Here is a 41,200-nt window from a genome sequence, read left to right on the forward strand (position 1 = left end):
CGTTGGGGCCAGCCCTGTCTGTCCGCATGCCTTCGGTCCGTCGCCTCGACAGACGGCCAGTCTGCCTTCACCGACGGCCCTGTGGCCTGCGAACAGACAGGGCTGGTGACGACGGCGATACTTGATCAGTGTTGCCTTAAATTCAACATGTTGGGGCCGCACGGTATGCGCGCCTCGCAGTACCCCACCGTCATTCCGGCTTTCGCCAGAATGACGGTGAGGTGAGATTGAGGATTGCGTCGAAATCGAGTCTCCTGCATGGCTTACCCGCAAAACGAGGCATCGCGCAATTGAGCTTCGACGCCCATCAGACGACGACAAGTGCCTTGGCGAAAAACATTCGCGCTTTTCAGAAAAAAGGTGGCACCTTATCCAACGGCAGCACACGGTCACCGGCAAGCTGCTGCGCTTTGCGTAATGCACTGTCCGCTGCGGAAGCCTGCCCAAGCGTGCGATAAATGCGCGCTTCCAGCCACGCTACCCGCCAGTCCAACCTGTTCCAGGTGGAGAGCCGTCCGACGATGGCCATGGCCTGATCGGTATCGCCAGTCTCCAGGCACGCGATCGCATAGCCCTGGCCTACGCTGACGATGAGCTCGGGCACGCCCAGCAGTTCGGCCTGGTCCATCGCAAGCTTGAGTTGTTCGCGCGCCGATGCGCGATGCCCTTCGCTCCAGGCTTCAGCCGCCTTCGCGCGCATCAGCATGATATCCATCCAGGCCGTGCGCCTTGGTGCGTGTTCCACCCAGGACTGCATGGCCACTACGGCGCGCTTCAATTGGGGAAGTTTGCCGCCGCGTACCAACACGTGGATGTTGACGAGATTGGCTTCGATATAGCTGGCGCTGTCCGTATCCTGATCTAGCTCCTGCAGCCCATCGCCGACCAGAGCTTTAGAGATCCATGCCTGGGCTGCCGGCACGTCCTCGCGGTCCAGCGCAAGCTGGGACAGCAGCGAGCAGGCCCACGCCACTAGAACGGTTTCTTCTTTTTCGTCCAATTGCGGGAGCAAATCCTTCAGGAGGACGGCGGCTTCGCCTGTGCGTCCGTTGTCGGCCAATGCGACGGCGCGCCAGATGACCAAGGCATGCCGCAGGTAGGGATCGCCGACTTGCAGATGGGTCCGCTCGAACGGCCAATAACGGTCGGTGGCATCCAGCTCTGCGGCGTACTGCAGCAACGCCTTTTGCGACGCGATCAGGCCCTGCAACGGCAAGACCAGGAATTTTCGCGCCCCCATGCGCTGCAACCGTTCGTAATCGCGTTGCGCCAGGGCCAGCGCCTGCCGGTATTGCCCGCGATCCATGGCGACATCCGCCATGGCCTGTTCCACGCAAACCTGCCCTACCGTATCGCCGGCAAGCCCAGCGTTGACATAGGCAAGGCCCAGGTCGGAAATCGCCTGGTCAAACTTCCCCTCGTATGTTTTCAACAGGGCGCGCGCGTGATACGCCGTCGCCAGCGCCCCCGCATCTTTCTGCTCACGCAACAGGCTTACGGCTTCATCGAGTACGGCGTCGCCTTCGGCGAACCGACGCTGGCGGTAATAGACGTACCAGAACCCCGTCAACGCCTTGCCCCTGAGCAGCGGTTGCTTGTCCGCGGGCAATCGCTGCAACAGTTTGGTTAGCCGCTGCTCGCAAGCCTCGGGTTCCCCCATGTGGCAATGGAAATTCGCCTCGGCCAGCGCCAGCTCGGGCGCCTTGCGCAAGGATGGCGGGGCGTTGTCGAGCAGCTCGCGTTCCAGCTCCTGATGGCCGGCAAGTTCCGCAGCGTCGATGCGCAACAGGTATTCCTGCAGCGAAAGATCGTTCGGCAACGCGCTCGATGATTTCGCCATGCCCCATTGCATCGACAGCAAGACGCTGGCTGCGTGTGCCGCGGTCAGCACATCGGTGGATGAAGATTCCACTTGCCAATGGCCATTGTCTTTGCCTTTGGCGTCCAATTGCACGGTCCATACACCGCCCGCCAGCGTGACCTTGGGCGCCAGCACCAGCGCAAACGAAGAAGACGGTGAAGCTGTGGCGTTCGCGGATTGATCCACCAGGCTCAACACGGTCCGGCTGCTTTCCGTGGGAATTCTGTCTGCGCGCAATTGTTGCGAGACCAGCTCCATCAATCCAAAGCGCAGCCAGTTCCAATCCTGGGGTGCGCTCACCTCGGCCGGCAGCACGATCGCGGTTTGGCCGGAGCGAAGCATGGGCAAAGATGCCTCGTGCCGATGGGAATGCCAGACAACACGGCCTGCCACAAGCAAGGCCATCAACACGATGCCAAGGCATGCGAGCCATGCAGCGTTCTTGCGCGAGAACCTGCCGCGCGCGCCGACTGCAGCGTTTTCCTGCTCGGCCGCAACCGGATTCACGGGGGTCGATGCGTCCGAAACCTCATGCTCGATCGTATCCGGCAGCCAGCGGTATCCCGCGCGCGAAATGGTCTTGATGCAGTGCTGTCCATCGCCCGCATCGGCCAATTGCCGTCGCAGGCGCATGATGGTTTGCGCGACAAGATTGCCGCTGACGTCGGAGCGCCCCCATACCGCGGAGACCAGTTCATCCTTGCCGACAGGCCGCTCGCGATGCTCGATCAGATACACCAGGCAGTCGAACGCGCTGGCCGCGAGGATCAGCGGCTCGCCACCGCGCAGCAATTCCCTGGCCAGAGGGTCCAGCCGGAAATCGCCGAAGCAGTAGACGATCTTTTTCATACAAGGCTGCGTCCATGTTCAAATGAAACCGGCTTTAGAATTGCCAGCTCACCTTTCCCCTGAAGCCGGCATCCGTCGCGTGCGTAGCCATCTGCGCGTCGTACGAAACGCCCAGCTTCAAGCGCTTGTTTACCGCCACGTCGATGCCCGCGCTCACGACCACGGCATTGCGTGCAATCGGCAATCCCTGCACGGCGAAAGCGCCGGCATCGGCAAACGCCAGCGACGTGCCGGTTTTCAGGTTGCCGGAAACGTGACGCCAGCCCATTGAGGCATGCGCGGTGAAGGCGTCGCCCTGGAAAACGAAGTGCGTTGCCGCGCGCGTGCCGAGCGTCGTATAGACGACGGCATGCCGGCTGCCCTGCACCGCCAGCGCCATCGCGCTGTCGCGCTCGCGGAACGAATCGCTGCTCAGCCTTACATAAGCCGCCTGCACGAACGGCTCGACCACCGCCTTGTTGAAAGACAGGCGGTAGGCCGCATTGCCATAAAATTCCGTGGTGCGCGCGGAAGCACTGCCGCGCACGTTGCCGGAAAAATCGGCCATCGCCACGCGACGGTTTGCATCCATGCCGTGCTGCGTGTAATCGCCACCGGCACTCAACGTCAACGCGCCGAGCGAGGCGCCCGCATACAGGCCGACATGGACATCGTTGCTCGACAGCGAGGAACCGCGCTGTGGCAGGCCGAGCGAGGTTTTCGTATAACCGCTGACCACGCCGACGCGGCTGCCTTCACCTACCGGCATGTCCGCGCCGAACAGAACACCGCCCGTAGTGCGGGACAGGGCTGCGTTGTTATCGGTGTCGTCCTGGCGGCCCCACGAACCGACCGATTGTCCCCACCAGGTGAGGCCGTTCGATTGGGTTCTCGCCGACTGGCCAGATGCGGCGCCTATCGCGTAGGTATCCAGGTTCGCCTGATCGAGGCGGTTGGTCACGGCATCGCGCACGATGCGCGCGTCGTCCAGGTAGGTGCTTTGCGCGCTGGCGTAGATTTCGCCGGACAGCTGATCCGCACCGTCACGCAGTTGCGCATCGTTTTGCAGATTGGCCAGCACGACGAACGGCACGCTGCTGGACGGCATGTTCTGCACCGCCATCAATACGGCCATTTGATTGGGTGTGCGTGCTGCCGTCGCGAACAAGGGCTGTGGCGGCGGCGGTGCAGGAATGAACGTTGGTGTTGGTGTTGGTGTTGGTGTTGGTGTTGGTGTTGGTGTTGGTGTTGGTGTTGGTGTTGGTGTTGGTGTTGGTGTTGGTGTTGGTGTTGGTGCCGGTGCCGGTGTCGGTGTCGGTGTCGGTGTCGGCGCAGGCGTATCTGCATACGACACGTCCAGATAGACGTGATCGGCGTCATACACCGGCACCACCTTCAGGAACGAACTCAAGCCCGCATTGCCGGCGATCGTATAGGTGCCGCTGAGCCCGCCGTTCGCCGTCAGTAAGGTGTAGCGCCGGATGCCCTGGAATGCGGCGACCGACGTCGTCGACGGCACCAGATCGAGAATGGCGCCCGGCTGCAGGATGGCGCTGCCGCCCACCAGGATCTGGCTGGATATGCCGGCCTGTCCCAGATTCCATTGCGCGACATACGTGGCGCCCGCCGCCTGGCTGTAACGGCCGCCGATGCTCAAGGTTTGATACATGCCATTGGCGGTGCCTGGCGCGACCCGGCCCATCACCATCAGATCGCCGCGTACTGTGCCATCGCCGATTAGCGCCCCCGCATCAAGCACCGAAGCGGTGACCGCGCCCTGCAGGGCGAGCGTGGCTTGCGCAGCAATGCTGGTGCGCCCGCTGAATGTGTTGTCACCGGCAAGTGTTTCCTCGCCGCCTTCGATGTCCAGCCCTGCGCCCGTGCCGGCTCCCAGGCCGCCATCGGCGAGTTGGCCGCTGAAGGTGCCACTGGCTTGCGTCAGCACCAGCGTATTGCCGCCCAGATAACCGGTGCCGCTACCGGAAAGTGATTTGATGTTGACGTTGCCGGTAGCGCGCGACATGTCGAACGTGCCATCGGCTTGCAGAGCCGCCGACGCACTGATGTCGATGGGACCTGCCAATCCCAACCAGCCGCCCTGCTCGACTACGGTGCTGCCCGTGTAGGTATTGGCGCCGCTCAGGTTGGCGAGGCCGCCATTGGCCACGGTAAACGCGCCGCTGCCGGAGATCTCGCCGGCAAGCCCGAGCGGCCCCATCGCCTGCGTCACCGTTATGTTGGTGGTGAGTGGCGTATCGGTGACATAGAACGGCGTATAGGCAGTGACTTGGTTCTCCAGGTCGTACATCACCGCGTTGTTCAAGAAGAACGACATGCCATACAACGCAGTGCCGGAAGGCGTCAGCGACGCCGCGTTGCCCGTGCCCACCACATGGGTGGGATTGCCTTTGCCATCGTCCGCGGTGGTGATGGAAACCGTTTTTGCACCGGATGCGGCGCCAGTTGCCGAAAGCGTCAGTCCTCCGATTTCGTTGCCGTTGGCGTTGATGTGCCCTGCCGCGTTTTCACTGGCGGTCAATCCGTTGTCGTTGAGATAAACCCCGGCCGTGCCCGAATCGAGCAGCGTCTGCAACTTGGCGGTGTACGCGCCGTTGTTCAACGTGTACGTGAAATACGTATCGAACTGCTGCGCGGCATGTGCACCGGAAACACCGAAATTGCCCTGATACGTGCCTTGCTGCGTACCGGGCACCCATGGCATCACGCTGAGGAACTGCGCGCGCAACGCAGGTGTAAGGCCCACGATGAAACAGGCCTGCCCGCAACCGCCGGGCGCGCCGGGCTTGCCGTTGGCTTCCACGATGTAGCCCGTGGTGCTGAGCATGCCAGGCACGCCGCCGTTGTCGCCGGCATACAGAAAATCGCCGGCGCCGAAGGTGCCGTAGAAATGCCCTTGCTCCGGCGCCGCGCCCCGATCGAGCGCCTGCTGCCAGGTGAGATCCTGGTACATCGTCACCGGCTGATTCGACGAGTTCATGCCCGTGGCAATGGGCACGCCCTGGATATCGCCACCTTGCACGTTCGGCGCAAAGTGATCGGTGGTCATCAACCAATCGAGCGCCGCAGCAACCGGCAAGCCTTGCGACGGTGCAGCACCAAACACCTGCTTGCCGGTGCGTGCGTTGTAGAACTGGACGCTCGATGCCGTGGTGTTCTGCTGCCAATACCCGGTGGTGCCGTCGCCGTAATTGAACACGTACGGCGAGCCCGTGGCCGATGCATTCCAGTTGGGAAACCACGGCACCGCACCGCCGTCGTGGCCAACGGCGATATTGAACGAATCGGAGCCGGTATCGAACCGGTATTCCTGCGGCGTGCCGCCGTTCACCCCGACGTTGATGCCGAGGCTGTAGCTGGGTGCACTGCCACTGTTCTGCTGCGGGATGAGATCCAGCGGAATGTCGGTGGCCGATGCATTGCTGTGCCCAAGCAAGCACGCCAGCGCGCACCACAGCGGCGTGTAGTTCAACTTTTTCATGCGTGCCCCTGCAACGCAAAATGGAAACGCTAGGAAGAGGTGCTAATTGCGACTGTGCGGACTTAAGCGCGCGGTTTGAATCTCGCGATGACGCGCCCCTCCCCTGCTTGCAGAGCCTGCCCCGGACTTGATCCGGAGGAAGGGCTAGGGTGGGGTGCGAGCGAAGCGAGCCGAGATGTCTGGCAACGCCGCGAGCTTCGTATCAAAAACATGCCCACATCAGCGAAATGTTCGCGAGGTTTCATCTGTGCGCTAAAGCCCAAACAACCCCACCCCAACCCTCCCCTGCTGTCGCAGGGGAGGGAGTTAATCGCCCGCAAGCATCAAGCGTCTTGTCCTAGGTCAGTTACTTCGCCAACGCCGCAATTTCGGCGTCACTCAAGGCCCTGGAGTAAAAACGGAAATCCTGGACACGGCCGTTGAAGGATGCGTGACCGCCGTCCCAGCCAAGCAGCCTTTTCTGGTCGACCAACTGACGCGGCGACAACAAGAAGGAATCATCGCGGCCCGCAAGCCGGCCATCGATATAGACCTTGCCCATGCCACCACTCAAGGTCACCGCAACGTGCGCCCAGCGACGGAACGGCAAGGCCTGGTCGGCTTCGACCGCCTGCTCGTCGTTGACACCCGAGCCGGTGATGGCAAAGCGCAGTCTGCCGCCGTTGCGGCCTGCCAGCGGCGCAAGAAACATGCAACGACCGCCATCCAGTCCGATGAACACCAGGCAGGTATCCCAATGCAGCGGCGCATTGGCGAATGTCCACATCGACATCGTGAAATCGGCGACGTCCGTAATCATGCCAGCCGGTAACTGCACGTACGATTGCTTGCCGTCGAACAGCAGCGAAGCGCTGCCGGGCAAGCGGCCCGCGCCCCAGCTTGCGCCGTTCATCAGCGTGCCGTCGCCGCGAACCCATTCGCCATCGGGCGAGGTGACCCAGCCCACGGCCGTGTTGCCGCTGCCATCGGCAAGATCCATCGAGCAGCGCAATTCACCCGGAACCGCCACGCGTACCGCACGCGACACAAGGTTGGTACCGTTGCTGGCCTGGATCTGGTAGTACCACACGCCTTGCGCAGGCACGTCGCTGAAGGTGCGCGTTTCATCCGCCGCGACTGACCCGATCACTTTGAACGGACCGTTCGCGCTGCTGCCGCGCTTGACCAGATAGGACGCCGTACCCTTGCCGCCCCACCACGAAAGCGTCACTTTGCCTTCGCTGCAAAATCCCGACACGCCGAACGGCGCACGCAGCGGTCCGGCGTAATCGTCCAGCCGGCTCCACAGCGTGGTATACGGCATGTCGTCGCTGCCGCCATCGGGGTTTCTGAACTCGGTGTTGTGCACCATTTGCGAAATGTATGGCGCGTCGATGCCCATGCGGTTGACGTAATGGTTGTAGATGGTTTCCCAACAACCACGCAACGAAGGGCCGGACTGGTTGGCCGCGGCAGTGAACATGCCAATCGGACTGGACTGGCGCGCAAACGGCATCACATATGGCTTGCCGTTCTTGTCCAGCACATTGGACTTTGCCACGTATTCCGCACCGGCCAGGAAGCGGTTGTTGAACGCCGAATACAGATCGTCACCCTGCTTCCACGCCATTTCGAGGAAGTCGCCGCCCAGCGACATGCCGAGGGTGGAGTGGCCCTGGTCGCGACCGCTTTCCTGCCACTGGCCCATGTAGCCCGGGTGCATGAAGTACACACTGTGCATCGCCATGCCATTGCCGAACTGCGTGTGAATGTCACCGTGATTGTTGCCGGTGTAATAGTCGATCGCCTGCCGGTAGAGGTCGACGTCGTCGCAGAACACGCCAATGGCCAGCGTGCCGCAGAGCGCGGCGTAGTCCCAGTTGGCGAAGCTCCATAGACCGCCATCGGTCAGGTGTCCGCGCAGACCCTTGGAGATCGGCGCCACGAATACAGTGCGCAGCATGTCCTGGAAGCGCGTCACGCCCGCCGCCGACCAGCCCTGGTAGGTGCGCATGATTTCCGCAGCATTGGCAAATTGGCGACCTGACATGCCGCACATCAAGTAGAACGTGTGATCATCGTGCGCAGTGGAACCTGGCGGAACGGTCCCGATGAACTTCAAGGTTGATGACCACGCATCGAGCGTTTCCACGGCCAATTTGGCGTAAGCCTCCTCACCGGAAATCTTCCAGCGCAAGGCGCAGCAGAATGCCCGCTGGGTGTCCCTGTACAAGGCCCACTTCGTTCCGTCCTGACGATAGACAGCAGGCTGGGGATTGGGCTTGGCCGTCAAGGATGTGTCACGGGAGGCGCACAGCGTCTGCCACCACTTGGTCCACGGCTGCTCGCCGTTCTTGATCTTGTTGCGGATGCGCGTGAAATCGTCTTCATTCGCCAGCAGACCCGGATGCGTGAAGCGCCCAGTGATCAGCGGGCTCCCGGCTGGCCTGGAACCGGATGGCGGCAGGCTTCTGGCCCGGCCTTCGCGGACGCCAAGCCCGAGCAGCAAGGCGCCGGCGCCGAGGCCGGCAATGAAGCGCCGCCGGGAGCTGTCCTCGATGCCGCTGCCGAGATCCCATCCCTGCTGCGCAACCCACGTTGCGTCGTCGATGTGTTTCATAAGCACTTCCCCTGGTCGAAGTCGGCCGCGATCATGCGCAAACAGGCACGCCTTGCGCATGCCCGCGCGGGACAATTCAATATCTCGACAGGCCATGTGTCCGTTTATGCGAAGTGCGAATAACGTCGCCTGTGATCTGGGTTGTGAAAAAAGCGGCATCTCGCTGGAAGCGATGAAGAAACGGATGTTTGCGATATCAAGATCGATATGCAACCTGAAAGACACGCGCGGTACGGACCGTCTCTCGATTTCGCTGAAGCAATCAAGAGAAACGCACCTGGGCAATGCAGCAGCGACCCATTGATCCGCATACAGGAGAAAACATGAAACCACTAATCCGCTCCATCTCGCTGTCCTTGATGCTGGCAAGCCTCTGCGCCCATGCCGCGCAAACAAAACCTCCCGCTTCACCCCATCCCGTTCCCGCCATCCAGGACACCGAAACACCGGCGCAACGCGACGCACGCATGGGCTGGTGGCGGCAAGCCCGTTTCGGCATGTTCATCCATTGGGGGTTGTACGCCGTGCCGGCCGGCAACTGGCATGGCAAGCCGATCGACGGCATCGGCGAATGGATCATGTACAACGCGAAAATCCCCGTGGCCGAGTACAAAAAGCTCGCGCCGCAATTCGATCCGGTGAAATTCGATGCGCATGCCTGGGTCGCGCTGGCCAAGGCGGCGGGCATGAAATACATCATCATCACCGCCAAGCATCACGACGGCTTCGCGATGTTCGATTCGAAAGCCAATCCGTTCAACATCGTGGACGCCACGCCGTTCAAGCGCGATCCCTTGAAAGAGCTGGCCGCCGAAGCGCAGAAACAAGGGATCAAGTTCGGCTTCTATTATTCGCAGGACCAGGACTGGACCGCGCCCGGCGGCGCCGCCATGGTCGTAGATGCACTCCATAACGGCCACTGGGACAAGGCCCAGGACGGCGACTTTGCCGAGTACCTGCACACCAAGGCCATTCCGCAATTGAAGGAACTGTTGAGCAACTATCAGCCGGCGGCGCCGTCGGTAATCTGGTTCGATACGCCCACGCCCGAGATGACGCCGCAGCTCGCCTCGGAAATCGTCACCCTGCTCAACCAGCACCCGAACCTGATCTGGAACAACCGCCTTGGCGGCGGCTATCAGGGCGATACCGAAACGCCTGAACAAAATGTTCCCGCGCAAGGCTATCCCGATCGCGACTGGGAAACCTGCATGACCATCAACGATACCTGGGGCTACAAATCGAACGACACGAACTTCAAATCATCCCAGGAACTCATCCGCACCTTGGTGGACGTGGCAAGCAAGGGCGGCAACCTGCTGCTCAACGTCGGCCCAGACGCGCACGGCGTGATTCCCGCCGCGGAAGCAGAGCGTCTGCAGACGATCGGCAAATGGCTGGACGTCAATGGTGAATCGATCTATGGCACCGGTCCCACGCCGTTCCCGGGCGAGCATGGAACGTTCTCGCGCACGGAAAAAACCGTCGGCGAGAACAAGCCCAAATGGATACCCGCATGGGATTGGCGCGCCACCGCCCGACCCGGAAAAATCTACATCCATCTGCTGACCTGGCCCGGCAAGAGCTTCCACCTGGCCAACGCCACCGCCAACATCAGGAAAGCCTATCTCCTGGCCGATCCAAGGCACACGCCGCTCAAGTACACGCAAAAGGGACACGTGCTCGATGTACAGTTGCCCGCCAGGGCGCTCGATGCCAACGATACGGTGATCGTGCTCGAAACCACCTGATCGAACATAAAGCTTGCCCCGGATGCGACCCGGGGCAAGCTCATCCATCAGGTTCGCGGCAGGCTCGCGCCTTCGCTCAAAACATCTTCCCGTGTCGACGGCGCCGCAGCCGCCATCGACACGCCGCGCGCCTCCGGTCCGAACGCCATCAGCAACATCAACGCAATCGCCACCGTGCTGGCGACCAGTAGCAGCGAATAGCCGTAATCCTGCCCATGGCGTTGCGCAATCTCCGCCTGCAGCACCGGATTGATCGCGGCCAGGAAATTGCCGAGCTGATAGACGAAACCCGGGAACGTGCCGCGAATCTCCGCTGGCGACAGCTCGTTCAAATGCGCCGGCACCACGCCCCACGCGCCCTGTACGCCGAACTGCATCACGAACGCTGCCGCGCACAGCATGTAGACGTCGCGACTGTGCGACCACGGATACACCGCCAGCAGTGCCAGCGTGCACGCCAGCATGATCGCGCGGCGACGGCCGATTTTCTGGCTCAGCATGCCGAAGAACAGGCCGCCTAGGATCGCCGCCACGTTGTAGACCAGCACGATATTGGTCAGCGTGGCATGCGGCAGCCCCAACTGCTTGGCCAGGAACAGCTTGGGATAGATGTCCTGCGTGCCGTGCGAGAAGAAGTTGAATGCGGTCATCATGGCGATCGCGTAGATCGTCAGCTTGGCGTTCGACTTCACGATCTGCAGCAGGGAACTCTTCGGCCGCTGCTGCATGGCCTCGAACGCCGGGCTCTCATGAATCTTCGCATTGATGAAGATCACCAGCAGCGCCGGCGCCGCGCCGACGAAGAACATGCCGCGCCAACCGAGCGTTTCATAGCAAAGCCCGAACAACAGCGTGGCCAGGAAGTAGCCGGTCGGATAACCCGCCTGCAGCAATCCTGACACCCAGCCACGCCAGCGCGCCGGAATGGTCTCCATCACCAGCGAACTGCCCACGCCCCATTCGCCCCCCATCGCGATGCCGAACAAGGTACGGATCACCAGGAACGATACGTACGACCAGGCCAGGCCGCTGATGAACTCGAACAACGAGTACAACACGATCACCAGCATCAATGTCGGCTTGCGCCCAAAGCGGTCGGCCATGCGCCCGAACACGAACGCGCCCACCGCACGCGAGGCTAGCGTCAAGGTGATCGCCACCGTGATGCTGGTAATGCTTACGCCGAAGGTCTTGGCGACTTCATCGAAGGTAAAAATCAAAATGAAGAAATCGAACGCGTCCAGGGTCCAACCCAGGAAAGCGGCGATCACCGTGTTGCGCGCTCGCGCGATATCTGCGGAAGTCATGGAAAATTCCTGCTGATTACTGCTCAATAAACCAAGCACTTTCCCTTCTGCCGTCATTCCCACCTTCGCGGGAATGACGGCAAGGTAAAAGTGAGCTTCATGGGGATGGCAGGCATGCGCTAGAAAACAATCCGCACGCCGACCGTCGGATCGAACGATGCATGCTGCAGATAACCGCTGCCCATGCCGTCGGCCACTCTCGACCACTGCACACCGCCGTACACATCGAAGTGCCGCCCCAGGCGCTGGTCGAGCACCAGCGACAGCGCGTCGTAGTGACCGCTGCATTGCGGCGAGCTGGCATTGGAGCAGCTCACCTTGGCGTAGCTGTTCTGCATCGCGCGGTAATAGGCGCCGGACAGGTCAAGTGATGGCGTCAGCGCGTAACGTGCCCCCACCCACGCAACCTCCAGCACCTTCGGCCGCGGAAACGTGCTGTTGTTGGGAATGATGAAATAGCCGCCTACCGTCTGGCTGCCGATCGATAACGGCGAGGACGGATTGGCGTAGCGGATATGCTCGTAGGCGCCGAAAAACTTCGCTCGGCCGGCATCGTATTCGCCCAGGAAGGTATAGGAAGTGTTATCCGAAATCGTGCCCGGCAAGGTCTTGTCGACCGGCAAGCCATAAGTGGACGAACCCGGTGCCGACAATGCAGCCACCTGCGCCGCAGTAAGCGAACCGCCCACTGAGATCGCGTTGTTCTTGTGCGCCAGCACGGCATCCACCGACCATGGGCCATGCGCCAACCCCATGTCCACCTGATACGCGGTGCCGCGCGAACTGGACAGCGCATACGCATTGCCGAACTGGTACATCGCGCCGCCATGGAACAGGCCGTGCGTAAGGGTGTATTTCAGCGTGCCGTCCAGCACGCGATCCTGCGTATCGCCGGTGCCGGCGGTAGCGCCGAAGAAGCCGACATAGGAAAACGCCAGCGAACAGCTCAGCGGATCGTATTTGCACACTTCGTCATTGAGCAGCGTGCTCTGGCGGCCAAAGGTGAGCGTGCCGTAATGCGGCGATTCGATACCGATAAACGCCCTGCCGTTGAACGCCTGGCCGGCGCGGCCCGAATCGCCGTACGACTTCTGTTGCGTCAACGGCACGCCATTGTTCCGCGCGATCGAATGCAAACCGTCGATCAACGTCATCGAGGCCGGCAGAAAACCGGTGTCGAACTGGAACACGCCCCACCAGCCCGCACCCAGCGGCTCGCGTCCCTTGATGCCGATGGTGGAAATGCTCATGCCGTTGGAGGCCAGCGAGGTGTTCGGCTTGTTGCTGGCCTTGATCAGGAAGTTGTTGACATTGGTCGCGGCCGCATCGCTGAACGGACTGCCGTGGCTCTGGTAGGACACTCCCACGTCGACGGTGCCATAGAGCGTGATGCCGTACATGGTAAGGCTGTCCGCCGTGCCCGATTGGGTACCTGCCCATGTCGTGGATGTGGCAAGTGCGCCCATGACCGCCAGCGCGCTGATCGTGTGTTTCATTGTGGACATGCAAACCTTTCCCCGTTTCTACCCCGAGGCGACAGCATGCCGTGTGCGTGCGTGGCGATGAATAACACCATGCGACTAGTACTTTCCGGCTAGTCGCCTTATTCCCCTCGTAGGCTGCGCCTCTACCCAACCTACGGGCGAGCGCGTTAGCATGTAGCCATGCCGCAACCCCGTCCCAACACGCTGAAAATCGCCCTGCTGGTGGCGCTGCTCGTCGCCATGGCTGGCAGCACCTGGGCCGCGGCATGGTATGCACGGCAACGCGCGTTGGCGCAGCTTTCCGCGCAAGCGTTGAGCCAGTTGCAGGTGCGCGCCCTGGCGCTGCAGCGACTGGTGGATCGCTACCGCGTGCTGCCGACAGTGCTGGCGCTGGACCCGGAATTGCGCCAGGCCTTGTCGTCGCCACTCTCACGCGTGAATGTCGGTGCGCTCAACCGCAAACTGACGCGGGCCAATGGCGCCACGCACGTATCCACGCTCACCCTGATCGATCGCCGCGGCGTGGCCATCGCAGCCAGCAACTGGAACGAGCCGTCCAGCAACGTGGGCCTCGACTACGCGTTTCGCCCGTATTTCCAGCAGGCAATGCAACATGATTCGGGCACGTTCTATGGCATCGGCATTTCCACCAATCTTCCCGGCTACTTCATTTCCGAAGCGCTGCACGACGACCAGGGCCAGCGCATCGGCGCGATCGTGATCAAGATTCCGCTCGATACGCTCGAGCAGGAATGGGTGAGCAGCGGCGACATCGTGCTGCTGAGCGATGCCAACGACGTGGTGTTTCTCAGCGATCAGCGCGCATGGATCTACCGGCCGTTGACGCCGCTGGGATCGAGTGTGGAATCCACGCTGGCCAGGACGCGCCAATACGGCAACAGCCTGCTGCCGCCGGCGGTCTTTCGCAATCTTCAATCGCTCGGATCGGGCGGGCAGCTGGTGCACGTCGATCGTCCGGCCATGTCGCACGACATGGTGTGGCAATCCATGCCGTTGCCTGCGCAGCAATGGACCTTGCATCTGTTGCGCGATGCGCATGCGGCGACCATTGCCGCGTATCGCAGCGCGCTGATCACGTTGAGCGTCTGGTTGCCGCTTATCCTGCTTGCCCTGTTCCTGCACCAGCGCCTGCGTGCCGCGCAATTGCATACGCGCAGCCGGCGCGACCTGGAACGGCTGATTTCGCATTACGCCAGCGCGCTGCGTTCCGAGGAAGATAGCCTGGTGCACGCCGCGCTGCAGGCAATGGCGGGACACTCGGAGATACTCGAACGCCTGCCGCAAGGCGTCAGCGTGATCGATGCGCAGCTGCGGCTGGTAGCGTGGAACGCGCGCTACGCCGAATTGTTCGGCTATCCCGATACGCTATTGAAGGCAGGCATGCCGGTGGAGGAACTGTTCCGCTACAACGCACGGCGCGGCCTGCTTGGCCCGGGCGACATCGACGACGCAATCCAGCGCCGCCTCAATTATCTGCGCCAGGGCAGCCCGCATATGGTCGAGCGCGAACGTCCCGACGGCAGCTTGCTGGAAATCCGCGGACGGCCGTTACCGGGCGGAGGCTTCGTCACCAGTTATGCGGACATCGGCTTGTACAAGGAAGCCGCGCGCGAGCTGCGCACCTTGACCAGCACGCTCGAGCATCGCATCGAGAAAAGCACGCAAGATCTGCGCGCCGCCACCGCCGAAGCCGAGCGCGCCAATCGCAACAAGACACGCTATGTCGCCGCGGCGGTGCACGATCTGCTGCAGCCATTGAACGCCGCGCGCCTGTTTGCCGGTTCGCTGAAAAACGCCAGCACCTTCCCCGCGGATACCATGCTGCTGGAGCGCATCGAGCGCTCGCTGCAGGCACTGGACAGCCAGCTCACCAGCATGCTCGATTTGGCGCGCCTGGATGCAGGTGCGATCTCGCCGGACCTGCAGGTATTTGCGCTGGCGCCGATGCTGCAGGAACTGGCCGGCCAGTTCGGCATCATGGCTCAGGCAAAGGGGCTGCGCTTGTCATTCGTCACCACCTCGGCGTGGGTACGCAGCAACCCCGCGCTATTGCAACGCGCCGTGCAGAATTTTCTCTCCAATGCGCTGCATTACACGCCGAACGGACGCATCTTGCTCGGCTGCCGTCATGTGGAAGGCGCGCTGCGCATCGAGGTGTGGGATACCGGCGTCGGCATACCGGAAGATCGGCGGCACATTATCTTCCAGGAATTCCGGCGCCTGGATACGGCGGTCGATGCCGATGAGCGCAGTGCGGGTTTGGGGCTTTCCATTGTCGAGCGCATTGCGAATCTGCTCGGCCATCGCTTGCACGTGCGATCGTGGCCTGGTTGCGGCAGCGTGTTCGGCATCGAGGTGCAACGCGCGCAACCGTCCATGGCGCCGCAGGACAACGGTGACGACGGCAGCGGCGATTCGCTGCTGAAGCATCGCAACGTATGGCTGATCCAGGAAAACGCGGCGCTGCGGCACAAAGCGGCCACGCTGCTGCAGGGCTGGGGCTGCAAGGTCACCGAGTGGCCGAAGGCGTACGACGCGCTTGTGCAGGCGAAGGGTTCGGCGGCGCCCGATCTGATTTTGGTGGATGGCCAGTGGGAGCCGATCCTGGCGTTTCTCAACACCGATGCGTGGGCGCGCCGGCCGCCGATCATCGCCTTCCTAGGCAAGGATGAAACCGGTCTGCAGAACGTGTTGCGCGAAGCTGGCGTGCATACCACCAGCCTGCCAATCTCCCCTGCCCGCCTGCGCGCGATGATGACGCAGTTGCTGCTGGGTTCGTAGGTTGGGGTGCTAACCCCAACCTTCGGCATGTACACGCCTGACGATGTTGGGGTTTGCACCCCAACCTACGATTCCTCGTCCGTATCCAGCGATTTGACCAGCACCGCCGCCTGCGTGCGCGAACGGCAATCGAGCTTGGACAGCACGGCGGTGACGTGAATCTTCACCGTGTTCTCGGCCAGACCGAGCCGGTCGGCGATCTGCTTGTTGAGCAGGCCTTCCGCCAGCAGCATCAGCACGCGGAATTGCTGCGGCGTCAATTGCGCGAAGCGCGCGGCGAGCGCGGCATCCTGCTCGCTGCGTTCGGCGCGGGTGGATTCAAACCACAGCCCGCCGTCCAACACGCGCCGCACCGCCTGGTTCACATCTTCCACTGGCGCCGCCTTGGGCACGAACCCGGCCGCACCGAATTGCTGCGCGCGGCGCACGGTGCGCGGGCGGTCGTCGGAAGAAATCACCAGCACCGGCAGATCCGGCCGCTCGGCGCGCAGCCACAGCAAGGAGGAAAAGCCGATCGCGCCGGGCATGGTCAGGTCCAGCAACACCAGGTCGATATCGGGTTCGACGGCCAGGCATGCTTCGAGCGTGCTCTGGCTGGACACTTCCAACACCCGGCAGCCGCTGATCGCCGCATTGAGCGCGTGCACGATCGCCGAGCGGAACATCGGGTGATCGTCGGCGACAAGGATGGTGGTGGCCGGGGTTTCACTCATGCGTCTGCGGGTGCCGTTGGCCCGTATTGGGTTAGCGCAGCGTAACCCAATGGCGACGCCAATTGGCGTCGAAACTCAGCTACGCGAACGATGGCTCCCTCCCCTGCTTGCAGGGGAGGGCTGGGGTGGGGTTGTCTGGGCTTGTGGGATGGTTGAAATGCATCGCAAGGTTGCTTCACCCCACCCTAACCCTCCCCTGCACGTAGGGGAGGGAACGCATTTCGGCACGCCGAGATTCGTCAATGCGCCAACGTAAATCCAGCCTCCAACGGCGTGCTGTTCGACGCATCCCCCACATACACCTTGAACGCACCCGGATCGACGCGCCAGCCATGGCTGCCCACGTCGTAATACGCAAACGCGCGGCGATCCAGCTGCAACGTTACATGCTGCGTTTCGCCCGGCTTCAACCGCACTTTACGGAACGCTTTCAATTCGCGCGCAGGACGCGCCACCTTGGCGGATGGATCGCCCACATACACCTGCGCCACCTCGGCACCCTCGCGCGCGCCCGTGTTGGTGACGTCGAAGGACACTTCCACCTGATCTTGTGCAAGCGTCTTCGTGCTCAGCTTCGAGAATTTGAAACTGGTGTACGACAGGCCATAGCCGAACGGAAACAGCGGCTGCGCCTTGTCGGTATGGCTGGTGTACCAGCGGTAACCCAGGAACACGCCTTCGCCGTACGTGACGGAAGGATTCGTACCCGCTGCATGCGGCGGCGCGTCGTACCAATCGTGCGTCGGATTGTCGGCCCACTGCTTTTCAAAGCTGATCGGCAATTTACCCTCGGGCGAATGGCGGCCGAACAATACCTGCGCAATGGCAGCACCACCCTCCTGCCCCGGATACCAGTTCTGCAGCAGCGCCGGCACCTGGTCGAGCCAGCCTTCCGTGGCGTAGCCGCCGCCGGAGGTGACGGTTACGACGGTTTTTGCGTTGGCCGCTGCGATCGCTTCGATCAACGCCTCCTGCCCCCACGGCAACTGGAACGTGCGGTCGTAGGCTTCGCTTTCGGAGCTGGGATCGAAGCCGACCGCGACCACGGCCGCATCGGCCATCGCGGCGATCTTCTTCGCATCCGGCGAAATCAGATCGTCGATCGCGATAACACCCAAACCCATGCGGCTGTAATCGACGTCGGGCTTGTAATCGAGGCGAACCTCCACTGGCTGGTTCGCGTGCAGCGCCAGCGTGGCATACAGCGGCGCCTGCCCTTCGCGATGCGGCTGCGTGATCACCGGCTTGCCGTCGATATAAAGCGTATAGGTGTCTTCGCTCGCCGCGGCGGTCAGGAAAAGGTATTTGCCGTCGTGCTTGGGCACGAAACGCCCGCTCCAACGAATGCTCTGCCGCTGCGTGGCCGGCGTCGTCCACAATTCCGGCTTCCATAGGTCCACTTGCGCATCCACCGTGCTGGTGGCGGGCTTCCCCTGGAAAGCGTCGTTGGCGAAGGTTTCCTTGGTGAGGCCCGGCTTGCCGTCCGCAGTGTTGAAACCGCCTTTCTTGAACACTTCCATCGGCGACGGCAGGCCGCGGCTATACAGCACGCGCACCTTGTCGCCGACCAGATGCGTGATGCCGGTAAGCACGCTTTGCGCCTGGAACGTATCGATATGCGAACTGCCGCCGGCGCTGGTGACGGCCGGATCGGCGTTCGGTCCGATCACCGCGATGGTCTTGACCGATGCGTCGAACGGCAGCACGTGGCGATCGTTCTTCAGCAGCACCAGGCCTTCCAGCGCATTCTTCAGCGCCACCTGGTCGTTCTCAAGGCTGTACAGCGGCAGCGACAGATCCTTCTGTGGACGATCGAGGAATCCGAAGCGCACCGCCGTGCGCAGGATGCGGCGCACCTTGTCGTCGAGCATGGCTTGCGAAAGTTTGCCGTTGCGCAGGTTGGCCAGGATCAGGTCCGGCTTCATCGCATCGGGCGCGGGCATTTCCAGGTCGAGGCCGGCGTTGAATGCTTTCAGGCCATCGTGCGTGGCACCCCAGTCGGACATGAAAATGCCGTCGAAACCCCAATCCTTCTTCAAGATGTCGTAGCTGATCGCACGGTTCTCGGCCAGCCAGTCGCCATTGATCAGGTTGTAGCTGCTCATCACCGCGCCGACGTGGCCCTGCTTCACCGCCATCTCGAAGGCGGGCAGATAGATTTCGCGCAACGTGCGTTCGTCGATGTGCGTATCCAGATGGCGGCGATCGTATTCGGAATTGTTGGCGGCAAAGTGTTTCACCGTCGCCACCACGCCCTGCGATTGCACACCGTCGATCAGGCCGACCGCGATGCTGCCGGCAAGCAGCGGATCTTCGCCGTAGTACTCCATGTTGCGGCCGTTCTGCGGCGCGCGATACATGTTCACGCCCGGCCCGAGGAGGAAACTAACGCCACGTGCGCGCGCATCGCGGCCCATCGCCGCGCCGACGTCTTTCGCCAGCGCAGGATCCCACGAGGCGGCCAGGCCGATGCCAGCCATGTATGCGGTGGACGGGCCCGGCGCGCGTACGCCGTAAGGGCCGTCGGACATGATCAGCGCGGGCAGGCCGATGTTCGGTTCGGCGTGCACGGCGAAGTTGTCCATGCCGCCGAGCAGCTCCACTTTTTGTTCAAGCGTGAGCTTGGCCAGCAGTGCATCGACGCGGTGTTCGATGGCGGCGGTGTTCTGGGCGGGTGGCGTGTCGGCTTGAGCGGTGGCGCAGGTAACCAGTGCGATGGCGAGCGACAGGGCGAGGTGTTTCAAAATTCGGCTTTGCATGAACAACGATGTTCCTTTTTTTTCAATATCTCCCAGTCGTCATTCCCGCGAATGCGGGAATCCATCTGGCTTTACGCCGAAAAGCAACATGGATTCCCGCTTTCGCGGGAATGACGGCCAGGCAAAGAGTAATGGTCAGATAACACCAACCATCAATACGTGGCCAACTTTACGTGTAGCACCTGCGGCCGCTCGGTGAAGTTGAGCCCCCAATCGGTCTGGTCGCCGTTCCACACGCGCAGGAACTGCCAGCGGCCCTGTTCGTCGTAACGGCCTTCCTCGACCCGATCCATCATGAAGTGCACATGTTCCCTGCCCTTGCCCGGCAAGAAATCCACGCGCGCAAAATAGCCGGTGACCAGATACTCGTCCTTGCCGATCTGCGCAATCAGTACGCCGCCCTTGGGCGTCTTGTTGCCGGGCGGCGCCTCGGTGGGGCCGAACGCCGGTAAGCCGTAGGACACCTTCGCGCGCCAGTCGCCCATATCGATGTCCTGGCTGTGCTCGTGCTCCGGTTCGGAAACGCCCCACACCTTGCCGGCGTAGCTCAGCGTGGCGATCAGCTCGCCCATCGGGCGCAGCAGGCGGTTGGTCATGGCGAACGGTTCGAACGCGGCCTCATCCGCCTTCGGGGCGCCCAGTGGGTAATTGACGTAGCCGGTGTAGTCGATGCCGAACACCGAAAAGCCGATGCCCTGATGGCCGAGCGTGGCGAAGATATAGCGCGCATACGGCTGGTCGTTGCCGGTTTCGGTCACGACCAGCGCGTTGTCCGGACGCGAATAAAGTCCGAGTACGGCGGTGTAGCGCTCATAGTCGCGCCAGTAAAGATCCGGACCGATCATGTCGATGGCCGGCGCGCCCGCCTTCCAGATAAAGAGCACGTTCTGCGACGGGCCGCCGCTGGAATGGGCCGCCGGCGGGCTGGGATGCACCGGATCGCTCACCACCGCATTGGCATACATCGGCAGCGGATACACCGCCTTGCCAGCGGCGGCCACTTGGCCGATGAAACGCGACACCGACCACGCCTGGAAAAATTCGGCCGCATCCTTGCCGAACACCTGCGTCCAGTTGCCCGCGGGCTTGTGCGCGGCCTTGAGTACCGCGGCCGGCACCGGTTGCGCGAACGCCGCGTTGGCGGCCGGCGAATAATCGCGATCCGTGCCGTAGCTGCCCGATTCGTTCTCCACCTGCATCAGGATCACGGTGTGCCGCGTGCCGTCGACATCGCGCAGGTGCGTCATCAGTTGCACGAAGGCCTTGCGGTCGGCCTCCAGGGTGGCCGCGGCCAGCGGCGACAGCGAAACCATCTGTTTGCCGTCCTGCGCGATCACGCGCGGAAAGCGCTTGTTGTCCAGCTTCACCCACGAAGGCGCATAGCTGGGGCTGTTGTTCTTCCAGGTGCCGAACCATAGGAGCGCCAGCCGTACCTTGTGTTCGCGCGCCTGTGCCAGCAGCGTGTCGAGAAAGCTGAAATCGAAGTGGCCTTCGGTGGGTTCGATCTGCTCCCAGGCGATCGGCACCATCACGGTGTTGGCTTCAACATGATCGGTCGCCGGCCATACCTGATCCAGCATTGCGGGGTAGTTGCTGGAGTTACCCACTTGCGCGCCGAGCAGCAGGAAGGGCTTGCCATCGACGATAAAGGCGTGGCGGCCGTTCTGGCTGACGAAGTGCGGGAGGTTGTCCTGGGCTTCGGCGGCGGATGAAGGCATGGCGGCCAGCATCGCGAGCGCTAGCCATAAGGACATAATGCGGAGGCGTACCAGAGATTGCATGGGGTCACCGTTGCCTGATCTTCTCCCTCCCCTGCGTGAAGGGGAGGGTCGGGGTGGGGTTGTTCGAGCTTGCCGTGCTATTCGAGTTCGCTGCGAGGTGGCTCCACCCCACCCCAGCCCTCCCCTGCGCGCAGGGGAGGGAGCAGGTTGAGGTGCACATGCAGGTCTCGATGACTCATGGCTTCTTGGTTTCGGCAGGATCGCCATAAAACACACCACGACCGCTGCTCGCGAAATACACCCGCCCGAACACGCGCGGATCGCCGATGATCAATCGCTGCCCGCCATAACGGTGCGCATCGTCATCGATACGCAGCCAATGCGCGCCGTCGTCCGTTGAGCGATAAAGCCCGTATACATCGCCAAGCTGCCCTGCCGCGAAGATCGTCGGCGCGGTACTGCCCGGCGCCGATTTGCCGAAGCCGAAATCGCGCACGTCGGCCAGCTCACCAAGCTTCGCCAGAGCGCCGCCATCGTCGTGCGCACGCAGCAGCCCAAGCCCCTCACCGCCAACGTAGACCACGCCAGCCGCATCGGGCGCCGGGCGCACCCACGCGATCGAGCCGTGCGTAAGCCGTTCTCCCAGCGCACCGCCGATCACTTGGAAATGCGCGCCGCCATCGCGGCTCGCCAGCACTTGCGTGGAGTGCCCTTCGAAACCATAGAAACGCCCCACATACGCATAGAAACGTTTCGGATCGACGCGATCGCTCAGCACGCGCGCATGCGCCGGCAAGCCATCGACCGTCTGCCAATGCTTGCCAAAATCATGCGTGAGATAGGCATGCGCAGCGCCACGCGGCATCCACAGCACGGCCGAGCCGTCCGCGGCGAGGGCAATCGTGCCGGCGCCCTCCCCTGACGGCTCCGGCTCGCTGGCAAAGGCCTGCCAATGCGCACCGCCATCTTCCGAATATGCCGCGCGGATCGCCGGATCGAACGGCTTGCGCAGGTAACCGCTGCGCACGATCAACGACGGTTTGTTCTGCGCAAAATCGATGCTTTCGCCATTGGCGTAGCGCGGCGGCGCGGTGAACTGCAGCGGCGCCACGTCCAGGTCATCGTGCTTGTAGCCATCCAGGTCGCCGATCGCGCTCAGCAGATGCGCGCCTTGCGGCGGACTCACCAGATCCAGCGCGACGGTTTCTTCCAGGCCGCGATCCTGGAACTGCCAGTGCACGTCGCCATCATGGTCGGCGTTGCGCATGTCGGTGGACATCCACACGCCGTAACCGGTGACGAACCACACGCGATCGGCATCGTGCGGATCGATGGCGATGGATGCCATCCAGTGCGGCGTATGCTCGCGCACCCACACGGGATCGCTATAGTCGAAGTGCGAACGCGCGAAAATTTCCTGCCAGTGCTTGCCGCCATCGGTGCTGCGGAACAGTTCGTCCTTGGGCGTGTAGTGCGCGAACGTCGCCGCCATGATCACGTTGGGATCGCGCGGATCCACCGCTACCGCGCCCCAGCCGTAGCCGAGACCAAGGTCGCCAAGCATGCCGACCTCGCGCGGCAAGGGGGTGATGTCGGTCCAGCGCTGCGCGGCCGGCTCGTACTTCCACACCGCGCCGTCATGCATGGTGTCGGGGCCGGGTTCGTCGCCGTAACTCAAGTAATAGGTGCCGTCGCCCGCGCGCACCATATGGTTGGGCCGCAGGCCGACCGGTTGTCCGGACACCGCGCTCCAGGTGCGTCCGCCATCGGTGGAACGAAACAGACTGGTTTCTTGGGTGGAAACGCCGGCATACAGCGTACTGCTCGGCTTGCCGGGCGCGCCGCTGGTGGGATCGAACACCACGAACACGATGCCGATCGCCTGCCGGCGCCAGCTGTTCTTCGCGCTCGCCGCAGGCGATGTCGCCACGGCGGGAAAACTGGCGACACGCTGCCAGTGCGCGCCGTAATCCTCGCTGCGCCACAAGCCGGCATCGCGCGAACCGAGGAAAAGGATGCGCCCATCGTTGGGATCCACCGCCAGACGCTCGCCATCGCCACGGCCCAGCTCGTTGCCGCCCATCTTGAAGGGCAAGTTGGCGCGCTCGAAATGAGCGCCGCGGTCGGAGGAACGCAGCACCGCGGCATTGCCCACGCGCGGCACGTTGTAGGTGCCGGAAAGCAGGTAAACCCGGTTCGCATCGCGTGGATCGACGGCAAGGCTGTCGATGCCAAGCAGGTTGTTGTCCGCCGCGCTCACCCAATCGGTGAGCGGCGTCCAGCGCATGGCCGATTGATCCCAGCGATACGCGCCACCGACGTCGGTGCGCGCATAAAGCAGGCCTTGCGCGGTGGGGTGATAGACCAGGCCGCTGACAAAACCGCCGCCGCCGATGCGCACGCTGGTGAAGTGGTAGGGAGCGGTTGCAGGTTCGCTAGCGTGGATGCCCAGCGTGAAGAACAGCGAGCAGGCGGCGGCGCAAAGGTGTTTGAGCATTCTTAAGAGAGCCTGTTTTGCTTCACCGTCATGCCGGCGAAGGCCGGAATGTAGGTTGGGGTGCAAACCCCAACATGACCTCGCCTGCCGAGATGGCGATGTTGGGGTTTGCACCCCAACCTACGGAGCGAGCCCCTCTCCCGTCCAGGGAGAGGGGGCTTCGCCACGCCACATCATCAGAACGTCGCACGCAGCGTCAGCGCATAACGTGTGTCGTTCACGTACCAGGAGGTGATGTGCTTGCCGGATGCATTCTGGAACATGATCGTGCGCTGTTCGGCGTTGTTGATGTTGTTCATCTCCAGGCCGAGCCTCAGGTGCTCGTTGAACGCGTAGAAGATCGAACCGTCCAACTGACCGTAGGCATCGGCGAATACCGGCAGCTTCCACGGAATGCCGCCATCGGTACCGTTGTAGCCATTCGGACCGATCGACAGCAGATACTGGCTGCGCCAGTTGTAGGCCAGTCGGATTTGCCATGGACCGTGCTCGTAGAAACCAGCGACGTTCATCGAGTCCCGCGACAGGCCATCCGCCGGGAGGTTGCCGTATTTGGAGCCATCCGTATCCACCGGCACCGCCGTGGTCTCGTTCGGCACGTGGGTCCGGCTGCGGATGTAGGTGTAGTTCGCCGACATGCCGAAGCCCTTCACCGGCAGGAAGTCAAAGAACTGGTTCCAGCCCACTTCCGCGCCGTCGATCGTCGCCTTGCCGATATTCACCGGACGGGTGACCAGATACTGGTAGTTATTGCCGTCGACACCCGGATACGTCACGAAATCCGACTCGTTGCGGAAGTAGTCGCTGATGCCCTTGTGGAAGAAGTTGATCCAGGTCATGCCGCCGTGATCCGGGTCGAAGTACCACTCCAGCGACAGATCGAACTGGTTGGCCTTCATCGGCGTCAGGTACGGATTGCTGTTGGACGTACTGGTCAGCGTCAGCTTGTCCAGCGGCAACGTGGTGGTGCCGGGCGGCGGCGTGTAGCCGGACAGTACGGCGGCATTGAGAATCTGATACGCCTGCATCTGGCTGAAGTCCGGCCGCGCAATCGCCTTGGAGAAGGCAAAACGCGTGACCACGTTCGGCGCGAATTCCCACTTCAGGTTCAGGCTGGGCAGGATATCGGTGTATTCGTTGCGGGCATTGATAGGCGAGGACTGGCCCGTGCCCAGAAACGGCGCCAACGCCACATTGGGAAACACCAGAAAGCCTGCGGAATTGTTCCTGGTCTGCACCGCGCGCACACCTACATTGCCGCTCAGGTTGGCATCGTCCAGCCCGAATTCGAGCATGGCATACGCCGCGTAGGTCTTTTCGTGCTGGATATTGGTATGCGCAGCATCGAGCAGCGTGGGCTGGTACGGCACGTTATAGCCGCCACCGATGTAGTACGGAATGGCGGCGTCATGAATGGCCGCGTAGCTGCCCGGATAGCCCAGTGCGGTCGAAAGCACCGGCGCATAGAACGCACCCGGAATACCGGCGGCGCCCCGGTAGAAGTTCTTGAACGTGTCCAGGTGCACCAGGCTGGTATTGACCGTGCTGCTCAAGTTCAGGTTAGGCAACGCGCCGCTGGGAATCGCCCAGCCTTGCATCCAGGTCTGGAACACGGGCATCCAGTTGTAGCCGGTGTCGATGTTGTTGGCGTAGCGGTTGGTGATGCGCACGCCACCCTTCAACGCATGCACGAAGCCGCTGATGAAGCTGTGCGAGACGTCCGCGCGCCAGGCCAGTTCCCTGGCATAGTTCTGGTTCTGGTGGTCCATGGTGAACCCCCAGTAGTAATTGGCGGGGTTCCCGGTGAAGTTGGAATCGACGCCGATGTGCGGCGGGTTGGTGCCATTCAGGCCGACGTCGATGTAGGGCACGTTGGTGCCCAGGGCCACGGTGGAGTCCAGGCTGTTGACCGTCGCCTTGACGAACTGCAGCTCGCTGGTGACTTCGGTGCTCGAGCCCACCAGCCACTTCATGCCGGTGGAAAAGTCCGTGGTCTTGGAGGTGCTGTCGGAGGCGCGGATGTCGGTGCCCATCGGCATGCCGCCAGCCTGGGTGAGGCGACCGGACTGGAACACGCCGCCGTTGATCTGGCTTGGCTGGCTGGCATCCACCTTGACCTGCGTCGGATCGTTCCCCACGAAGATCGCATCTTCGTCCCAGACTTCGTGGTACCTGCTCTGGAATGCGGTGGCGTAGAAATCGAGGTTCTGGTTGGGGCGCCACTGGAAGGCCAGGTAATAGCCGTCACGCTTGCGGTCGTACAGCAAGGTGCGCCAGTCGGCGCCGCGCGGCACCCAGGTGCCGGCGGCGTTCTTGAAGAACGGACGCACGAACAGGCCGTCGGTACGCGTGGCCAGACGCGAATCGGCAACGTCGACGAGGACGCCCATTTCGCCGATGCTGGTATTCCAGCGATTGCTATAGAGCGCCGAGGCTGAGGGCTTGTACTTCTTGACGAAGTCGCCGTAGTTCTCGCTGACCGAGCCGACGATCTTCTGGCCCTGGAAATCGAACGGCATGAAGGTGCGCAAGTTCACCGTGCCGCCCAGGCCGCCTTCGATCATGTCGGCCTTCTGGTTCTTGAACACGTCCACGCCGGACAGCAGTTCCGCCGGCACGTCCTGGAAGCTGAGCGCGCGTCCGCCGTTGGCGGAAAAGCTGTCGCGGCCGTTCAGCTCCGAGCGCACCTGGGTCAGGCCGCGCACCTGCACGCCATTGCCTTCGGCGGAGAAGTGCTCCGGATCGCCCTGGGAGAGGAAGTGGTCGATGGTGACGCCGGGAATGCGCGACAGGGTTTCGGTGACGCTGCGATCGGGCAGTGCGCCGATGTCGGTGGCGGACAGCGAATCGACGAAGGTGTCGGCGTCGCGCTTGATGTCCTGCGCCTTCTCGACCGAAGCGCGGATGCCGGTGACGGTGATGCCCGCCAGCTGCTTGGCTTCCTCGCGCTTTTTCTTTGCGTCCGCGACACCACTGTTGGTGTTGGACTCCCCCGTCTGCGCCGACGCGCTGCCGATGCCGGAAGCCGGCGCCGCATCCTGGGCATGCACGGCGACACCGCCGTAGGTAAAGGCCAATCCCATTGCCACCGCCACTGCCAGCTTGGCGCCGGAACCGGCTGTTGAGCGCACAGGACGTACTACGCCGTGCATTTCGGATGCTTGCACTTTCCCGATCATGAGCAATCTTCTCCCCGCAGTTACCCGTGTCGACAGACCTTGGCCTGCCGGCTGTTTTTTGTGGTTTACGGGCCACCGGCCCGGCTGATGCACCGGCGACAGACTCCCCTATGACGTTGTCTATCGCGATTCGATGTCTGGCAGTGCGGATGCTGCGGCTTGGCCTTTTGTCGGGCAATTACGAAATTGATGGCGGGGGGTAATGTTTCTTCATTTGCGGTTGCCACATTGCATCGATCTAAATGCTCGCGCAGACTGGCTTTTTGATCGGGCAGATGCCGCTTTGGGCGATTTGGATGACATCCTCGCGTGGCGGTACGTGTTTTGTGTTTTCTTATTTTTGAGTCCGCGACGTGGTGCCTTTGGCTTTGAGCTCGCGATGCACTGACATCGCTCAAGGCAACACTGATCAAGTATCGCCGTCGTCGTGATGCCTGAAAGGCTCGCAGGGTGCGCTGCGTGGCGCCGGGAAGACTGGCCGTCTTGCCAAGCCGCGCGGCGCAGCATGCGGGCCTTCCAGACATCACCCCCCTCATTCAAATTCAACCTGTGGGGCCAGCCCTGTCTGTCCACATGCCGCAGGTACCCGTCTCGACGATGCGCCAGTCTGCCTTCGCCGACGGCCCTGTGGCCTGCGAACAGACAGGGCCGGTGACGACGGCGATACTTGATCAATGTTGCCTTAATCGGCTAACAGCGCGGCCTATAACTTGCTTGCCAGCTGCAAAGCGCTTGCTTGCGCGGCGTGGCCAAGGGATTGTGCGTTCCAGGATGGGCTTGCGTTGCGAAGACGGTCCCTCTCGTGGGAACTGCGCCTTCGACGTGACGCATTTTGTCGATAGCCGCCGCGCTGTTGCTTCATCCCGATCAAGAGGAACGTTCGTTGCGTGTCGCCTGGTTACTCGTTTCGCTGTTGACCGCCCACCTGCTTGTGGCGAAGTGGAACGGCCATGCCGAAGCCATGTGGCCGCAGCTGGCGATGATCGCGGTGCAGTGCACGGCCGTATGGGCGCTGTTGAGACGTTATCGACGTAGCCCGGCATTGATCAGGTTGCCGTGGCTGCTGCTGGCGGCGGCCGTCTCGATGCAGGTGTTGTGGGCGAGCACCAATACGCTGGCGACGCTGCTGGGTGACAAGGGCGGCTACCTTGCCGCGCTGGCCACCGTGCTCTCGGCGCTGTACATGATCCCGTGCATGTTCATGGTGACGCGCTCGTTCGCATTGAACGAGCCGCGCACCGTGGCGGTGTTGGACCTGGTGTTGTCGTGCATGGTCGCGGTGCTGGTGTATGAGTTCTTCACCAGCCTCTTGAGCGGACCGTTGGCATCGGATCCATCGAGCATCTACGTGGTGTTGTACCAGGCCGATGCGATCGATTTTTCGCTGGCGGCCATGGCCATGTTGCGGCTGTTTGGCGCACGCAGCTTTCGCTGGCGCTATTTCTACTACGCCGCCAGCGCCTACCTGCTGATCAACGCCATCGTGGCCGCGATCTACAACCGCCTGGAAATGCATGGCTTGCCATGGTGGGCCGGCTCGCTGATCGATATGCCGCATGCGCTGCTGGCGCTGGGTGCCACACGCCAGCCGCCGCGCTGGTTGCGTGCGCATCATCCCTCGCTGCCGGTGTCGCAAACCATCGCCTCGTTCGCGCCGATCGTGCTGTCGATGATGGTGGTGATGCTGACCATCAGCACGTCACGCATCAATTTCATTCCGAGCCTGCTGGTGGGGGCGTCGGCGGTGTTGTTCTACGGTTTGCGCGTGGCGTTCATCCAGAGCCGTAGCATGGACAGCCAACGCGCCGTCAACCTGAGCGCCTGGCGCCTCGAGCAGCAAGTAGGCCGCGATCCGCTTACCGGCATCGCCAATCGCGCCACGCTCGATACGCGTCTGCGGGAGGCGCTCGAAGAAGGGCAGGCAACGGGAAGCTATTGCTCGCTGCTGATGGTCGATATCGACTACTTCAAGCAATTCAACGACAGCCTTGGCCACGTCGCCGGCGATGGCTGCCTCGTCCAGGTGGCCGGTGCGTTGAGCCGCAGCCGCGTGCGCCCCCATGATCTGGTCGCGCGCTACGGCGGCGAGGAATTCGCCATCGTGCTGTTCGCCGCCGGCAGCGAGGTCGCGCAGGATGTCGCACACCGCTTGATCGATGCCATCGAGCGATTGCAGATTGCGCATCCCGGCTGTCCGCTGGGGCGTGTCTCGGTAAGCGTCGGCATCGCCACGCAGACCGCGCAGACGCCGCTGGATCCGCTGGCCTTGCTGGATGAGGCCGATCGAGCGCTTTATCGCGCCAAGAGCAATGGCCGAAATCGTTACGAGCTGGCAACGCGCATGATCGTGCAGTAGTGCGATGCTACGACGGCGTCAAAGCACGCAAGCAAGCACCATCCGCCGTGCCAGCGTTTCGACGCGCTAATAAACCGAAAATCCACGCATCGCTGATTCGCCAAGGTGCAAGCTGTGCGCGGCCACTCAATGGGAGCAGACACCATGGCAGCGCATCGTTCATCCGACCAACGCAGCAGCCAGCGAAACGACAACGACGCCATCGAACCGCAAGCCGTATCGCGTGCACTTCGCAAGGAAGGCAATGCGGGCGGCGTCAGCGGTACCGGACAGGCTTTGCCGCATCACGGTTTTGATGCGGAGAGACGCGAAGCCTTGGGCAATCCGGTAAGCGACGAAGCGCCATTACCCGTGCCTGGAGCCGGTAGCAGCTATCAGGCCGGCGGTACGCACCTCAACCGCGAGCGGCAGGTGGCGACGCGCAAGGATCGCCTGTCCGGCAGCACCGTGGCGAGCAAGGCGCACGATGGTCCCGATCCTGCACCGGGCGCACCGGCGAATCCCAAGTGACGCACGGCTGTGTTGCCGTCGTCAGGCAACTGGCGGATGACGATGCCGAACGGCATTGCGCTGGCGGCCACGCGCGCGGTGCACGATAAATGCGAGCGGCAGCGCGAGCCCGACCAGCCAATGCGCCCACGACATCACCAGCCGCCACTGATCGTCGACCAGGTAGTAGAGCAGGTAGCCGGTAGCGATCAGCCAGCCGAGTAGCGCCACGGTAATGCTGCCAGACAGGCGATGGCGGCCGGTGCGCCAACCCGCCACGACGTGCACGCCCCACACCAGGCCGAACGTCCACAGCGCAGCGAACGCCATCATGGCGTGCAGGCGCAGCCACCACGGTTCCAGCGGATTTTCCGTGGCGCCGAACTCGCCCTTGCTTTGCAGGAAATAATGAAACACCAGCCATAGCACACCGCTCAGCCACAGCATGCCGCCGATGCCATAGACGGTGTAGCGTCGGCGCCGCGACAGGCGCAGGGGAGTGGGGTGATGCCCCACCACGGAGCGGTTGGGCAGCGTGCGCGTGATCATGCCGTCGCTCCGAGCACCGACCAGTTATCGGATGCGTCGTGCAGATAGGCCATGGCATCGAGGCGTTGCAACAAGGGTGCGCTGTCCGCGCCTGCCGCCAATACGATCTTGGTCAAGGCATCAGCGTGCATGCACGTGGGGGCGACCACGCTCACGCACGTCTGTGCGCCGACGCCGGTTCGTGTTCGACCGTGCACTTGCGCACTCTGGCCAGTATCGCCAAATGCGCGGCTGGTGCTGGTGGCCACGGCCGCTTCGTCGATTTCGAGCACCGGCTGCGTGATATGCGGTTCGCTGCCGGTATCGATGGCGACGCGGTGAGGGCCTGGCCCGAGCAGGCGCAGATCGCCGCCTGCGTTGACACAGGCGTTGCGAATGCCGTGTGCTTGCAGGCATGCGATGGCTTGGTCCACCGCATAGCCTTTGGCGATGCCGCCCAGGTCCATCCATAGCGGGCGTTGCAGCACGACGCCGTTTGCGTCATCAAGCTGGATATCGCGCCAGCATGCATCCGCTGCCGGCATGGCGGCGCGCGCGGGCCGAGGCAGAAGGCCTTGCGCAACGAGCTGGCCGGCAACAGTGATGTCGAAGATTCCATCGCTCCACGCGGAAAAAGCGAGTGCGCAGCGCAGCACCTCCGCCGTTTGCGGATCGACCTCGACCGGTGTTCCAGGTGACTCCCGATGGATGCGCGAAAGGTCGCTCTGCGCCTCGTGGAAACTCATCAAGGCATGCACACGCGCTACCGCGGCGAAGGCGGCGTCGATCGCGCGATGGCCCGCCGCCGCATCGTCCGCTTCCACGCGGATCGCGACCGTGGTGCCCAGCAACGGTCGTGCGCGTTCAAGCGTGTTGCTGGGCAAACACGAGGGCATAGGTGGACAGCAGGCGCTTCACGCCATCGGTGATGTGCCGGCTGGAAAGCGTGGCGCCGGAGATGTTCTTGATGTCGTCGCCGATCTTCAGCGGCGCGCCGTGCGTCTTGCCGGTGAATTGCGCACGCCAGTTCGCGTTGCGCACCTGGTCGCCATAGGTTTCGCGGTATTCGAGAATTTCCACGTCCTTCACCGCGCCGTGTTCGTCCAGGGCCAGCGCGAACGGACTGAAATCGTGCTTGCCCACCACCTCGTCGGCGATGAACCAACCGCCAGTGGAGCTCTTCCACACCTTCAGTTGCGGGCTCAGCACGTTGACGTCGCTGTCCTTTTCGATCGCCCTCATCTGTTCCGGCGTCAAGGTGACGAAGGCGGGCGTGAGAGTGGCGCCGGGAAACATCAGCGCCTGCGCCTGTTCCACGCTCAAATACACGGTAGCGCGAACAGGTGCGGCGACCACCAGGGCCGCCAAGGGAATCAGCAGGAGACGGGATTGCATGTTCCCTCCTCAGAAGTAGAAGCCGCCCTTGATGCGCAGGCGGTACTTTTCGAAATCGTTGTCGAAAACGCGACCGCCCACCAGCGCGCCCGGCACTGTGTCGGAATGCGTGCTCGCCCACGGCAATTGTTCCAGGAACGTCGCCGTGACGAAGAAACGCTTGCCGCCATAATGGATGGTGGGGCCAAAGTAATAGCCACTGTTGGATTCGCGTGTGAAATTGTAGCTGTTGTATTCGTGCTCGTTTTCGAACTCGAGTCCGGCGGACCAGTTGGGTGCGAAGCGATACGACGCCGCCACGCCGAGGTTTGCATCCACTTCGTAGTTCCAGGCTTTCTTGCCGGGCAGGTCGTCGACGTGCTGGTTGCGCCATTCCGGCGCATAGGTGGCGTTGAACGCGGTGACCAGGCGATCGTCGAAGAAATTCTTCTGCAGGATCAGCTTGGTTTCCAGTTCGCGGAATGCCGCACCGATGGTGGGCTCCACGTACACGGCCATGCCGATCTTGTCGGTATATGGGCTGAAGATGCGATAGATCACTTCGCCCGACACGCCGACGAAGCGCGACGCCTGGTAGTGGCTGTACGGATCGGGGTTGTCGTAGGACAGCGGTTCGGGCGGCGTGGTGATGCCATAGGGACCATTGCGATACGCCTGCGCCCAGGTGTAGTTGAGATACATCGCCACCTGCAGGTTGTCGGCCAGGCCGTACTCGAACTCGGTGCGGCCATCGAGCTGGTCGAACGTGCCGGCTATTTTCTGGTGGCGCCAGGTAGCCCATTGCTCCACTTCCATCGCGCCCTTGGGCAGCAGGTCGGTGGTGTAGACGTAGCCGAACTGGCTTTCCTCTGCGCCGGCCGTGGAAGCTAGCCCGGCGCCGAGCATGCCGGCGGCAAGGGTGGCGAGAAGTAACGCAGCGCGGCAGGTACGCGGCTGACCCATCAGAGGAGCCCCTAGGAAAAGTATTAAGATAACAAATGCGAATTATTCGCATTATGGTTTGAATGTCAATGGTTGAGGGCCTTGGGCGAGGGTGTGCGGATCTTTCAGATCGCCTCACTGTCCTTGCGGCGAAGGCCGGACGTAGCGCGAAGCGCGGAGAACGTCCGGAGGAAGGCCCCGAAAGGGTGAGCGAAGCGAATCATCTATCTCCAGTACGAAGCATAGATTTCGGCCTTCGCCGGAATGACGGTGAGGTTTCTTGTAGCGGTCCGCCAGCGCATAACTCACCACCACACATCACCATGCAAAAGCTCGCTTGCGCGAAGTTGACGCCAAAAAAATCCGCCCATCACCGCAAATAGGCCCCACCACGTTCGTGCTACGCTCCCGCCCGGGTTGAACGCAGTCATACCTGGGAAAACCTAAATAACGGCGTGCAGCACGCCGCAGGGGGAATAACGATGGGCTTGTTCGTCTTTTTGGCGTTGATCGTCGTGGTCGTCGTGTACGTCGTTTCGCTGTACAACGGCCTGGTCACGGCGCGTAACAGTTACAAGAACGCCTTCGCGCAGATCGATGTGCAGCTCACGCGCCGCCATGATTTGATTCCCAACCTGGTGGAAACGGCCAAGGCCTATCTCGCGCACGAACGCGGCACCTTGGAAGCGGTGATCCAGGCGCGCAATGCCGCCGTCAAAGGCCTGGCCGACGCCAAGCGCAATCCTGGCGATCCTGGCGCAATGGATCAGCTGGCTGCAACGCAAGACGGCCTCAACCAAAGCTTGGGACGCCTGTTCGCGCTCAGCGAGGCGTATCCGGATCTCAAGGCCAACCAGACCATGATGCAGCTTTCCGAGGAGCTCACGTCCACGGAAAACCGCGTCGCCTTCGCGCGCCAGGCCTATAACGACGCGGTAATGACATACAACAATCGCCGCGAAGTGTTTCCCGCCTCCTTCGTCGCCAACAGCTTCAGCTTCGCGCCTGCGCAGTTGCTGCAGGTGGAGGACGCTGCGGTGCGCGAAGTGCCCAAAGTGTCGTTCGGCTGAGCGCTTAGCGAACTCGTCGACAGCGCATCGATCCTGCCGGGAGGGGCGGAATGGATTTTTTCGCCGAACAGGCGCGTGTACGCAGCAGCACTCGCATGCTGGTTTTGTTGTTCGTGGCGGCGGTGCTTGCCATTGTCGCCGCCGTGGATATGGTGGTGCTGCTGGTGTTCGGATACCCGCGGCATTTCGTGCGGTTGTTTGCCACTGGCCAGACGCTGCATCACCTGCCGTCCCTGCTGAGCATCAGCACCATCGCCGTGCTTGGCCTTATCGCGGGTTGCGCGTGGTATCGCATCAACAGTTTGTCCGCGGGTGGCAAAGCGGTGGCCGAGGATGTCGGCGGCGAGCCGGTGCCGCCCGATACGCAGGACCCCAGGCTGCGGCAATTGCGCAACGTGATCGAGGAAGTGGCGATCGCTTCGGGCACGCCCGTGCCGGACATCTATTTCCTGCCGAACGAACCCGGCATCAACGCGTTCGCTGCAGGCTATTCGGCATCCGACGCCGCCATCTGCGTGACGCAAGGCTGCCTGGATCATCTGACACGCGACGAATTGCAGGGTGTGATCGCTCACGAATTCAGCCACGTGCTCAACGGCGACATGCGGCTCAATATCCGTTTGATGGGATTGCTGTTCGGCATCATGGCCTTGTCGGTGATCGGCCGCCAGCTTGCGTGGTCCGGTACGTCGTATGGCGGAAGGTATGATGACGATCGTGGCAGGGGTGGCGGCTACCTGTTCGGTTTCCTGTTGCTCATCATCGGGTCGATCGGGCATTTCTTCGGCCGCCTGATCCAGGCTGCGGTAGCGCGTTCGCGCGAAGCGCTCGCCGATGCGTCCGCCGTGCAGTTCACCCGGCAGACGCGCGGCATTGCCGGTGCGCTGAAGAAAATTGCTGTGTTGGAAGAGGGTTCGCAGTTGCAGGTGGCGAACCGTCATGAAGTGGCGCACATGATGTTCGGCGATGTGGACAACTTCAACGCATGGTTCGCAACGCATCCGCCATTGCTGACGCGCATCCGCACGCTGGAACCCTGGTTTCGCGAACGCGAGCTGGCGCAGTTCGAGGCGCAGATGCATGCCTCATTGCAGGCCGAGCCATCCGCCGCAACCGGCAACGATACTTCTGCAGTCACGCGCGTGCTGCCGCCGCTGGAATGGCCCGGCCAGGTCGGTGCCGCCGTGCTTGCCGCCCAGCCAACCGTCGCGCCGCCGCCGGTCGAGCCGAAGGACAAGGCCTTGCAACATGCCGCGGCGCTGCAGCAAGGCATTCCAGGTCACCTGGACGAAGCCGCCAGGCAGCCCGAATCTGCGCTTACCTTGGCGCTCGCGCTGGCCATGTCCGAACACGACGATCTGCAGGCCAAGCAAAAGCGGCTTATCGCCAATGCCTTCGGCGACGACGTGCAGTGGGCGGCAAGCAAGCTCGCCGTGGATAAAGCAACCATACCGGCCACCTCGCGCCTGCCGCTGATCGCGCTCGCTTTCCCTGCACTCAAGCAACTGCCGCAAGGGCGCCTGCAAACCTTGCTGGAAACGCTCGACGCGGTGGTCAGCGTCGATCCGCTGGTCGGGCTGGAGGATTATTGCCTGGTACGGCTGCTGCGCATGTATCTGCTGGAAGCCTTGAAGCCGCGCCAGGCACCGATCGACGGCCAGAAGAAACTGCCCGCCTGCCGCGACAGCGTGGCGCTGGTATGCGCGGTGGTGGCGACGTATGGCGCCAACGATGATGGCGCAGCGCGACGGGCATGGTTGCTGGCGATGAACCAGGCGCTCCCAGGCATGACTGCCAACTGGCGAACCTTGCCGCTGGATTGGCAGACGCCGTTCGATCGCGCGCTGGACGAGTTGGATGGCCTGATGCCAGCCGCCAAGGACATCGTCATCCAGAGTCTGCTTGCTGCGATTCGTGCGGATGGCGTGGTCACGCCGACCGAGACCGAATTGTTGCGGGTGATTTGCGCGAGCCTGCATTGTCCCGTGCCGGCCGGCAGCACCATGTAGGCTGGGGTGAAAACCCCAGCATTAGGGAGCCGTGTAGATGACGATGCTGGGGTTTGCACCCCAGCCTACAAGAACAAAAAAAGCCCCGCGCGAGGCGGGGCTTTTTGCATGAGCGTGCGACGCCATCACACCTCGACTTCTTCCTTGTAAGCATCCACCGGGATGCATGCGCACATCACGTTCTTGTCGCCGTAGACGTTGTCCACGCGCGCCACCGGCGACCAGTACTTCTGCAGCTTGAGGCTGGGCAGCGGGAAGGCGGCCAGTTCGCGCGGATAGGCGTGCGCCCACTCGGTGCCGGTTACCATGGTGGCGGTATGCGGCGCGTTCTTGAGCGGATTGTCTTCGCGGTCCAGGCGGCCGTCTTCGATCGCGCGGATTTCGTCGCGGATCTGGATCATCGCGTCGACGAAGCGATCCAGCTCATGCTGCGATTCGCTCTCGGTCGGTTCCACCATCAACGTGCCGGGCACCGGGAAGCTCAGCGTGGGGGCGTGGAAGCCGAAATCGATCAAGCGCTTGGCCACGTCTTCGGCGCTGATGCCGGTACTGTCCTTGAGCGGACGCAGGTCGAGGATGCATTCGTGCGCCACCAAACCGTTGCGGCCGGTGTAGAGCGTTTCGTAATGCGACGCCAAGCGCTTGGCGATGTAGTTGGCGTTGAGCAGCGCCACCTGTGTGGCCTTGCGCAGGCCTTCGCGGCCCATCAGCGTGATGTACATCCAGCTGATCGGCAGGATGCTGGCGCTGCCGAAGCTGGCTGCGCTGACCATACCGACCTTGCCTTCGCCGCCGAGCTCCCTGGGCAGGAATGGAGCAAGATGCGACTTCACCGCGCAGGGACCGACACCCGGGCCGCCACCGCCGTGCGGAATGCAGAAGGTCTTGTGCAGGTTCAGATGTGAAACGTCCGAGCCCCATTTGCCGGGCTTGGCCACGCTCACCAACGCATTCATGTTGGCGCCGTCGGTGTACACCTGACCGCCATGCTGGTGCACGATCTCGCAGATGCGCACCACGTCTTCCTCGAACACGCCGTGCGTGGAAGGGTAGGTGATCATCAGGGCGGCGAGGCGGTCGGAATATTTTTCCGCCTTGGCGCGAATGTCGTCGATGTCGACGTTGCCGTTGGCGTCGCACTTGGTGACCACCACCGTCATGCCGCACATTTGCGCGGAAGCCGGATTGGTGCCATGCGCGGATTCGGGAATCAGGCAGATGTCGCGCTGGTCTTCGCCACGCGAGCGGTGATACGCGCGAATGGCCAGCAGGCCGGCGTATTCGCCCTGCGCGCCGGAGTTCGGCTGCAGGCTCACCGCGTCGTAGCCGGTGCATTCCACCAGCATCGCCTCCAGTTCTTCGATCAGCTGCTTGTAGCCTTGCGTCTGGTCGGCCGGCGCCAGCGGATGGATGCCGCCGAACTCGGGCCATGTCACCGGAATCATCTCGGCGGTGGCGTTGAGCTTCATGGTGCAGCTGCCGAGCGGGATCATGGTGCGATCCATCGCCAGGTCCTTGTCGGCGAGCGAGCGCATATAGCGCAGCAGTTCGTGTTCGCTGTGATGCGTGTTGAACACCGGATGCTGCAGGAAGGCTTCCTTGCGCAACAATGCGGCGGGCAGTTCGTCCGGCGTGTTGGCATCCGCTTCGTCGATGTCGACGATCTCGGCGCCGAACAACCTGGCCAGTGCGAGCACATCGGCGCGCGTGGTGGTTTCGTCCAGGCTGATGCCCACGCTCTGGCCGTGGATCTGGCGCAGGTTGATACCTTGGCTCACGGCCTTGGCATGGATCGCATCGGCGTCGACGTTGGTGATGTGCAGCGTATCGAAGAAATCCGTACCCACCGTCATGCCGGCGCGGCGCAAGGCAGCGGCCAGGATCGCGGCAAAGCGATGCGTACGGCGTGCGATGCGCTTCAAGCCATCCGGGCCGTGGTACACCGCGTACATGCTGGCCATCACCGCCAGCAATACCTGCGCAGTGCAGATGTTGGAGGTGGCCTTCTCGCGGCGGATATGCTGCTCGCGCGTCTGCAGGGTGAGGCGGTACGCCGGCTTGCCTTCCGCATCCACCGACACGCCAATCAGGCGGCCAGGCATGGAACGCTTGTACGCATCGCGGCAAGCAAGATAGGCGGCGTGCGGGCCGCCGAAGCCGAACGGAACGCCGAAACGCTGGCTGTTGCCGACCACGATGTCCGCGCCCCAGGAACCCGGTGAGGCGATCAGCGTGAGCGCGAGCAGATCGGTCGCCACCGCGACGATGCCGCCGCGCGCATGCACCGCATCGGCCACCGCGCGGTAATCGTTGATCTGGCCGTACGTGTTCGGGTACTGCAGCAGTACGCCGAAGCTGTCGACGCTGGACGCTTCGGCCGGTTCACCCACGCGCACTTCAATGCCGATGCCGTCGGCGCGCGTGTGCAGCACTTCCAATGTTTGCGGATGCACGTCGTTGGCGACGAAGAACACGTTGCTCTTGGATTTGGCCGAGCGCTTGGCCAGCGTCATCGCTTCGCCCGCGGCGGTGGCTTCGTCCAGCAGCGAGGCATTGGAGATGTCCATGCCGGTGAGATCGGCGACCATGGTCTGGAAATTGATCAGCGCTTCCATGCGGCCTTGCGAGATTTCCGCCTGGTACGGCGTGTATGCCGTGTACCACGCGGGATTTTCCAGGATGTTGCGCAGGATGACGTTCGGCGTGAGCGTGCCGTAGTAACCCTGGCCGATGAAGTTCTTGAATACCTTGTTCTTGCGCGCGATGCTGCCGATCTTCGCCAGCGCTTCTTCTTCCGTGATGCTTTCGGGCAACGCCAGCGGCTGTTGCGATTTGATCTGGCCGGGCACGATTGCGTCGGTCATCGCCTCCAGCGAGTCGTAGCCGATCACGCGCAGCATCTGCGTAATTTCGGCATCGTTGGGGCCGATGTGGCGCTCGATGAAAGCGTTGTGGTGCTCGAGTTCGCGCAGCGAAGGGGAATGGGTCTGGCTCATGGCAAGGGCGTCCGAAGAAAACGTGCAGGCCGCACGCGGGGCGCCCCTCTGTCCTTTTGCCTGAGAGTTTGGAAGCTCGCGCTTCGTGCCCCTTCGGCGCCGGATTGAACCGGTCTCTCCAGAGTCTTGGGTATACGGCGGTATGGAGCCTGAGCGATTACGGGCGTTGCGCCTTCGGCAGCGGGTGTGGGCCCGCTTCTCCCACCGTGTACATCAAGATGCCGATTATACCCCCAACGAAGAGGATCAGCGGGCGTAGGTTGGGGTGCAAACCCCAACGGTGCCATGCTTGGGGATAGCGATGTTGGGGTTCCCACCCCAACCTACCCATTGCCACGGTCATCGTCCGAAGCAAAGATCATGAACAAACCACCTTTCCGCATCGAACAACTCGACCACGTCGTGCTGCGCGTCCATGACGTTCCCCTGATGCAGGCGTTCTACTGCGAGGTACTGGGCTGCAGCGTGGAGCGCCGGCAGGACGACATCGGCCTGGTGCAATTGCGCGCCGGCAACTCACTGATCGACCTGGTGGCCGTCGACAGCAAACTGGGCCGTCAGGGCGGTGCCGGCCCGGGCACGGAAGGGCACAACATGGATCACCTATGCCTCAGCGTGGCCGACTACGACGAAACCGCGATCCTGGCGCACTTGAAGGCGCATGGCGTGGAAGTAGGGGAAACCGGCAGCCGCTACGGCGCCAAGGGCGAAGGCCCCTCCATTTATCTGTTTGATCCGCAAGGCAACATGGTCGAGCTGAAAGGCCCGCCCTCGATGTAAAACCTCCAGACGCATACGTATGCAGACGTATGCATGTGAAAAAGCATGGGCCAGAGGTCACGAATTTAACGTTTGTGACGTGGTTCTCGTTATAATGCGCGCCTCCCAGGGCGTGTGTGCCTGCTGTCCGTAGCGACGGTGCAGCACATCGCGCGTGCGGTCCCGCAAAGCGATGTTCCTCGGCATTTGCGCTGGATTTCACGACGGTTTTCGGTGCTTGCGGATCTCGCACGCTGTTTCGGCGCGTGCCAGACGATCCGGGCCGTTCCTGGCGCAAGGAGTTTGAGGCATTGGCCGGCTTCCCCACCGGCCGATCCGTTCACCGCGAAGGTATTCGCAGTCTGTCCGCGGCGGGCAGGAGCGTGAGCTTCTGCGCCCCCGGGTCGCGTGCGGCCTTGTGCGGGCAAACGGTTACATCGCGTCGCCGAGGACGCAACGACAGGTGTTCGATCTTTCATGGTGTCGCGCAACGACGATAAGTCGTCGCGCACTTGCAGTTCGAGGGTGCCGGTGTGTGTGAATCGGATGTTTCTAGGCGGCCAAACGATGGCGATGGCATGGATACGGTTGCAGTGTCTGACCGCGAAATAGGCAAGCTGCTCAACAATCTTCCTTCCGCGCATGGTTCTGCGCAGGACGGACGCGCGTGGAAGCGGCGTTTCAACGATCCGGCCAAGCGGGCGCGTCGCGTGGCGCGCGTGGTTCGGCACATTCGTTTCGTCTATTTTGCCCACGTCGACGACGACAGCCTGTTCGGCGAGTACCACAACGATCTGGTCACGGCGGAAGTGCTGATGGACCGCGTGCTCGCCGCGCGCGCCGCCGGCATGAAGGCGGTGCACCCGCACCTGCAGAGCGAAGCTGAAGAGCGGTTGTTGAACCGTCCGCCACGCGGCAGCTTTTCGCAGGTGACGCCCGAATACATCCGCTGGTACGGCCGCGACGGCGCGCGCCGCAACCAGCCGATGGTGCGCGAGGAACTGGCCATCGAGCTGATGGGCGAATACGGCTACAGCTATAGCGATGCGCTGGACATCGCCACCAACGATTCCGCCGCGCTGGCGCGGCTGGACCAGGCGTGGCTGCTCAAGCGCGCCAAGACGCCGATCTATTGCCGGCCGCTGCATGCGGGGGAGTTCCATCAACTCGCGCATGCAATCGAAGCGGCCTATCGGGTGCCGTCCGGCGATGCTCAGGTGGCGCGCGCCAATATCGAAATCGCAAGGCGCGCCGCCGCGGTGCTCGGCACGGTGATGGACGAGTTCGTGGAATCGCCGTTCCGCACGTCGGTGCTGGCCGAAGCATTCGCCGAATTCCACAGCGCACACCTGTTGCGCATCGCGCATGCGCGCCTTGCCGGCTTGCAGCCGATGCCGGTCACCGGCGTGTTGGGCTGGTTCTCCGCCAAGCGCGCGCGGATCTATGCGGAAGTGCAGGCGCGTTTGGCCGCACGTTAAGGCAACACTGAATAAGTATCGCCGTCGTCACCAGCCCTGTCTGTTCGCAGGCCACAGTGCCGTCGGCGAAGGCAGACTGGCGCATCGTCGAGACGGGTACCTGCGGCATGCGGACAGACAGGGCTGGCCCAACTATTGAATTTAAAGGGATGGGTGATGCCTGGAAGGCCCGCAGGCTGCGCCGCGCGGCTTGGCAAGA

The 41,200-nt window shown here is 62.6% G+C and carries 23 protein-coding genes and 1 riboswitch; of the genes, 8 read left to right on the forward strand and 15 right to left on the reverse strand.

Translation table 11 applies throughout. The features are described from left to right. Window positions 1-349: 349 nt before the first annotated feature. The 3 genes from ACTHNE_RS16030 to ACTHNE_RS16040 form a co-directional block, all read right to left on the reverse strand. Window positions 350-2,710: a winged helix-turn-helix domain-containing protein gene (locus tag ACTHNE_RS16030; protein WP_440269769.1), complete on the reverse strand. Its 2,361-nt coding sequence runs from the start codon at window positions 2,708-2,710 to the stop codon at window positions 350-352. 34 nt (window positions 2,711-2,744) lie between these two features. Continuing rightward, the gene (locus tag ACTHNE_RS16035) at window positions 2,745-6,188 is read right to left on the reverse strand and encodes an autotransporter outer membrane beta-barrel domain-containing protein (protein ID WP_440269770.1); all 3,444 of its coding nucleotides are present in this window, start codon (window positions 6,186-6,188) and stop codon (window positions 2,745-2,747) included. Between the two features lie 346 nt (window positions 6,189-6,534). After that, window positions 6,535-8,787, reverse strand: coding sequence for a LamG-like jellyroll fold domain-containing protein (locus tag ACTHNE_RS16040; RefSeq protein WP_440269771.1), 2,253 nt, complete (start codon window positions 8,785-8,787; stop codon window positions 6,535-6,537). A 323-nt stretch (window positions 8,788-9,110) separates the two neighbouring features. On the opposite strand from ACTHNE_RS16040, the gene ACTHNE_RS16045 reads away from it, so the two are divergent. Further along, window positions 9,111-10,538 carry an alpha-L-fucosidase gene (locus ACTHNE_RS16045; protein ID WP_440269772.1) on the forward strand — a complete coding sequence of 476 codons (1,428 nt, stop codon included), beginning with the start codon at window positions 9,111-9,113 and terminating at the stop codon, window positions 10,536-10,538. A gap of 47 nt (window positions 10,539-10,585) precedes the next feature. On the opposite strand, the gene ACTHNE_RS16050 is transcribed toward ACTHNE_RS16045, so the two are convergent. Together ACTHNE_RS16050 and ACTHNE_RS16055 are read right to left on the reverse strand one after the other, a co-directional pair. Beyond that, the gene (locus ACTHNE_RS16050; RefSeq protein ID WP_324939091.1) at window positions 10,586-11,845 is read right to left on the reverse strand and encodes an MFS transporter; all 1,260 of its coding nucleotides are present in this window, start codon (window positions 11,843-11,845) and stop codon (window positions 10,586-10,588) included. A gap of 119 nt (window positions 11,846-11,964) precedes the next feature. Further along, window positions 11,965-13,341: a porin gene (locus ACTHNE_RS16055; protein WP_440269773.1), complete on the reverse strand. Its 1,377-nt coding sequence runs from the start codon at window positions 13,339-13,341 to the stop codon at window positions 11,965-11,967. 168 nt (window positions 13,342-13,509) lie between these two features. Between ACTHNE_RS16055 and ACTHNE_RS16060 the strand changes: the two genes are divergently transcribed. Further along, window positions 13,510-16,131 carry a PAS-domain containing protein gene (locus ACTHNE_RS16060; protein ID WP_440269774.1) on the forward strand — a complete coding sequence of 874 codons (2,622 nt, stop codon included), beginning with the start codon at window positions 13,510-13,512 and terminating at the stop codon, window positions 16,129-16,131. Between the two features lie 65 nt (window positions 16,132-16,196). On the opposite strand, the gene ACTHNE_RS16065 is transcribed toward ACTHNE_RS16060, so the two are convergent. The 5 genes from ACTHNE_RS16065 to ACTHNE_RS16085 form a co-directional block, all read right to left on the reverse strand. Continuing rightward, a complete protein-coding gene (locus tag ACTHNE_RS16065; RefSeq protein ID WP_440269775.1) occupies window positions 16,197-16,844 on the reverse strand; it encodes a response regulator in 648 nt (215 codons plus the stop codon). Window positions 16,845-17,083: 239 nt separating this feature from the next. After that, the gene (locus ACTHNE_RS16070; protein WP_324939104.1) at window positions 17,084-19,603 is read right to left on the reverse strand and encodes a glycoside hydrolase family 3 protein; all 2,520 of its coding nucleotides are present in this window, start codon (window positions 19,601-19,603) and stop codon (window positions 17,084-17,086) included. Window positions 19,604-19,755: 152 nt separating this feature from the next. Then, window positions 19,756-21,321, reverse strand: a complete 1,566-nt coding sequence (locus tag ACTHNE_RS16075; protein WP_440269776.1) for a DUF5597 domain-containing protein — start codon at window positions 21,319-21,321, stop codon at window positions 19,756-19,758. Between the two features lie 238 nt (window positions 21,322-21,559). Next, the gene (locus ACTHNE_RS16080) at window positions 21,560-23,821 is read right to left on the reverse strand and encodes a WD40/YVTN/BNR-like repeat-containing protein (protein ID WP_440269777.1); all 2,262 of its coding nucleotides are present in this window, start codon (window positions 23,819-23,821) and stop codon (window positions 21,560-21,562) included. A gap of 176 nt (window positions 23,822-23,997) precedes the next feature. Beyond that, window positions 23,998-27,000 carry a TonB-dependent receptor gene (locus ACTHNE_RS16085; protein WP_440269778.1) on the reverse strand — a complete coding sequence of 1,001 codons (3,003 nt, stop codon included), beginning with the start codon at window positions 26,998-27,000 and terminating at the stop codon, window positions 23,998-24,000. 883 nt (window positions 27,001-27,883) lie between these two features. On the opposite strand from ACTHNE_RS16085, the gene ACTHNE_RS16090 reads away from it, so the two are divergent. After that, entirely contained in the window at window positions 27,884-29,356 is a 1,473-nt protein-coding gene (locus tag ACTHNE_RS16090) for a GGDEF domain-containing protein (protein WP_324947055.1), read from the forward strand. A gap of 144 nt (window positions 29,357-29,500) precedes the next feature. After that, window positions 29,501-29,866: a hypothetical protein gene (locus tag ACTHNE_RS16095; RefSeq protein WP_324947053.1), complete on the forward strand. Its 366-nt coding sequence runs from the start codon at window positions 29,501-29,503 to the stop codon at window positions 29,864-29,866. Window positions 29,867-29,887: 21 nt separating this feature from the next. On the opposite strand, the gene ACTHNE_RS16100 is transcribed toward ACTHNE_RS16095, so the two are convergent. The 4 genes from ACTHNE_RS16100 to ACTHNE_RS16115 are packed head-to-tail and all read right to left on the reverse strand — an operon-like array spanning window position 29,888 to window position 32,710. Then, the gene (locus ACTHNE_RS16100; protein WP_324947051.1) at window positions 29,888-30,394 is read right to left on the reverse strand and encodes a hypothetical protein; all 507 of its coding nucleotides are present in this window, start codon (window positions 30,392-30,394) and stop codon (window positions 29,888-29,890) included. Beyond that, window positions 30,391-31,269: an FAD:protein FMN transferase gene (locus ACTHNE_RS16105; RefSeq protein WP_324947049.1), complete on the reverse strand. Its 879-nt coding sequence runs from the start codon at window positions 31,267-31,269 to the stop codon at window positions 30,391-30,393. Before ACTHNE_RS16105 ends, ACTHNE_RS16100 begins: the two co-directional genes overlap by 4 nt. Next, window positions 31,238-31,768, reverse strand: a complete 531-nt coding sequence (locus ACTHNE_RS16110; protein ID WP_440269779.1) for an FMN-binding protein — start codon at window positions 31,766-31,768, stop codon at window positions 31,238-31,240. Before ACTHNE_RS16110 ends, ACTHNE_RS16105 begins: the two co-directional genes overlap by 32 nt. Window positions 31,769-31,777: 9 nt before the next feature. Next, entirely contained in the window at window positions 31,778-32,710 is a 933-nt protein-coding gene (locus tag ACTHNE_RS16115) for a DUF6662 family protein (protein WP_324947045.1), read from the reverse strand. A 461-nt stretch (window positions 32,711-33,171) separates the two neighbouring features. On the opposite strand from ACTHNE_RS16115, the gene ACTHNE_RS16120 reads away from it, so the two are divergent. After that, window positions 33,172-33,759, forward strand: a complete 588-nt coding sequence (locus ACTHNE_RS16120; protein ID WP_324947043.1) for a LemA family protein — start codon at window positions 33,172-33,174, stop codon at window positions 33,757-33,759. Between the two features lie 50 nt (window positions 33,760-33,809). Beyond that, on the forward strand, window positions 33,810-35,768 hold the full coding sequence (locus ACTHNE_RS16125) for a M48 family metallopeptidase (protein WP_324947041.1): 1,959 nt from the start codon (window positions 33,810-33,812) through the stop codon (window positions 35,766-35,768). A 125-nt stretch (window positions 35,769-35,893) separates the two neighbouring features. Here ACTHNE_RS16125 and gcvP read toward each other — a convergent pair whose 3' ends face one another. Beyond that, window positions 35,894-38,764, reverse strand: coding sequence for an aminomethyl-transferring glycine dehydrogenase (gene gcvP / locus ACTHNE_RS16130; protein WP_414649779.1), 2,871 nt, complete (start codon window positions 38,762-38,764; stop codon window positions 35,894-35,896). Between the two features lie 38 nt (window positions 38,765-38,802). Next, window positions 38,803-38,896, reverse strand: a riboswitch (glycine riboswitch). 228 nt (window positions 38,897-39,124) lie between these two features. On the opposite strand from gcvP, the gene ACTHNE_RS16135 reads away from it, so the two are divergent. Both ACTHNE_RS16135 and ACTHNE_RS16140 read left to right on the forward strand, forming a co-directional pair. Then, window positions 39,125-39,544, forward strand: coding sequence for a VOC family protein (locus tag ACTHNE_RS16135; protein ID WP_324947036.1), 420 nt, complete (start codon window positions 39,125-39,127; stop codon window positions 39,542-39,544). A gap of 557 nt (window positions 39,545-40,101) precedes the next feature. Further along, on the forward strand, window positions 40,102-41,001 hold the full coding sequence (locus ACTHNE_RS16140) for a hypothetical protein (RefSeq protein WP_324947034.1): 900 nt from the start codon (window positions 40,102-40,104) through the stop codon (window positions 40,999-41,001). The last annotated feature ends 199 nt before the right edge of the window (window positions 41,002-41,200 follow it).

Source organism: Dyella sp., from assembly GCF_051954575.1.
Lineage (GTDB): Bacteria > Pseudomonadota > Gammaproteobacteria > Xanthomonadales > Rhodanobacteraceae > Dyella_B.

Excerpts from the sequence above, each read along its gene's own strand:
- ACTHNE_RS16120 (WP_324947043.1), top strand. The coding sequence starts at position 33,172 with ATGGGCTTGTTCGTCTTTTTGGCGTTGATCGTCGTGGTCGTCGTGTAC.
- ACTHNE_RS16050 (WP_324939091.1), bottom strand. The coding sequence starts at position 11,845 with ATGACTTCCGCAGATATCGCGCGAGCGCGCAACACGGTGATCGCCGCT.
- ACTHNE_RS16110 (WP_440269779.1), bottom strand. The coding sequence starts at position 31,768 with ATGCAATCCCGTCTCCTGCTGATTCCCTTGGCGGCCCTGGTGGTCGCC.
- ACTHNE_RS16060 (WP_440269774.1), top strand. The coding sequence starts at position 13,510 with ATGCCGCAACCCCGTCCCAACACGCTGAAAATCGCCCTGCTGGTGGCG.
- ACTHNE_RS16070 (WP_324939104.1), bottom strand. The coding sequence starts at position 19,603 with ATGCAAAGCCGAATTTTGAAACACCTCGCCCTGTCGCTCGCCATCGCA.
- ACTHNE_RS16055 (WP_440269773.1), bottom strand. The coding sequence starts at position 13,341 with ATGAAACACACGATCAGCGCGCTGGCGGTCATGGGCGCACTTGCCACA.
- ACTHNE_RS16030 (WP_440269769.1), bottom strand. The coding sequence starts at position 2,710 with ATGAAAAAGATCGTCTACTGCTTCGGCGATTTCCGGCTGGACCCTCTG.
- ACTHNE_RS16140 (WP_324947034.1), top strand. The coding sequence starts at position 40,102 with ATGGATACGGTTGCAGTGTCTGACCGCGAAATAGGCAAGCTGCTCAAC.
- ACTHNE_RS16135 (WP_324947036.1), top strand. The coding sequence starts at position 39,125 with ATGAACAAACCACCTTTCCGCATCGAACAACTCGACCACGTCGTGCTG.
- ACTHNE_RS16065 (WP_440269775.1), bottom strand. The coding sequence starts at position 16,844 with ATGAGTGAAACCCCGGCCACCACCATCCTTGTCGCCGACGATCACCCG.
- ACTHNE_RS16045 (WP_440269772.1), top strand. The coding sequence starts at position 9,111 with ATGAAACCACTAATCCGCTCCATCTCGCTGTCCTTGATGCTGGCAAGC.
- ACTHNE_RS16125 (WP_324947041.1), top strand. The coding sequence starts at position 33,810 with ATGGATTTTTTCGCCGAACAGGCGCGTGTACGCAGCAGCACTCGCATG.
- ACTHNE_RS16100 (WP_324947051.1), bottom strand. The coding sequence starts at position 30,394 with ATGATCACGCGCACGCTGCCCAACCGCTCCGTGGTGGGGCATCACCCC.
- gcvP (WP_414649779.1), bottom strand. The coding sequence starts at position 38,764 with ATGAGCCAGACCCATTCCCCTTCGCTGCGCGAACTCGAGCACCACAAC.
- ACTHNE_RS16035 (WP_440269770.1), bottom strand. The coding sequence starts at position 6,188 with ATGAAAAAGTTGAACTACACGCCGCTGTGGTGCGCGCTGGCGTGCTTG.
- ACTHNE_RS16075 (WP_440269776.1), bottom strand. The coding sequence starts at position 21,321 with ATGCCTTCATCCGCCGCCGAAGCCCAGGACAACCTCCCGCACTTCGTC.
- ACTHNE_RS16040 (WP_440269771.1), bottom strand. The coding sequence starts at position 8,787 with ATGAAACACATCGACGACGCAACGTGGGTTGCGCAGCAGGGATGGGAT.
- ACTHNE_RS16095 (WP_324947053.1), top strand. The coding sequence starts at position 29,501 with ATGGCAGCGCATCGTTCATCCGACCAACGCAGCAGCCAGCGAAACGAC.
- ACTHNE_RS16080 (WP_440269777.1), bottom strand. The coding sequence starts at position 23,821 with ATGCTCAAACACCTTTGCGCCGCCGCCTGCTCGCTGTTCTTCACGCTG.
- ACTHNE_RS16105 (WP_324947049.1), bottom strand. The coding sequence starts at position 31,269 with ATGCCCTCGTGTTTGCCCAGCAACACGCTTGAACGCGCACGACCGTTG.
- ACTHNE_RS16115 (WP_324947045.1), bottom strand. The coding sequence starts at position 32,710 with ATGGGTCAGCCGCGTACCTGCCGCGCTGCGTTACTTCTCGCCACCCTT.
- ACTHNE_RS16085 (WP_440269778.1), bottom strand. The coding sequence starts at position 27,000 with ATGATCGGGAAAGTGCAAGCATCCGAAATGCACGGCGTAGTACGTCCT.